The 55074-nt window shown below is 72.4% G+C and carries 57 protein-coding genes; 35 read left to right on the top strand and 22 right to left on the bottom strand.

The window, feature by feature from the left end; translation table 11 throughout:
- Positions 1-50: 50 nt before the first annotated feature.
- A complete protein-coding gene (locus tag AB0F11_RS11680; protein ID WP_362170982.1) occupies positions 51-446 on the bottom strand; it encodes a VOC family protein in 396 nt (131 codons plus the stop codon).
- A gap of 95 nt (positions 447-541) precedes the next feature.
- Entirely contained in the window at positions 542-1432 is an 891-nt protein-coding gene (locus tag AB0F11_RS11675) for a neutral zinc metallopeptidase (RefSeq protein ID WP_362170979.1), read from the bottom strand.
- A gap of 183 nt (positions 1433-1615) precedes the next feature.
- Here AB0F11_RS11675 and abc-f point away from each other — a divergent pair, with 183 nt between their 5' ends.
- From abc-f to AB0F11_RS11660, 3 genes are all read left to right on the top strand, one after another.
- Complete coding sequence (gene abc-f, locus AB0F11_RS11670; RefSeq protein ID WP_362170976.1) at positions 1616-3214, top strand: ribosomal protection-like ABC-F family protein; 1599 nt, start codon at positions 1616-1618, stop codon at positions 3212-3214.
- A 354-nt stretch (positions 3215-3568) separates the two neighbouring features.
- Positions 3569-3790, top strand: a complete 222-nt coding sequence (locus AB0F11_RS11665; protein ID WP_285526799.1) for a helix-turn-helix domain-containing protein — start codon at positions 3569-3571, stop codon at positions 3788-3790.
- A gap of 169 nt (positions 3791-3959) precedes the next feature.
- Positions 3960-4739 (top strand): enoyl-CoA hydratase/isomerase family protein, encoded by a 780-nt coding sequence (locus tag AB0F11_RS11660; protein WP_362170973.1) that lies wholly within the window; start codon positions 3960-3962, stop codon positions 4737-4739.
- A gap of 183 nt (positions 4740-4922) precedes the next feature.
- On the opposite strand, the gene AB0F11_RS11655 is transcribed toward AB0F11_RS11660, so the two are convergent.
- Positions 4923-5876: a zinc-binding dehydrogenase gene (locus AB0F11_RS11655; RefSeq protein ID WP_362170970.1), complete on the bottom strand. Its 954-nt coding sequence runs from the start codon at positions 5874-5876 to the stop codon at positions 4923-4925.
- Between the two features lie 199 nt (positions 5877-6075).
- On the opposite strand from AB0F11_RS11655, the gene AB0F11_RS11650 reads away from it, so the two are divergent.
- From AB0F11_RS11650 to amaP, 5 genes are read left to right on the top strand one after another with little or no spacing between them, the layout of a single operon-like run.
- Entirely contained in the window at positions 6076-6507 is a 432-nt protein-coding gene (locus AB0F11_RS11650; protein WP_362170967.1) for an Asp23/Gls24 family envelope stress response protein, read from the top strand.
- Positions 6508-6533: 26 nt separating this feature from the next.
- Entirely contained in the window at positions 6534-6716 is a 183-nt protein-coding gene (locus tag AB0F11_RS11645; RefSeq protein ID WP_362170964.1) for a hypothetical protein, read from the top strand.
- A 7-nt stretch (positions 6717-6723) separates the two neighbouring features.
- Positions 6724-7191 (top strand): hypothetical protein, encoded by a 468-nt coding sequence (locus AB0F11_RS11640; protein WP_362170961.1) that lies wholly within the window; start codon positions 6724-6726, stop codon positions 7189-7191.
- Positions 7192-7241: 50 nt separating this feature from the next.
- Positions 7242-7826: a DUF6286 domain-containing protein gene (locus AB0F11_RS11635; protein ID WP_362171201.1), complete on the top strand. Its 585-nt coding sequence runs from the start codon at positions 7242-7244 to the stop codon at positions 7824-7826.
- Entirely contained in the window at positions 7823-8389 is a 567-nt protein-coding gene (gene amaP / locus AB0F11_RS11630) for an alkaline shock response membrane anchor protein AmaP (RefSeq protein WP_362170958.1), read from the top strand. Before AB0F11_RS11635 ends, amaP begins: the two co-directional genes overlap by 4 nt.
- A gap of 261 nt (positions 8390-8650) precedes the next feature.
- Here the strand turns inward: amaP and AB0F11_RS11625 are convergent, their stop codons facing one another.
- The 5 genes from AB0F11_RS11625 to AB0F11_RS11605 form a co-directional block, all read right to left on the bottom strand.
- Positions 8651-9406, bottom strand: a complete 756-nt coding sequence (locus AB0F11_RS11625) for an SDR family oxidoreductase (protein WP_362170955.1) — start codon at positions 9404-9406, stop codon at positions 8651-8653.
- A 10-nt stretch (positions 9407-9416) separates the two neighbouring features.
- Complete coding sequence (locus tag AB0F11_RS11620; protein WP_362170952.1) at positions 9417-10208, bottom strand: SURF1 family protein; 792 nt, start codon at positions 10206-10208, stop codon at positions 9417-9419.
- Positions 10209-10280: 72 nt separating this feature from the next.
- Positions 10281-10514, bottom strand: coding sequence for a hypothetical protein (locus AB0F11_RS11615; protein ID WP_351315451.1), 234 nt, complete (start codon positions 10512-10514; stop codon positions 10281-10283).
- Between the two features lie 63 nt (positions 10515-10577).
- Positions 10578-11555: a DEDDh family exonuclease gene (locus AB0F11_RS11610; protein ID WP_362171198.1), complete on the bottom strand. Its 978-nt coding sequence runs from the start codon at positions 11553-11555 to the stop codon at positions 10578-10580.
- Between the two features lie 65 nt (positions 11556-11620).
- Complete coding sequence (locus AB0F11_RS11605; protein ID WP_362170948.1) at positions 11621-12253, bottom strand: helix-turn-helix domain-containing protein; 633 nt, start codon at positions 12251-12253, stop codon at positions 11621-11623.
- Positions 12254-12414: 161 nt separating this feature from the next.
- Between AB0F11_RS11605 and AB0F11_RS11600 the strand changes: the two genes are divergently transcribed.
- The 4 genes from AB0F11_RS11600 to AB0F11_RS11585 are packed head-to-tail and all read left to right on the top strand — an operon-like array spanning position 12415 to position 16623.
- Positions 12415-13212, top strand: coding sequence for an acetoacetate decarboxylase family protein (locus tag AB0F11_RS11600; RefSeq protein WP_362170945.1), 798 nt, complete (start codon positions 12415-12417; stop codon positions 13210-13212).
- A 1-nt stretch (position 13213) separates the two neighbouring features.
- On the top strand, positions 13214-14098 hold the full coding sequence (locus AB0F11_RS11595; RefSeq protein WP_362170942.1) for an SDR family NAD(P)-dependent oxidoreductase: 885 nt from the start codon (positions 13214-13216) through the stop codon (positions 14096-14098).
- Between the two features lie 13 nt (positions 14099-14111).
- The gene (locus AB0F11_RS11590) at positions 14112-15404 is read left to right on the top strand and encodes an amidohydrolase family protein (protein WP_362170939.1); all 1293 of its coding nucleotides are present in this window, start codon (positions 14112-14114) and stop codon (positions 15402-15404) included.
- The gene (locus AB0F11_RS11585; protein WP_362170936.1) at positions 15394-16623 is read left to right on the top strand and encodes an amidohydrolase family protein; all 1230 of its coding nucleotides are present in this window, start codon (positions 15394-15396) and stop codon (positions 16621-16623) included. Before AB0F11_RS11590 ends, AB0F11_RS11585 begins: the two co-directional genes overlap by 11 nt.
- Positions 16624-16645: 22 nt before the next feature.
- Here AB0F11_RS11585 and AB0F11_RS11580 read toward each other — a convergent pair whose 3' ends face one another.
- On the bottom strand, positions 16646-19744 hold the full coding sequence (locus AB0F11_RS11580) for an NACHT domain-containing protein (RefSeq protein WP_362170933.1): 3099 nt from the start codon (positions 19742-19744) through the stop codon (positions 16646-16648).
- A gap of 124 nt (positions 19745-19868) precedes the next feature.
- Between AB0F11_RS11580 and AB0F11_RS11575 the strand changes: the two genes are divergently transcribed.
- The 3 genes from AB0F11_RS11575 (at position 19869) to AB0F11_RS11565 (ending at position 22610) form a co-directional block, all read left to right on the top strand.
- Positions 19869-20807 (top strand): sterol desaturase family protein, encoded by a 939-nt coding sequence (locus AB0F11_RS11575; RefSeq protein WP_362170930.1) that lies wholly within the window; start codon positions 19869-19871, stop codon positions 20805-20807.
- 134 nt (positions 20808-20941) lie between these two features.
- Entirely contained in the window at positions 20942-21532 is a 591-nt protein-coding gene (locus AB0F11_RS11570) for a lysoplasmalogenase (protein WP_362171195.1), read from the top strand.
- A gap of 34 nt (positions 21533-21566) precedes the next feature.
- The gene (locus AB0F11_RS11565; protein WP_362170927.1) at positions 21567-22610 is read left to right on the top strand and encodes a zinc-dependent alcohol dehydrogenase family protein; all 1044 of its coding nucleotides are present in this window, start codon (positions 21567-21569) and stop codon (positions 22608-22610) included.
- Positions 22611-22689: 79 nt separating this feature from the next.
- On the opposite strand, the gene AB0F11_RS11560 is transcribed toward AB0F11_RS11565, so the two are convergent.
- The gene (locus AB0F11_RS11560) at positions 22690-24228 is read right to left on the bottom strand and encodes a S8 family serine peptidase (protein WP_362170924.1); all 1539 of its coding nucleotides are present in this window, start codon (positions 24226-24228) and stop codon (positions 22690-22692) included.
- Between the two features lie 255 nt (positions 24229-24483).
- On the opposite strand from AB0F11_RS11560, the gene AB0F11_RS11555 reads away from it, so the two are divergent.
- The 3 genes from AB0F11_RS11555 (at position 24484) to moaA (ending at position 27695) form a co-directional block, all read left to right on the top strand.
- The gene (locus AB0F11_RS11555; RefSeq protein ID WP_362170921.1) at positions 24484-24849 is read left to right on the top strand and encodes a DUF485 domain-containing protein; all 366 of its coding nucleotides are present in this window, start codon (positions 24484-24486) and stop codon (positions 24847-24849) included.
- On the top strand, positions 24846-26477 hold the full coding sequence (locus AB0F11_RS11550; RefSeq protein WP_362170918.1) for a cation acetate symporter: 1632 nt from the start codon (positions 24846-24848) through the stop codon (positions 26475-26477). The genes AB0F11_RS11555 and AB0F11_RS11550 overlap by 4 nt, the downstream gene beginning before the upstream one ends.
- Positions 26478-26705: 228 nt before the next feature.
- Positions 26706-27695: a GTP 3',8-cyclase MoaA gene (gene moaA / locus AB0F11_RS11545; RefSeq protein ID WP_362170915.1), complete on the top strand. Its 990-nt coding sequence runs from the start codon at positions 26706-26708 to the stop codon at positions 27693-27695.
- Between the two features lie 63 nt (positions 27696-27758).
- Here moaA and AB0F11_RS11540 read toward each other — a convergent pair whose 3' ends face one another.
- Together AB0F11_RS11540 and AB0F11_RS11535 are read right to left on the bottom strand one after the other, a co-directional pair.
- Positions 27759-27998, bottom strand: a complete 240-nt coding sequence (locus AB0F11_RS11540; protein WP_362170912.1) for a hypothetical protein — start codon at positions 27996-27998, stop codon at positions 27759-27761.
- 146 nt (positions 27999-28144) lie between these two features.
- Positions 28145-28477, bottom strand: coding sequence for a DUF3099 domain-containing protein (locus tag AB0F11_RS11535; protein WP_362170910.1), 333 nt, complete (start codon positions 28475-28477; stop codon positions 28145-28147).
- A 179-nt stretch (positions 28478-28656) separates the two neighbouring features.
- Here AB0F11_RS11535 and AB0F11_RS11530 point away from each other — a divergent pair, with 179 nt between their 5' ends.
- Complete coding sequence (locus AB0F11_RS11530; RefSeq protein WP_362170907.1) at positions 28657-28938, top strand: GlsB/YeaQ/YmgE family stress response membrane protein; 282 nt, start codon at positions 28657-28659, stop codon at positions 28936-28938.
- 115 nt (positions 28939-29053) lie between these two features.
- Here AB0F11_RS11530 and tyrS read toward each other — a convergent pair whose 3' ends face one another.
- From tyrS to AB0F11_RS11515, 3 genes are all read right to left on the bottom strand, one after another.
- Positions 29054-30322 carry a tyrosine--tRNA ligase gene (tyrS, locus tag AB0F11_RS11525; protein WP_362170904.1) on the bottom strand — a complete coding sequence of 423 codons (1269 nt, stop codon included), beginning with the start codon at positions 30320-30322 and terminating at the stop codon, positions 29054-29056.
- A gap of 71 nt (positions 30323-30393) precedes the next feature.
- Positions 30394-31797: a metallopeptidase TldD-related protein gene (locus AB0F11_RS11520; RefSeq protein ID WP_362170901.1), complete on the bottom strand. Its 1404-nt coding sequence runs from the start codon at positions 31795-31797 to the stop codon at positions 30394-30396.
- Positions 31794-33317 carry a TldD/PmbA family protein gene (locus AB0F11_RS11515; RefSeq protein WP_362170898.1) on the bottom strand — a complete coding sequence of 508 codons (1524 nt, stop codon included), beginning with the start codon at positions 33315-33317 and terminating at the stop codon, positions 31794-31796. The genes AB0F11_RS11520 and AB0F11_RS11515 overlap by 4 nt, the downstream gene beginning before the upstream one ends.
- Before the next feature lie 185 nt (positions 33318-33502).
- Between AB0F11_RS11515 and fabG the strand changes: the two genes are divergently transcribed.
- The 3 genes from fabG to AB0F11_RS11500 all read left to right on the top strand — a co-directional run bounded on the left by fabG (position 33503) and on the right by AB0F11_RS11500 (position 35663).
- The gene (gene fabG, locus AB0F11_RS11510; protein WP_362170896.1) at positions 33503-34222 is read left to right on the top strand and encodes a 3-oxoacyl-[acyl-carrier-protein] reductase; all 720 of its coding nucleotides are present in this window, start codon (positions 33503-33505) and stop codon (positions 34220-34222) included.
- Positions 34223-34227: 5 nt separating this feature from the next.
- Positions 34228-34998: an enoyl-ACP reductase FabI gene (gene fabI, locus AB0F11_RS11505; protein WP_114057006.1), complete on the top strand. Its 771-nt coding sequence runs from the start codon at positions 34228-34230 to the stop codon at positions 34996-34998.
- Between the two features lie 236 nt (positions 34999-35234).
- A complete protein-coding gene (locus AB0F11_RS11500) occupies positions 35235-35663 on the top strand; it encodes a hypothetical protein (RefSeq protein WP_362170893.1) in 429 nt (142 codons plus the stop codon).
- Between the two features lie 56 nt (positions 35664-35719).
- Here AB0F11_RS11500 and AB0F11_RS11495 read toward each other — a convergent pair whose 3' ends face one another.
- A complete protein-coding gene (locus tag AB0F11_RS11495; RefSeq protein WP_362170889.1) occupies positions 35720-36391 on the bottom strand; it encodes a FadR/GntR family transcriptional regulator in 672 nt (223 codons plus the stop codon).
- 60 nt (positions 36392-36451) lie between these two features.
- Here AB0F11_RS11495 and AB0F11_RS11490 point away from each other — a divergent pair, with 60 nt between their 5' ends.
- From AB0F11_RS11490 to AB0F11_RS11475, 4 genes are all read left to right on the top strand, one after another.
- On the top strand, positions 36452-37807 hold the full coding sequence (locus AB0F11_RS11490) for an MFS transporter (RefSeq protein WP_362170886.1): 1356 nt from the start codon (positions 36452-36454) through the stop codon (positions 37805-37807).
- A 5-nt stretch (positions 37808-37812) separates the two neighbouring features.
- Positions 37813-37932, top strand: coding sequence for an SGM_5486 family transporter-associated protein (locus AB0F11_RS11485; RefSeq protein WP_362170883.1), 120 nt, complete (start codon positions 37813-37815; stop codon positions 37930-37932).
- A gap of 164 nt (positions 37933-38096) precedes the next feature.
- Complete coding sequence (locus AB0F11_RS11480; RefSeq protein ID WP_362170880.1) at positions 38097-38297, top strand: hypothetical protein; 201 nt, start codon at positions 38097-38099, stop codon at positions 38295-38297.
- 126 nt (positions 38298-38423) lie between these two features.
- Positions 38424-38945, top strand: coding sequence for a histidine phosphatase family protein (locus AB0F11_RS11475; RefSeq protein ID WP_362170877.1), 522 nt, complete (start codon positions 38424-38426; stop codon positions 38943-38945).
- A 96-nt stretch (positions 38946-39041) separates the two neighbouring features.
- Here the strand turns inward: AB0F11_RS11475 and serB are convergent, their stop codons facing one another.
- A complete protein-coding gene (gene serB, locus AB0F11_RS11470; protein WP_362170874.1) occupies positions 39042-40241 on the bottom strand; it encodes a phosphoserine phosphatase SerB in 1200 nt (399 codons plus the stop codon).
- 1248 nt (positions 40242-41489) lie between these two features.
- On the opposite strand from serB, the gene AB0F11_RS11465 reads away from it, so the two are divergent.
- Positions 41490-44045 (top strand): FHA domain-containing protein, encoded by a 2556-nt coding sequence (locus AB0F11_RS11465; RefSeq protein WP_362170871.1) that lies wholly within the window; start codon positions 41490-41492, stop codon positions 44043-44045.
- Positions 44046-44147: 102 nt separating this feature from the next.
- Here AB0F11_RS11465 and AB0F11_RS11460 read toward each other — a convergent pair whose 3' ends face one another.
- Positions 44148-44834, bottom strand: a complete 687-nt coding sequence (locus AB0F11_RS11460; protein WP_362170868.1) for a transglycosylase SLT domain-containing protein — start codon at positions 44832-44834, stop codon at positions 44148-44150.
- Between the two features lie 473 nt (positions 44835-45307).
- Between AB0F11_RS11460 and AB0F11_RS11455 the strand changes: the two genes are divergently transcribed.
- From AB0F11_RS11455 to AB0F11_RS11445, 3 genes are all read left to right on the top strand, one after another.
- Positions 45308-46438 carry a GAF domain-containing sensor histidine kinase gene (locus AB0F11_RS11455; RefSeq protein WP_362170866.1) on the top strand — a complete coding sequence of 377 codons (1131 nt, stop codon included), beginning with the start codon at positions 45308-45310 and terminating at the stop codon, positions 46436-46438.
- 1 nt (position 46439) lies between these two features.
- Positions 46440-47132 carry a response regulator transcription factor gene (locus AB0F11_RS11450; protein ID WP_362171192.1) on the top strand — a complete coding sequence of 231 codons (693 nt, stop codon included), beginning with the start codon at positions 46440-46442 and terminating at the stop codon, positions 47130-47132.
- A 134-nt stretch (positions 47133-47266) separates the two neighbouring features.
- The gene (locus AB0F11_RS11445; RefSeq protein WP_362170863.1) at positions 47267-47515 is read left to right on the top strand and encodes a chaplin; all 249 of its coding nucleotides are present in this window, start codon (positions 47267-47269) and stop codon (positions 47513-47515) included.
- 75 nt (positions 47516-47590) lie between these two features.
- Here AB0F11_RS11445 and AB0F11_RS11440 read toward each other — a convergent pair whose 3' ends face one another.
- Entirely contained in the window at positions 47591-48373 is a 783-nt protein-coding gene (locus AB0F11_RS11440) for a hypothetical protein (RefSeq protein WP_362170860.1), read from the bottom strand.
- Positions 48374-48520: 147 nt separating this feature from the next.
- On the opposite strand from AB0F11_RS11440, the gene AB0F11_RS11435 reads away from it, so the two are divergent.
- From AB0F11_RS11435 to AB0F11_RS11420, 4 genes are all read left to right on the top strand, one after another.
- Positions 48521-49318: an ABC transporter ATP-binding protein gene (locus tag AB0F11_RS11435; protein WP_362170857.1), complete on the top strand. Its 798-nt coding sequence runs from the start codon at positions 48521-48523 to the stop codon at positions 49316-49318.
- 58 nt (positions 49319-49376) lie between these two features.
- Positions 49377-49805 (top strand): NfeD family protein, encoded by a 429-nt coding sequence (locus AB0F11_RS11430; protein ID WP_362170854.1) that lies wholly within the window; start codon positions 49377-49379, stop codon positions 49803-49805.
- Positions 49806-49892: 87 nt separating this feature from the next.
- Positions 49893-50897 (top strand): SPFH domain-containing protein, encoded by a 1005-nt coding sequence (locus tag AB0F11_RS11425; protein WP_362170851.1) that lies wholly within the window; start codon positions 49893-49895, stop codon positions 50895-50897.
- Between the two features lie 148 nt (positions 50898-51045).
- Positions 51046-51816: a sulfite exporter TauE/SafE family protein gene (locus tag AB0F11_RS11420; protein WP_362171190.1), complete on the top strand. Its 771-nt coding sequence runs from the start codon at positions 51046-51048 to the stop codon at positions 51814-51816.
- A gap of 81 nt (positions 51817-51897) precedes the next feature.
- On the opposite strand, the gene AB0F11_RS11415 is transcribed toward AB0F11_RS11420, so the two are convergent.
- The 3 genes from AB0F11_RS11415 to AB0F11_RS11405 all read right to left on the bottom strand — a co-directional run bounded on the left by AB0F11_RS11415 (position 51898) and on the right by AB0F11_RS11405 (position 53923).
- Positions 51898-52401 (bottom strand): HNH endonuclease, encoded by a 504-nt coding sequence (locus AB0F11_RS11415; RefSeq protein WP_362170848.1) that lies wholly within the window; start codon positions 52399-52401, stop codon positions 51898-51900.
- Positions 52402-52550: 149 nt separating this feature from the next.
- Positions 52551-53084 (bottom strand): YbhB/YbcL family Raf kinase inhibitor-like protein, encoded by a 534-nt coding sequence (locus AB0F11_RS11410; protein ID WP_362170845.1) that lies wholly within the window; start codon positions 53082-53084, stop codon positions 52551-52553.
- A 56-nt stretch (positions 53085-53140) separates the two neighbouring features.
- The gene (locus AB0F11_RS11405) at positions 53141-53923 is read right to left on the bottom strand and encodes a sporulation protein (protein ID WP_361915889.1); all 783 of its coding nucleotides are present in this window, start codon (positions 53921-53923) and stop codon (positions 53141-53143) included.
- A gap of 96 nt (positions 53924-54019) precedes the next feature.
- Between AB0F11_RS11405 and AB0F11_RS11400 the strand changes: the two genes are divergently transcribed.
- Positions 54020-54661, top strand: a complete 642-nt coding sequence (locus AB0F11_RS11400) for a DNA-3-methyladenine glycosylase (RefSeq protein WP_362170842.1) — start codon at positions 54020-54022, stop codon at positions 54659-54661.
- Positions 54662-55074: the final 413 nt, after the last annotated feature.

Below are 55074 nucleotides of genomic sequence, written 5' to 3'. Positions count from 1 at the left end.
GCGCGGCCGGCCGCGCAGTTCCCCGCGCCCCTGGTGGGGCGCTGGTCCGGTCAGAGCTGGGGGCTGTACGTCCCGAAGCTCCAGACGTTGCCCTCCGCGTCCCTGGCCATGTAGTCCCGCGACCCGTACTCCTGGTCGGTGGGCTCCATCAGGATCTCCACCCCGTGCTCCACGGCCCGGCGGTGGTGCGCGTCCACGTCCTCCACCACCACGTAGACCCCGGCCGGCCCGGCCTCCGCCATGACCTTGTCGAACAGGCCGCCGCGCCCCTTGCTCCCGAGCATCACCGCACCGCTGCCGTACGCCAGCTCGGCGTGCATCACGGTGCCGTCCTCGGCCTCGTACACCGCGACCCGGGTGAATCCGAACGCCTCCGTCAGCTGCTGGATCGCGGCCTTGGCGTTGCCGTAGAGCAGTGTCGGAAACACGGACGGATGTCCGGCCATGACGATCACTTCCTTCTCATGCCGGTGAATGTGACCCGCACCACAGCATGGCAGGCGTCGCCGACAGCGGGCGGCAGGGCAGGCGGTCGGCCCGGTCAGCGGAAGGTGTTGCACCGCTCCATGTCGCCCGTGCGGTAGCCCTCGTAGAACCACTGCTGCCGCTGCCGGGCCGAGCCGTGCGTCCAGGACTCCGGGGTCACCCGCCCCTGGAACCTCTGCTGGATCCGGTCGTCGCCGACCGCGGCCGCCGCGTCCAGGCCGTCCGCGATGTCCTGGTCGGTCAGGCTGGTGATCAGCGGCCGGCCCGTCGACTCGTCCGGGGTCCGCGTCGCGTGGTGCGCCCACACCCCGGCGTAGCAGTCGGCCTGCAGCTCGACCCTGACCGCGTTGCTGTCCGCGCCCTGCTGCCCGTCCCGGTCCGTGCGCAGCGTGCCGGTCAGGTTCTGGACGTGGTGCCCGTACTCGTGGGCCACGACGTAGGCCTGGGCGAAGGGGCCGCCGCTCGCGCCGAACTTCGTGCGCAGCTCGTCGAAGAAGCCGAGGTCAAGGTAGACCTGCCGGTCGGCGGGGCAGTAGAACGGGCCCACGGCGGCGGTCGCCGTCCCGCAGGCGGTGTTCACCCGGTCGCTGAAGAAGACGGTCGTCGCGGGGGTGTACCTCCCGCCGCGCCGGGTGAACTCGCCCTTCCAGTAGTCCTGGATGCTGTTGACCACCGCGACCAGCCGGCAGTCCTCCCGCGCGTTCGCGTCCCGCCCCTTGCGGCAGCTCTGCTGCACCTCGCCGGCGGAGGAGGAGGCCGTCTGCGGCTCCTGGTCCCCCGACGACAGTCCCAGCTGCTCCGGACCCACCCCGAAGAACAGCCCCAGGAGCAGTGCGACGAGCCCCGCGACGCCGCCGCCGATCGTGGCCCGGCCGCCCGGGATGCGGCTGCCCCGCACGTCCTCGACCTCGGAGGTGTCCAGATCGGCGTCGTCGTCGAACTGCATGGCAGCACCGCCCTCGCCTCCACGTGGCCGCCCCTGCGGCGAGTATCACTCGCCCACGGCCCGAAAGCCGGTTGCGTGCCCCCGGTAGAATGAATCCCATGGCAAATCTCCTCGCGGATTAGCGGCGTCGAAGCTCGCGTCCCCGCCCCCTTCCGCCGTTCCCACCCGCCCTGGAGCATTTCCGTGATCACCGCCACCGGCATCGAGCTGCGCGCCGGCGCCCGCATCCTCATCGAGTCCGCCTCCTTCCGCGTCGCCAAGGGCGACCGCATCGGCCTGGTCGGCCGCAACGGAGCGGGCAAGACCACCCTCACCAAGTGCCTCGCGGGCGAAGGACAGCCCGCCGCCGGCACCATCACCCGTTCGGGCGAGGTCGGCTACCTGCCGCAGGACCCGCGCACCGGCGACCTGGACGTGCTCGCCCGCGACCGGATCCTCTCCGCCCGCGGCCTCGACGTGCTGATCAAGAAGATGCGCGCCAACGAGGACCGCATCGCCAACGGCTCCGGCGCCACCCGCGAGAAGGCCCTGCGCCAGTACGAGCGCCAAGAGACCGAGTTCCTCACCAAGGGCGGGTACGCCGCCGAGTCCGAGGCCGCGACCATCTCGGCCGCCCTCGGCCTGCCCGACCGCGTCCTCGGCCAGCCGCTGCACACCCTCTCCGGCGGCCAGCGCCGCCGCGTCGAGCTCGCCCGGATCCTGTTCTCGGACGCCGACACCCTGCTCCTCGACGAGCCGACCAACCACCTCGACGCCGACTCGATCGTCTGGCTGCGGGACTACCTGAAGACCTACCGCGGCGGCTTCATCGTGATCTCCCACGACGTCGACCTCGTCGAGACGGTGGTCAACAAGGTCTTCTACCTCGACGCCAACCGCTCGGTCATCGACGTCTACAACATGGGCTGGAAGCTCTACCAGCAGCAGCGCGAGGCCGACGAGAAGCGCCGCAAGCGCGAGCGCCAGAACGCCGAGAAGAAGGCCGCGGCCCTCAACGCCCAGGCCGACAAGATGCGCGCCAAGGCCACCAAGACCGTCGCCGCGCAGAACATGGCCAAGCGCGCCGACCGCCTGCTGTCCGGCCTGGAGGCCGTCCGCGCCCAGGACAAGGTCGCCAAGCTGCGCTTCCCCGACCCGGCGCCCTGCGGCAAGACGCCGCTGACCGCCGAGGGCCTGTCGAAGTCGTACGGCTCCCTGGAGATCTTCACCGACGTCGACCTGGCCATCGACAAGGGCTCCCGCGTGGTCATCCTCGGCCTCAACGGTGCCGGCAAGACCACCCTGCTGCGCCTGCTGTCGGGCACCGAGAAGCCCGACACCGGCACGGTCGTCCCCGGCCACGGCCTCAAGCTCGGCTACTACGCCCAGGAGCACGAGACCCTGGACCCCGAGCGCACCGTCCTGGAGAACATGCGCTCCTCCGCGCCCGACCTGGACCTGGTCGACGTCCGCAAGACGCTGGGCTCCTTCCTGTTCTCCGGCGACGACGTCGACAAGCCCGCCGGGGTCCTCTCCGGCGGCGAGAAGACCCGCCTCGCCCTCGCGACGCTGGTCGTCTCCTCGGCGAACGTGCTGCTCCTGGACGAGCCCACCAACAACCTCGACCCCGCCAGCCGCGAGGAGATCCTGAGCGCGCTGCGCACGTACAAGGGCGCCGTCATCCTCGTCACGCACGACGAGGGGGCGGTCGAGGCGCTGGAGCCGGAGCGGATCATCCTGCTCCCGGACGGCGTCGAGGACCTGTGGGGCCCGGACTACCGCGACCTCGTCGCCCTCGCCTGACGCGTCCGCGGCAGGTTGATCCAGTTCCTTATGGATCATTCGGCTCAGACGTGCTCCATCATCTGAGTGAGACGGTCTGGTACCGCTGCGCTCTGTACGACGGCCCCGGCCGCGCCCGCACGGGTGCGTCGCCGGGGCCGTCCGCTTTGCCTGTCCCGCCCCTGACCTGGAGCTTCCTCGCGGGGGCGCAGAAATGTGACGGACGTCATGCGGCGGAAGGGGAGATTCCGTTCTGCTCGGGTGTCCACGGCCGGAGAAATGCCGCCGTACCGACCTTTGCTGAATGGGTGGCCAGGAAGCCGGGGAGGGGTGATCATGAGAAGTCCAGAGCGCACTTCCCATGAGGAGGCACGGGTGGCCGAGACTCTGAAGAAGGGCAGCCGGGTGACCGGCGCCGCGCGCGACAAGCTCGCGGCAGACCTGAAGAAGAAGTACGACTCCGGTGCGAGTATCCGTGCGCTGGCCGAGGAAACCGGCCGGTCCTACGGATTCGTCCACCGGATGCTGAGCGAGTCCGGAGTCGTGCTGCGCGGTCGCGGTGGCGCGACGCGCGGCAAGAAGGCGGCTTCGGTCTGACCCGACCGGGAACCCCGGGCGTGAGGCCCGGGGCCGGGGCGAAGAGACGTTTGCCCGCCTACACCGCGGTACCTTCGGTGACCCCCGGTCGGCCGTGCGGTCGACCGGGTGGTTACTGTGCAGTCACTTAGGCCGACACCGCGGCCGACTGCACACCGGAGGCACACAGATGGCTCTGCTCGACAAGGACGGCGTACGGCTCACCGCGGACGAAGCCGTCGCCACGGTGACACTGACCAATCCGGCGAAGCGAAACGCCCAGTCCCCCGCGCTCTGGCGGGCGCTGACGGAGGCCGGAAGGTCGTTGCCGGGCACCGTCCGGGTCGTGGTGCTGCGCGGTGAGGGCAAGTCCTTCTCCGCCGGACTCGACCGGCAGGCGTTCACTCCCGAGGGCTTCGAGGGTGAGCCGTCCTTCCTCGACCTGGCGCGCGGATCGGACGAACTGCTGGACTCCACCATCGCCGAGTACCAGGAGGCTTTCACCTGGTGGCGGCGCAATGACATCGTCTCCATCGCCGCCGTGCAGGGCCACGCGATCGGCGCGGGCTTCCAGCTCGCGCTGGCCTGCGACCTCCGCGTGGCCGCGGACGACGTGCAGTTCGCCATGCGCGAGACCAGCCTGGGCCTCGTGCCGGACCTCGCGGGTACCCAGCCGCTGACCTCCCTGGTCGGTTACGCCCGCGCGCTGGAGATCTGTGCCACGGGCCGTTTCGTGCACGCCGAGGAGGCCGAGCGGATCGGCCTGGCCAACCTCGTCGTGCCCGCCGACGAGCTCGACGCGGCGGTCAAGGACCTCACCACCGCGCTGGTCGCCCCGCCGCGCGACGCGGTCATCGAGACCAAGGCGCTGCTCCGTGACGCCCTGTCGCGCTCGTACGACGACCAGCGCACCGCGGAGCGCGCCGCCCAGGCCCGCCGCCTGCGGGACCTGGCCGGCCTCTCCGACTGACGTCCGCCGCCGGTCCGCGGGGCACGTCCCCGCGGAGTCGGGGAGGATCCCGGCTCCGCCGGGCACCGGGCTCCGCCCGGACCCTCCACCGGCTACCGCTGGGGTACTCCCTTCGAACGCCGAGGGGGCCGCTGATCCCGTACCCCCGTAACGGGACCAGCGGGGTGTGCGGCGGCTCGGGGCTTACGGCAGGAGCAGCGCCTTGCCCGGGATCTCGCGGGCCTCGATCGCCCGGTGCGCCTCGGCCGCCTCGGCCAGCGGGAAGGTGCGGGCGATCACCGGCCGCAGCCGGCCCGCCGCCGCCTCGCCGAGCGCGAACGCGGTCAGCCGCCGCGTCTGCTCCGCGGTCAGCTGCACCTCCTGGATCCCGTGCACCGTGATCCCGCGCCGTTCGGCCTCCTGCGGGCTCAGCCGGGCGAAGCCGCCGCTCGGCGCGCCGTGCGCGGAGACCCACCCGCCGTCGCGGACCAGGTCGAACGCGGCCAGGCCCAGCTCGCCGCCGACGCCGTCCAGCAGCACGTCCACCGGGCCGCCGACCTGCTCGGTCCAGCCGTCCTGCGTGTAGTCCACCGTCCGGTGCGCCCCCAGCTCCCGTACCAGCGCCAGCTTCCGCTCGCCCCGGGCCGCGCCGATCACCTCGGCCCCGGCCGCCACCGCGAGCTGCACCAGCAGCGTCCCCATTCCGCCGGCCGCACCCAGGATCAGCACCCGGGAGCCGGAGGTGATCCCGGCCCGCGCGGCGATGCTCGCCGCGGTCACCCCGTCGTGCGCCAGCGCCGCCGCCTGCGCCCGCTCCAGTCCCTCCGGGACCGCGACCAGGCGCTCCAGCGGGACCCGCACCAGCTCCGCATACGTACCCCGGGTGCCCGCGGCGGCGACCGCACGGCGCCCGAGCCACTCAGGGTCGACGCCCTCGCCCACCGCCACCACGGTCCCGGCCGCCGCGCCGCCCGGCACGTACGGCGGGTGGATGCCGAACTGCTCGCCCCAGCCGCCGCGGATCTGCGTCTCCACGAAGATCGTGTCCACTGCCTCGGCCCGCACCACCGCCTCGCCCGCGCCGGGCACCGGATCCGCGGCCTCCACCGGCACCAGCACCTCAGGACCGCCGTACCCGTCCACGCGTATCGCCCGCATGGGACCCCCTCTTTCCCGTTGCTCCCGGCCCTCGGCGGGCCGGCCTTGATCGCGGACCCACTCTCCGACCTCGACCTCGGTTGAGGTCAAGGCCGCCCGGGAAAACAGGTCCGGGTCGACCGGCGTAGTCCCGGGGCGCAGCCGCCCGCTCCCGCTTACCGTGGAGCGCAGGGAGTCCGTCCGCGCGAAGGGACACGCGATGACCGAATCCGGATCCGGGGGCGCCGCAGGCGACCCGGCCGACCGCGGCCGTACGACCGTCTCCGACGGGGTGGTCGAGAAGATCGCGGGCCTGGCCGCCCGCGAGGTCGTCGGCGTCCACGCCATGGGCACCGGCAGCGGTCTGTCCCGCACCTTCGGGGCCGTCCGCGACCGGGTCCCGGGCGGGGCGAAGTCCTCCGTCACGCGCGGGGTCAAGGCCGAGGTCGGAGAGGTCCAGACGGCCCTGGACCTGGAGATCGTCGTCGACTACGGGGTGTCCATCCGCGACGTCGCCCGGGCCGTCCGCGTGAACGTCATCGACGCGGTCGAGCGGATGACGGGCCTGGAGGTCGTCGAGGTGAACATCGCGGTGAGCGACGTGAAGCTGCCCGACGAGCCCGACGAGGAGCCGGAGTCCCGACTCCAGTAGGGGATTGAAGGAGGGAAGGTGCCCGCATGAGGATGGCGGTCGTCGGCATGTTCGCCGGCATGGCCCTCGCGTTCGCCGGCTACTTCGGGGGCTTCGGTGCCTTCCTGCTGACGGCTGCGCTCGGCGCCATCGGCTTCGTCGTCGGCCGGTTCCTGGACGGGGACCTGGAGCCCGGCGACTTCTTCCGCCCCCGCGACCGCGACCGGTGAGGCCTCGATGACCACGCCCCGGGCGACCCCGCCGACCCCGCCGACCCCGCCGACTCGGCCGACTCCGCCCCGGCAGGGCCCGCCGCGGGCCGTGCCGCCCCGGGTGCCGCCCGCGGAACGGGGCGCGACCCAGATCGCCGACCGGGTCGTCGCCAAGATCGCGGCCCAGGCCGCGCGCGAGGCACTCGCCGCGCAGTCCGGCGGGCCGCCCTCCGGGGGGACGGCCTCCGGCGGGACGGCCGCCGCCCCGCACGCGACGGTGACCGTCCACCACGACATCGCCCGGGTCCGCGTGAGCCTGGAACTCGACTACCCCTCCGACCTCGCCGCCCAGTGCGCCGCCGTGCGCAGCCGGGTCGTGCAGCGGATCGAGGAGTGCGCGGCCATGGCCGTACCGGAGGTCGACATCGACATCGAGCACCTGCACCCGGCGCAGACCCGCAGCGCCGCCGTGCGGGACCGGCGGCTGCGGTGACGGCCCCCGCGCCGGGCGGTGCGGCCGCGCCCGCGCCGGCGGATCCGCCCATCGGGTCCGCGCCCCCGCCGCCGGCCTCCCGGGTCCACCGGTTCCGGTCGGCCCGGCGGATCCCGGCCGCCCTGACCGCGCTCGCGCTGCTCGGGGCGGCGGGCCTGTCCCTGTACGACCTCGCCGCCGTACAGGCTCACCGGCCCGGCATGGCCTGGCGGCGCGAGCTCGCCGCCCAGCTGACCCGGCGCACCCCCGCCGACCCCGAGGTACTCGTCGCGGCCGGGGTCCTGGTCGCCGTGGGGGCGGCGCTGCTGGTGCTCGCGCTGACGCCGGGGCTGCGCGGGATCCTGCCGATGCGGCCGCCTCCCGGGGCCGCCGGGATCCGGGCCGGGCTCGGCCGCAAGGCCGCCGCGCAGGTGCTGCGGGACCGGGCCATGGAGGTCTCCGGGGTGCGCTCGGCGCGGGTGAAGGTGGGCCGCTCCCGCGTGGTGGTGCGGGCCGCCTCCCACTTCCGCGAGCTGGACGACGTACGGGCCGACCTGGAGGCGGTGCTCGCCGTCGGCATCGGCGAACTGGGCCTGGCCCACCCGCCGCAGCCCCGCGTGCGGGTCAACCGCGCGGCGGCCGGCGGGAAGAGGTGAGCGGTGTGCTCCGGATCGTCAACCGGATCCTGCTCGGGACCGTCGGCCTGGTCCTGATCGGCATCGGCGTGGTGGTGCTGACGGCGGCGCCGCCGCTCGGCGGCCGCCACGCACCGCTGCTCGCGGAGGCCACTCGGCTCCGGTACCGGCATGCCGAGGGCTGGTGGTGGTGGGGGATGCTCGCCGGGCTGGCGGTGTGCGTGCTCCTCGCGCTGTGGTGGCTGCTGGCCCAGCTGCGGCGCTCGCGGCTGCCGGCGGTGGTGGTGGACACCGGCGACGGGGCGTTCGCGGTGCTCCGGGGCCGGGCGCTGGAGGAGGCGGTGGTCGCGGACGCCGGCGCGCTCGACGGGGTGGCCCGGTGCCGGGTCGCCCTGCGGGGGCGGCGGGGGGCGCCGGGTCTGCGGGTGGGGCTGGAGCTGGAGCCGCATGCCGTGCCGGCCGATGCGTTGGCTGCGCTGGCCGGGCCGGTGCTCGGGCACGCCCGTGCGTCGGCGGGGCTGCCCGCCCTCACCGCCGAGGCCCGCCTCTCGGTCCCCTCCCACCGCGCCCGCCGCGTCACCTAACCCCCGGTCCGGGCCCGGGGCCCCCGCTGCCGCTGCCGATGCCGCTGCCGCTGCCGCTGAGCGGAGCCTGTCCCCTCCCCGCCCGTTCCCGAACCGGGCTCCGCCCGGACCCGGTTCCGTGCGCTTCGCGCCCGGTGCGCTCAAACGCCGCGCGGGCTGAAATCAGCCCCGCCGGCGTTTGAGGCGCTGGGGGAGGGTCCGGGGGCGGAGCCCCCGGTTTCGGGAAGGGGCGGGGTGGGGGAATGGCTCCGCGCAGCGGGGTCAGAAGCCGTGGCGGAAGCCGCCGTCCACGGGCAGCATGATGCCGGTCAGGTACGAGGCCGCCGGCGAGAGCACGAACGCGGCGGTGCGGCCGAACTCCTCGGGCGTGCCGTAGCGCCGCAGCGGGATGTGCGCCTCGTTCGCGGCCCGGGCCGCCCCCGCATCGCCGGACAGCGCGTCCAGCTCCCGCACCCGGTCGGTGTCGATCCGGGCGGGCAGCAGGCCCAGCACCCGGATGCCGCGCGGGCCGAGCTCCACCGACAGCGACTTCGCGAAGCCCGCCAGCCCCGGCCGCAGGCCGTTGGAGATGGTCAGGCCGGGGATCGGCTCGTGGACCGAGCCCGACAGCACGAAGCCGATGACCCCGCCCTCGCCCAGCTCGGCCGCGGCCGCCCGCGCAAGCCGCACCGCGCCCAGGAACACCGCCTCGAAGGCACCCGTCCACTGCGCGTCGGTGGTGTCGGCCGCGAAACCCGGCGCCGGCCCGCCGACGCTGACGAGGATGCCGTCGAAGCGGCCGAAGCGTTCCTTCGCCGCAGCGATCAGCCGCTCGGCGGCCGCGGGGTCGGCGTTGTCGGCGGCGACCCCGACGGCGTTCGGGCCCAGGGCGGCCGCGGCCTCCTCGGCGCGCGCCGCATCACGGCCCGTCAGCACGACCTTCGCGCCGTCGGCGGTCAGTTCGCGCGCCGCGGCGAAGCCCAGCCCGCGGGTGGCTCCGGTGACGACGTAGACACGGTCCTTCAGTCCAAGATCCATGCCGGACAACCTACGTGGTCGGCGCCGGCTCCCGCACGGGGGATGCAGCCGCGGCGGCGGCCTCCCGGTCGCGCCGCTCGCGCCGTACGAGGACCAGCCAGCCCACCGGCACCGCCGCGGCGAACAGCCACCACTGCACGGCGTACGCCATGTGCGGGCCGATCGAGTCGTGGTCGGGGTCGGCGATCGCCTCGGGACCGCCGCTCGCCGGGAGCGGCGCGGTGAGCTCCAGGTAGCCGCCGAGGACCGGCCTGCCGAGGTACTCCGCTGCCTGCGCGCTGTTGATCAGCATCACCTGGCGGTCCGGGAGCCCCTTGCGGTCCTTGATGCCGCTGCCGCCGCTGGTCTCGTCGGCCTTGAGCCGGCCGGTGACGGTGACCTCGCCGGAGGGGGCGGGCGGCACCGGCGGGTAGCCGGCCGGGTCGTCCCCGCCGGGCACCCAGCCGCGGTTGACCAGGACCGCCCGGCCGTCGCCCATGACGAGCGGGGTCAGGACGTGGAAGCCGACCTTGTCGTCGTTGGAGGTCCGCATCCGGACGACCACCTCGTGCGCGGAGTCGTACGTGCCGGTGGCGGTGACGGCGCGCCAGTAGTCGGAGCGCGGGACGCGGTGGCCGGGGGAGGTGACCTCGGCGACGGGCGCGGGCTTCGCGCGCAGGTTCGACGTGATCAGCTCGTTCTGCGCGACGCGGTGCTCGTGGCGGTGGTACTGCCAGAAGCCCAGCTTGATCATCACGGGGATGAGGACGAGGGCGACGAGGGTGAGGGTCACCCACTGCCGGGTCAGCACAAAGCGGTACACGCCCACGACGGTACCCCCAGCCGAGGAGACCCCGGCGGCCGGGTGGCCGTCCGGGGCCGGGGGAGAGGGACGTCACACGCGGTCGACGATGCCCACCTTCCCCTCCGCGCGAGCGCAGTGCGCCCCGCAGTACCACTGGCCCTCGACCTCGACGCCCTGTCCGATGATCTGGACCCGGCAGTGCTCACAGATCGGCGCCATGCGGTGGATGGCGCAGGAGAAGCAGTCGAAGACGTGCACCGCGCCCTGCGCGTGCACTTCGAAGGACATGCCGTAATCGTTTCCGCAGACCTCACAACGTGCCATGCGCCACAGGGTGGGACGCGGCGGCGGGTCGGGGAAGCGGGCGCCGGGCGAGTCGCCCGAGGCTCACCCGTCTGCCGCAGCCACGTCCCGCAGCAGCTGGGTGAAGGCGGCCTCGTCGACGACCGGGGTGCCGAAGGACTTGGCCTTGACGGTCTTCGAGGTCACCGAGTCGGGGTCGTTGGTGACGAGCAGGCTCGTGAGCCGCGACACACTCGTCGCGACGTGCAGCCCCGCCTCGACCGCCCGGTCCTCCAGCAGTTCGCGGTCGATGGAGGTGTCGCCCGAGAAGGCGACCCGCATGCCCTGCTTCAGCGGCTTGCCGTCCTCGAAGCGCCCCGGGTTGGGGTGCGGGCACGGCGGCCGCTTGCGGGAGGGCCGCCAGCTGCCGCCCCGGTACGAGGCCTGGTGGCCGATCCGCGCGGTGACGGGGGAGTCCGTCCACTCGGTCAGCGGCCGGCACTCCAGCAGCGGCAGCCGCACGCCGCCCTGCGCCGCGGCGTGCAGCGAGGGGCGGAAGGCCTCCGCGAGGACGCGGGCGTCGTCGAGGGCGTGGTGGGCGCGCTGCTGGACCACCCCGAAGTGCGCGGCGAGCGATTCCAGCTTGTGGTTGGGCAGCGGGAGGTTCAGCTCCTTCGACAGGGCGATGGTGCACAGCCGCTGGCGGACCGGCGCGGTCACGGCGGCCCGCGCGTACTCCCGGGCGATCATCTGCCAGTCGAAGATGGCGTTGTGCGCGACCAGGACCCGGTCGGCGAGCCGGGTCGCGAACTCCTCGGCGATGTCCTGGAACAGGGGCGCGTCCTGGAGCATCTCGCTGGTCAGCCCGTGGATCCACACCGGGCCCGGGTCCCGCTGCGGGTTGACCAGGGAGTACCAGTGGTCCTCCACGTTGCCCTGCGCGTCGAGCCGGTAGACGGCCGCGGACACTATCCGGTCGTCGCGAGCGAGCCCGGTGGTCTCCACGTCGACGACCGCGTACCCCTGGGGGTACGCGGCCGGCCACGTCGTCTCTGCGGTCGTACGGTCGTCGAGCATGGTCACAGAGGATATCGGCACCGACTGACACCCCGGCCCCGGCGGGCAGCGGCCCGGCCGACGCGGCCGGTTCACCGCGGGGGTGCGGCCGGTTCCAGCAGGGAGCCGACCAGGGCCCGTACGGAGAGCAGGAAGAGGTGTTCCGGATCGGCGGGCCGGGACAGGGCACGGGCGAGCGGGGCGTCGTGCGGGGCGGCGGCCGGGTCCCACAGCTCGCTCTCGGCGGGGGACTGGGCGGGGGAGCGCTCGCGGTGGCGCTCGACCAGGACGAAGCCGACGATCTGGAACTGGATCGCGCGGACGGCGTCCGCGGCCCGCGTGCCGCGCAGCCCGGCCGCGTGCACCTCCTGGACCAGCGCCTGCTGGGCGGGCAGGAACATCCGGTCGGTGAGGCCCCGTTCGTGCACCATGGCGATCAGGTGCGGGCGCTCGCGCAACTCGCGGCGCAGGGTGCGGGCGACGGACAGGACCCGCTCGGCGGGGGTGCGGCCGGCCGGAGCGATCGCGCCCATCTGTTGCACGGTGTGCTCCACAAGAGCGTCGAGGAGCGATTCGCGGTTGCCGACGTGCCAGTAGATGGAGGTCACCGCCGTGCCCAGCGCGGCGGCGAGCCGGCGCATGGTCAGGGCGGCCGGGCCGTGCTGCTTGACCAGGCGGGCGGCCGCCTCCAGTACCTCGTCGCGGGTGAGTGCGGATCTGGCCATCGCCGCGGGCCGCCCCTCTGTCAGTCCGGTCTGCAGGGTCTGACGATTCGTCAATTCACGTCCGTGCGGGGGTCTTTACCCTTCATCGGCAGCGGTGTAACTGTGTTACAGAACCTCCCTCGGGCAACGTCCGGGGGACCCCCAGGAGGGTGGTGCGAGTCATGGCACGCGTACGGTACGGAGCGCGCACCGAGGCCGAGATCGAAGCCTCGCGCGCGAAGAGTTCCCGCCTCCCCGACATCTGGTCCACCGGCGTGGTGGCGGTCTGGGAGAGCGATCCCGACGTGGTGGCGGCGGTCCTGCCGCCGCCGCTCAAGCCCGCCGAGCGGCCCCTGGTGCGGGCCAACATCAGCCGCGTCGACCTGCCCGGCTATCCCCTCGGCGCCGGATCGGTGGCCGTCGCCGCCCGCCACGGCGGGGTCGAGGGCTGGTACCCGCTGGTCATGCCCATGACGCACGAGCGGGCCCTGGTCGGCGGCCGCGAGGTCTTCGGCGAGCCCAAGAAGCTCGGCGAGGTCACCGTCGAGCGCGACGGCCTCGTCGTCCGGGCCTCCCTCGCCCGGCACGGCATCGCCTTCGTCGAGGTGCGCGGGGCGGTGGACCGCGAGCTGCCGGTACCCGAGCCGGCCCGGAAGACCGACTTCTACTTCAAGTTCCTCCCGGCGGTCGACGGCTCCGGCTTCGAGGACGACCCGGCCCTGGTGCACTGCACGCGCAACGAGAAGGTCCGCAAGCTGGAGCACCTCACCGGTGACGTGCTCCTGCGGGAGTCCATGTTCGACCCGGTCGCCGACCTGCCCGTACGCCGCCTCGTGGAGCTGACCATCGGCGAGAAGACCACCGACCAGCAGGGCCGGGTCGTCGAACGGGTCAGCGCCCGGGCCCTGCTCCCGTACCTCCACCAGCGCTACGACGACCCGCAACAGGCCTTCGACGGCCCGCCGGAGGGGAGTGCCTGACATGCGGCTCGAAACCGGACAGGTGGCCGTCGTCACCGGCGCCGCGAGCGGAATCGGCCTGGCCATGGCCCGCCGCTTCGCCGCCGAGGGACTCAAGGTGGTCCTCGCCGACGTCGAGGAGGGCGCCCTGAACAAGGCCGCCGCAGAACTCCGGGCCGAGGGGGCCGAGGTGCTCGCCCGGACCGTCGACGTCAGCGACCGCGAGGCCGTCCAGGCCCTCGCCGACGCCGCGTACGGGGCCTTCGGCGCCGTGCACGTCCTGTGCAACAACGCGGGCGTCGGCTCCGGCGCCGAGGGACGGATGTGGGAGCACGAGCCCAACGACTGGAAGTGGGCCTTCTCCGTCAACGTCTGGGGCGTCTTCCACGGCATCCAGGCCTTCGTCCCCCGCATGATCGCGGGCGGCGCGCCCGGCCACGTCGTCAACACCTCCTCCGGCGACGGCGGCATCGCCCCCCTGCCCACCGCCTCCGTCTACGCCGTCACCAAGGCGGCCGTGGTCACCATGACCGAATCCCTCTACGCCCACCTCAAGGCCGAGGGCGCCGCCGTCGGCGCCTCCGTCCTCTTCCCCGGACCGCACATGCTGCGCACCGGGCTGTGGGAGTCGCACCGCAACCGGCCCGAGCGCTACGCGAAGGAGCGGCCGCGCAGGGCCCCGTACCGGACCCTCGACCAGTACGAGGCCGCGATGCGCGCGGCCGGGCACGAGGTGAAATTCACCCCGGTCGAGGAGGTCGCCGAGCACGTCGTCGACGGCATCCGCGCCGACCGCTTCTGGATGCTCCCGGCCGGCGAGCACAGCGACCGGCAGATCCGCGCCCGGTCGCAGTCGATGCTCGACCGCGCCAACCCCGCCTACCTGGAGAGCTTCATCCTCGACTGAGGAGAGACACACCGTGAGCGCGTACGAAGAGCCGTACCTGATCGTCTCCTCCGACTGCCACGCCGGCCTGCCGACCGAGCAGTACCGCCCCTACCTCGACTCCCGCTTCCACCGCGCCTTCGACGAGTTCCTCGGACAGCGCGACGCCCGCCGCGCCGAGGCCACCCGGCTCGGCATCCGCAACGAGGCCTTCGCCGAGAAGTGGTTCCACGACAACGAGGAAGGCCTGCGGGGCGGCTGGGACGTCGCCCAGCGCCTGAAGGAGCTCGACGGCGACGGCGTGGCCGCCGAGGTCGTCTTCCCCGACGCGGACGCCGTCGACAGCCAGACCGCGGCCCCCTTCGGCGTGGGCCTCGGCCTCTCCGGCGACCAGGACCCCGAGCTCGGCATGGCGGGCGCCCAGGCCCACAACCGGTGGCTGGCCGAGTTCGTCTCCCACAACCCCGAGCGGCACTGCGGGGTCGCCCTGCTGCCGATCACCGGCGAGCCGGACAGGGTCGTCGCCGAGATCCACCGGGCCAAGGAGTCCGGGCTCGGCGCCCTGATGATCCCGTCCATGTGGGTGGACCAGGCGCCCTACCACGACCGCCGCTACGACCCGGTGTGGGCGGCGGCCGCCGAGACGGCCATGCCGGTCGTCACCCACTCGGGGGCCGCGCCCCGCCACGAGTACGGCGACCACCTCGGCATCTACGTCTCCGAGGTCACCTGGTGGCCGGCCCGCCCGCTGTGGTTCCTCCTCTGGTCCGGGGTCTTCGAGCGGCACCCCGGGCTGAAGTTCGGCGTGGCCGAATCCGGCTGCTGGTGGCTCCCCAACCAGCTCTGGTTCATGGACCGGCTCTACCTCGGCGCGCACGGCGGCAAGAAGCTGTCGCCGTTCGCCGAGCTCAAGCGGCCGCCGAGCGAGTACCTCGACCGCCAGGTGTTCGTCTGCGCCACCAACACCAAGCGGCGCGAACTCGCCCAGCGCTACGAGATCGGCGTCGACAACATCCTGTGGGGCTCGGACTTCCCGCACCCCGAGGGCACCTGGCCGGGCACCCGGACGTGGCTGCGCAACACCTTCCACGACATCCCGGTCGCCGAGACCCGCCGCATGCTGGGCCTGGCCGCGGCGGAGGTCTTCGGCTTCGACACGGCCGAGCTGGCGCCGGTCGCCCGCCGCATCGGCCCCACGCCGGCGGAGCTCGGCCAATCGCCCGACCAGGCCGCCGTGGAGGCCTCCTGGGCCCGCTCGCGCGAGGTGGGCCGGCACTGGCTGACCGAGCACGACTTCCCGGTGCTGGGGGTCTCCCGTGACCGATGACCGCTACACGGTCGTCTCGGCGGACTGCCACGCGGGCGCCGACCTCCTCGACTACAAGCCGTACCTGGCCAGGAAGCACCACGACGACTTCGACGCCTGGGCGGCCGCGTACGTCAACCCGTACGAGGACCTCCTCGCCGACACCGCCGACCGCAACTGGAACTCCGACCGCCGGCTCGCCGAGCTGGAGGCCGACGGCATCGTGGCGGAGGTCGTCTTCCCGAACACCATCCCGCCCTTCTTCCCCAACGCCTCGCTGATGGCGCAGCCGCCCACCCGCGCCGAGTACGAACAGCGCTGGGCCGGGCTGCAGGCGCACAACCGCTGGCTCGCCGACTTCTGCGCACAGGCGCCGGGCCGGCGGGCGGGCGTCGCGCAGATCCTCCTCAACGACGTGGACGCGGCGGTGGCGGAGATCCGCCGCACCCGTGAGGCGGGCCTGACCGGCGGCATCCTGCTGCCCGGGGTCCCGCCCGGCTCGGCGGTCCCCGAGCTGTACTCGGAGGCGTACGACCCGATCTGGGCGGTCTGCGACGAGCTGGACGTCCCGGTCAACCACCACGGCGGCTCCGCGTCGCCGCCGCTGGGGCCGGAACCGGCGGCGCGGGCGGTCTTCATGGTGGAGACGACCTGGTTCTCGCACCGGGCCCTGTGGCACCTGATCTTCGGCGGTGCGTTCCGGCGCCACCCGCGGCTGAAGCTGGTCCTGACCGAGCAGGGCTCGGGCTGGATCCCGGGCGTGCTCGACATGCTGGACTACTACCACGGCCGGCTGGTCTCCGCCGCGACCAAGGCGGCCACGGCGGAGTCCAAGTTCGGCGCGGGGCTCGCGGAGGCCATGGGCAAGGGGCCCAGCGAGGTCTGGCGGGACAACTGCTTCGTGGGCGCGAGCTTCATGCGGCCGCACGAGGTCCCGCTGCGGGAGCGGATCGGCCTCGACAAGATCATGTGGGGCAGCGACTACCCCCACGACGAGGGCACCGCCCCGTACTCGCGGGAGGGCCTGCGGATCGCGTACGCGGGGGTCCCCCGGGAGGAGGTCGCGGCGATGGTCGGCGGCAACGCCGCCCGGGTGTACGGCTTCGACCTGCCCCTGCTGGACGCGCTGGCGGCGAAGCACGGGCCGCGGGTCGCGGAGATCGCCGAGCCGCTGGCTGCGCCCCCGCCGGACGCCACCAGCCCGGCCTTCGCCCGCGGGGGCTCGGTCCGGGTCTGGTGACGTACGGCTCCCGCCGGGCGGATCACCAGGGGCTCAGCCACTTGATCCGCTCGGGCGGGATCCGGTCGAGGCCCTCGGCCCGGACCGTCGAGCCGAGCTCGATGGTGAGGTGCTCCAGGTCGGCGAGCGGGGCCAGGTCGTAGGCACTGCTCAAGCCGGTCAGGACGAGGCGCCGCAGCCCGGGGAGCCCGCGGAGAGCCGCCAGTCCGTCCGGGCATCGGCAGTTGCCGAGGTGCACGCTCTCCACCTGGGGCTGGCCGAGCAGGACCGTGAGGTCCAGTTCCCCGTGGTCGGCCACGTTGAGGGAGCGCAGGTGCGGAAGCGGCGGCAGTGCTTTCAACCGGCTGACGTGCGCCGGCTCGCTGACGGTCAGCGTCTCCAGTTCCGGCCAGCGCTCCAAGGAGTCGAGCAGGATCCCGGGATGGCGCAGCGCGAGCCCCTTGAGTGACTGCGGGGCCGGGAGGTGAGACACCAGCGCCACGCTCGAGGGCGTGTTGATCGTCAGCCATTCGAGGGCCCGTAGCTCGGCCAGGGGCGAAGGGTCCAGCTTGAAGGGCAGGTTGCTCAGCACCAGGGTGGTGAGCCGGGGCAGGGCGGCGAGCGGCCCCAACCCGGACAGCTTCGTGCAGCTGTAGAGGCCCAGGTAGTCCAGTTCCTCGTGGACCGTCAGGGCGCCCAGGTCCGTCAGCCCGTTCTGGAAGAGGACCAGGCTCTTCAGACGCAGGCCGGCCAGGGACTCCGGGATGCTCTCGGCGTCGCTGACGTGCAGGCTTTCCACGTGTCGCACCTTCCGCAGCGCGGCCATCTGCTCGGGCGTGCGGACCATCAGCATCGTCCTGCCGAGGACCGCATCGGCCAGCACCTCGTCGGCGTACATCCCCGCGTCGAAGTACTGCCAGCTCCGGCCCACCTCCCACTGCACAGAGGTGCGCCCGTCCCGCCGGAACCGGGCGACGACCGCCATCGCCCGCGCCCCGCCGACCGTCGTCGCAGTCCGCACGCACGCGGCCGCCTCGTCCTCGGCGAGTCTCTCCGGGCCCGGCAGCAGCTCCAGCACCAGCTCCCCCGCCTTGGCCAGTTCCTCCGCCTGCTCGGGCGTGCGCGGCGGCAGGAGTTCGGCCGTCCGGGACTGGATCTCGCGCCGCAGGGCCGGGTCCAGTTCCGGGGCGTGTTCCAAGGAGGCTGCGGCCAGGAGGACCAGGCGGCTGCTGGCGCCCTTGACCTTGTCCGCCCGCTTCAGCAGGCCGCGCAGGATGCGGGTGCGTTCGTCCGGGCGGGCGTGGCCGACGGCCATGCGGACCACGTCGTCCCAGGTGTCGTCCTGCGCGTTCTTCACCAGCACGCCGAAGTCCCGCGACTCCACCGCCGCCTTGGCGCCCAGGTAGTCCTGGAAGGTGCGGTGGACGAAGTCCACCGAGCCCTTCACCGGCTCCCGCAGCAGCCCGCTGCGGATCAGCAGGTGGGCGAAGACCTGCTCCGCATCGCCCTGTTCCCGCACCTGCGGCATCGCATCGAGCCACTCGTCCACCATCTCGACGGCCTCGTCGCGCCCCGCCTCCACCTGCCCGTTGCGGATCAGCCAGTACGCGAACCGCTGGAGCAGCAGGATCTGCTCGTCGCGGGTCAGGTAGACCCCCTCGACCCCGGCGATCTCCCGCTCGGTGTCCCGCCGGACCAGCAGCATGTCCAGGGCCGCGTCGTACAGCTCCTTGCGGGCCCGCGGCAGCTGCATCCGCCGGTCCCGGTTCAGGGCGCAGAGGAGGGCGCACATCAGCGGGTTCGTCGCCAGCCGGCCCAGGTCGCGGCGGGCGGAGACCGCCTCCAGCAGCGAGGCCTCGTACGCGTCGAGGTCCTCTCCGGCGGAGTCGGGCCCGCCGGGACCGCACTCGGCCCGTGCGGCCCGGTGCCAGTGCGCGATGAACGTCCCGATGTCCTCCCGCTCCATCGGCAGCAGGGAGTGCGGGGTGAACCCCTGCCCGGCGAGCCAGCCCTCCGGGACCGCCGAGGGCCGGGTGGTCACCACGTACCGCGCCTTGGGGAAGGCGGAGACGAGGGAGCGCAGCCAGGTCTCCGTACGGGTGCGCAGCCGCTGCGGAACCTCGTCGACCCCGTCGACCAGGACCAGCGCCCGCCCGCTCAGCATGAGGTCCTCGACCCATCCGGCCGGGGCCGACAGCGGTATGCCCGAGGCCTTGAGGAAGTCCTCCGGCAGCGGCAGGGTCTCGGCCGTGGTGAACGCCCGCAGCCGCAGCACGAACGGGACGCAGGTGCTCCAGGGGCCGCCGGTCTGCCGGGCCGCGTTCAGGGCGAGCCACTGGACGAGGGTGCTCTTGCCCGAGCCCGCCGGGCCGCGCAGCAGGACCCGGTCCGCCGCGCCGAGCGCCTGCTCCGCCTTGACGGTGGTGCGGTGCATACCGGGCTCGCCGGGCAGCAGCTGCTGCTGCTCTCCGCTGACCGCGAGGCTGATGTAGGCGAGGTCCAGCGGCCACTCCTGCCGGGCCCGACTGGTGGTCAGCCCGTACAGCTGGAGCCGCCCGTGCGCCTCGGCGAGGTAGCGGGCGTACCGCTCCTCGAAGGCGTGCGCCGCACCGCTGCGCTCCTCGCCGAGGCGGTCCACCGCGCGCGCCAACTCGCCGGTCCTGCGGACCAGTTCCACGTCGGCCCGGGCCCCGAACGCCGGCAGTGCCGTCAGGTACTCCACCGCGTGGACGCACGCCAGCCGGATCAGGTCCCGGCAGGCGGCCTCCGCCGCCGGGCTCAGTCCGGCGGCCGGCGGCACGGGCAGCCGGGCCGCCAGGGCCGCCGGGTCCAGGTCGGCCGCGAACAGGGCGTCGGCGTCGACCTTGCCCAGTGCGGCGAAGGCGTCGGCGGCCGCGTCCAGTGCCGCGAGGCGCTCGTGCTCCGGCAGCCGGGCCGCGGCCGGCCCCAGCCGCTCGGCCAAACCCTCGGCGAGCCGGCGGAGTTCGGGCGTACCGAGCTGCGCCGGGCGGCGCCAGCGCTGTGCCGGGCGCACCGGCTTGTCCGTGAGTCCGGCGCCGGGCACCTGCCCGAGGCGCGACCTCAGCAGCGACCCCGCCGCCGCGCTCGCCGTCCGTAAGACCGCCGTTTCGAAGCCCGTCATCCCCGCCCTCCCGTCGGCTCCTCCCGGCCTTGGACCCTACAGCGCGAACCGCCGGTAACCCTGATGGATACCGATCGGTAACAACCCCTAGCGGCGCCCCCGGAGCCGCCTCTATGGTGCGGGCATGCCGAACCTGCCCGATGTCGTGCTGTGGTCCATACCCGCCTTCGTGCTGCTCACCGTCGTCGAGCTGGTGAGCTACCGGATCCATCCCGACGAGGACGCCGCCGGGTACGAGACCAAGGACGCGTTCACCAGCGTCGGCATGGGACTCGGCAGCCTCGTCTTCGACTTCCTCTGGAAGATCCCGGTCGTCGCGATCTACACGGCGGTCTACGAACTGACCCCGCTGCGGGTTCCCGTCCTGTGGTGGACGGTCCTGCTGATGCTGCTCGCGCAGGACTTCTGCTACTACTGGCAGCACCGCGGCCACCACGTCATCCGCATCCTGTGGGCCTGCCACGTCGTCCACCACAGCAGCCGGAAGTTCAACTTCACCACCGCGCTGCGCCAGCCGTGGACCAGCGCCACCTCCTGGCCGTTTTACCTGCCGATGATCGCCCTCGGCGTGCACCCGGCCGCCGTGGCCTTCTGCTACTCGGTCAACCTCGTCTACCAGTTCTGGATCCACACCGAGCGCATCGGCAAGCTGCCCCGGCCCGTGGAGTACGTCTTCAACACGCCCTCCCACCACCGCGTCCACCATGCCTCCCAGGGCGGCTACCTGGACCGCAACTTCGGCGGGATCCTCATCGTCTGGGACAGGATGTTCGGCTCCTGGGTCGGGGAGGAGGAGCGGCCCGTCTTCGGGCTGACGAAGAACATCAGCACCTACAACCCGCTGCGCGTCGCCACCCACGAGTACGCCGCCATCGCCCGCGACGTCCGGGCGGCCGCCACCTGGCGCGAGCGCGCGGGCCGGGTCTTCCGCGGACCGGGCTGGAGCCCCGTGCCCTCCGCCGCAGCCGCTGCGGCCGGTGCCACCGGTGCAGCCGGTACGCAGGGTACGACCGGCCCGGACCCGAGCCGCGGCCCGGCCGGCACCCCGGAGCGCGCCGCGTGAGCGCGGTGGCGGAGCCGCCGCAGGGCGCTGCCGCGTCCGCCGCGGCCCCGGCGGTCGGCCCGGCCCGGCGGGCGCTCCTCGGCCGCCTCGCGCTCGGCGCCTTCGCCGCCGCCACCGCCGCCGACCTCGCCGCGCTGCTCGCCGACTGGCACCCCGGGCACGTCCTCGCCAAGCCGCTGCTGATGCCGCTGCTCGTCGCGTACGTCGTCCTCACCCGCCCCCGGGCCCCGCGGCTGCTGGTGGCGGCCCTGCTCTTCGGCTGGGGCGGGGACCTGGCCCTGCTCTTCGACGCCGAGCCCGCCTTCCTGATCGGCATGGGCTCCTTCGCCGCCGGGCACGTCTGCTACCTCGTGCTCTTCGGCCGCGGCAGGACGCATCCCGGGCTCGGGGCCGCGTACGCCGCCGCCCTCCTCGGCACCGTCGGCCTGCTGTGGTCCGACCTGCCGGCGGCGCTGCGGATCCCCGTCGCCTGCTACAGCCTGCTGCTGACCGCCATGGCCTACCGCTCCAGTGCCCTCGGGCCGCGGGCCGGGCTCGGCGGGGCGCTGTTCCTGCTCTCCGACTCGCTGATCGCCACCGGGGTCGCCGCGTGGCCGCAGCTGCCCCGCCCCGACTTCTGGATCATGGCCACCTACGCGGCGGCCCAGTACCTGCTGGCCGGCGGCGCACTGGCCGCGGGGCAGGCGTACGGTAGGGAACTCGACCCGGCACGATCTGCCGGGTGAAATCCCCACCTGATCACCGGAGGGCTGCACCACCATGCGCGCCACCGTCATCCACGCCCCGCACGACATCCGCGTGGAGGAGGTGCCCGACGCTGCGATCCAGCGCCCCGAGGACGCCGTCGTCCGCGTGCTGCGTGCCTGCATCTGCGGCAGCGACCTGTGGGCCTACCGCGGCGAGGCCGCACGCGAGCCCGGCCAGCGCATCGGCCACGAGTTCCTCGGCATCGTCGAGGAGACCGGCTCCGCCGTCTCCGGCCTGAAGGCCGGCGACCTCGTCGTGGCCCCCTTCGTCTGGTCCGACGGCACCTGCGACTTCTGCTCCGAAGGCCTGTACACCTCCTGCGTGCACGGCGGCTTCTGGGGCTCGGTCGGCCACGACGGCGGCCAGGGCGAGGCCGTCCGCGTGCCGTACGCCGACGGCACCCTCGTCAAGCTGCCCGCCGAGGCCGCCTCCGACGACTACCTGCTGACCGGGCTGCTCGCCCTGTCCGACGTGCTGGGCACCGGCCACCACGCGGCGCTCGGCGCGGGCGTGCGCAAGGGCTCCACCGTGGCCGTCGTCGGCGACGGCGCGGTCGGCCTGTGCGGGGTGCTCGCCGCCAAGCGGCTCGGCGCCGAGCGGATCATCGCCCTGGGCCGGCACGGCGTCCGTACGGACATCGCCAAGCGCTTCGGCGCCACCGACGTGGTCGCCGAGCGCGGCGAGGCCGCGGAGGCCGCCGTGCGCGAGCTCACCGGCGGCCAGGGCGCGCACGCCGTCATCGAGGCGGTCGGCACCGAGCAGTCCATGCGCACCGCCGTGCGGATCACCCGCGACGGCGGCACCATCGGCTACGTCGGCGTCCCGCACGGCAGCGCCACCGGCCTCGACCTCGACGAGATGTTCGACCGCAACATCAGCCTGCGCGGCGGGGTGGCCCCGGTGCGCGCGTACATCCCGGAGCTGCTCGAGGACGTGCTGAGCGGCGCGATCGACCCGGCGCCCGTCTTCGACCGGGCCGTGTCCCTGGACGGGGTCCCGGACGGCTACCGCGCGATGGACGACCGCAGCGCCCTGAAGGTGATCATCACCCCGTGACGCCCGCGTGAACGGCCGAGGGGCCGGCCGGGGAGGAATCCCCCGACCGGCCCCTTGCCGCGTTCCCGCGGCGGAAGGGTTACTTGACGGCCTTCAGCGCGTCCACGACGCCGTAGCCGTAGTAGCCCGTCTGGCCCCACTTGCTCTGGCAGGTGGTGGCGTCGATCAGCGTGCCGGTGGCGTCGTACACCTGCGTCGGGCAGGTCGCCTTGGTGGCCTGCTCCTTCATCATCCGCTGGAGCTGCGCGGGCGTGGCCTTCGGGTGGGCGCTCTTGAGCAGCGCCGCGACGCCCGAGACGTGCGGGGCGGCCATCGAGGTGCCCTGCTTGTAGCCCCAGCCGCCGCCCGGGAGGGTGGACAGCACGCGGCCGTTGGCGTCCGGGGTGGCCGGGACCTGCCACTTGTCGCCGCCGGGGCCGGCCACGTCGACGACGCCGAGGCCGTAGCTGGAGTAGTACGAGCGGAAGCCCTTGTCACCGGTGGCGGAGACCGTGACGACGCCCGGCAGCTGCGTCGGCAGGTCCAGGCACTCGTGCGGGTTGATGGTGCGCGTCACCGCGGTGCCGTCGTCGGGGCTGGTCGTGTCCTCGATCGAGTCCGCCGACAGGTCCCAGTTGGAGTTGCCGGCCGAGGCCACGTTGAGGGTGCCCTTGCGCTCCGCGTAGCGGGTCGCCCGGGTTATCGCCTCGACGAGGGCCTTCTGGTCGTCGTCGTTCTTGCAGTTGAAGTACCACGGGTCGACGTAGTAGCTGTTGTTCGTCACGTCGATGCCGTGCTCGGCGGCGAAGACGAAGCCGCAGACGACCGCCTCGGTGAAGAACAGGCTGGTGCCCGGCTCGCTCACCTTGATGGCGGCGAGCTTCACGCCCGGCGCGACGCCCGCGACGCCGATGCCGTTGCGGGCGGCCGCGATGGTGCCGGCCACGTGGGTGCCGTGGTCGCTGCCGTCCGCGTACGGGCGCCAGGCGCCGGCGGAGGTGTCCGCGACGCCGCCGACGCAGTTCGCCGACTTGTTCGCGGCGAAGTTCGGTGCGAGATCCGGGTGGGTGTCGTCGACACCCGTGTCGATGACGCCCACCGTCACGTCGGGGCTGCCATCGTTGATCTTGTGAGCCTCGTCGGCCTTGATCGCCCGCAGGTCCCACTGGTTGGGCTCCAGCGGCTCCTGCCCCTCCGTGGCCACCGCCGCGGCCTTGGCGGCGTCCGCCGCGCTGAGCTTCTGGGTGGCGCCCTCGTCGGTGGTCTGCACCGTCTTCAGGGGGGCCGTACGGGTGGCGCCGACCGACACGAAGAGGTTGCGCTGCGCCCGCAGCGTCTTGGCGAACTCGGGGTTCTGGGAGTGCGCGACGACCACGCCGATCTGGTCGTAGGCCGTCACCACCGTGCCGCCCGCGGCCTCGATGGCCTTCTTCGCCTGCTCCGCCGTGCCGTACGCGGTCAGGTTCGCCACGTACGACAGCTTCGGGCCGGTGGTGTCGGGCTTCGCAGCCGTCACGCCCGCCGTGGTGCCCACCGGGGCGGCCGAGGCCGCGACGGAGGGAAGGAAGGCGAGGGAGGCGGTGAGCGCCAAGCCGACCGGAACGGCGAGACGCCGGCGGCCGGATCCCAGATGAGCCATGGGTTCTCCACATCATCCGTGAAAAAGTCGTCCGCGCGCGGTCGCGCAGGACGACGGGTTCATGACACGCGAACCTAGCGCTGACGTTCGCCTTTGCGCCATCAGTTCGAGAAATCAGTTTCCAAAGAATCAGCGGGCGTTGAACCGTCCCGACGCTTCGGCCGTGCCGTTGTCAGGGGGACCGGTGCGCCGTTCCCCCACACGGAGGTTGATTTGTCCGTCCCCACCGCACCCGCGTCACAAGGAGAGCCCCCCGTGACCACCCAAGCAGCGCCGCCGCCGGGCAGCGCGGGAACGCCCACGGCAAGCCCCACGGCCGAACAGTTCGAAGCCGTCCAGCACAGCCCCGAGTTCGCCGCGCTGCGCCGCTCGCACCGCGCGTTCGCCTTCCCGCTCACGGTGGCCTTCATCGCCTGGTACCTGGTGTACGTGCTGCTGTCCAACTACGCCGGCGGCTTCATGGGGACCAAGCTGTTCGGCAACATCAACGTCGCCCTCGTCCTCGGCCTCGGCCAGTTCGCCACGACGTTCCTCATCGCCTGGCTGTACTCCCGCCACGCCGCCGCCAAGCTCGACCCGCAGGCCGCGGCGATCAAGGAGCGGATGGAGGCCGACGCATGAGCGGCGCCACCCTCCACGCCACCACGACGGCCGCCGGGGCCACCGAGCACCGGCCGCTGATCATCACCCTGTTCGGGCTGTTCGTCGTCGCCACTCTGATCATCACGATCTGGGCCGGCCGCCAGACCCGAGACGCCGCCGACTTCTACGCGGGCGGCCGCCAGTTCACCGGCTTCCAGAACGGCCTGGCCATCTCCGGCGACTACATGTCCGCCGCGTCCTTCCTCGGCATCGCCGGCGCCATCGCGCTCTTCGGCTACGACGGCTTCCTCTACTCCATCGGCTTCCTCGTCGCCTGGCTCGTGGCCCTGCTGCTGGTCGCCGAGCCGCTGCGCAACTCCGGCCGCTACACGATGGGCGACGTGCTCGCGTTCCGGATGCGCCAGCGCCCGGTCCGCACCGCCGCCGGCACCTCCACCATCGTGGTCTCGATCTTCTACCTGCTCGCCCAGATGGCCGGCGCCGGCGTCCTCGTCTCGCTGCTGCTCGGCATCACCAGCGACGGCGGCAAGGTCGCCGTGGTCGCGCTGGTCGGCGTACTGATGATCGTCTACGTGACCATCGGCGGCATGAAGGGCACCACCTGGGTCCAGATGATCAAGGCGGTGCTGCTCATCGCCGGCGCCCTGCTGATCACCTTCCTGGTCCTGCTGAAGTTCCACTTCAACATCTCCGACCTGCTGGGCAAGGCCGCCGAGAACAGCGGGAAGGGCGCCAAGTTCCTCGAACCCGGCCTGAAGTACGGCAAGGACTCCACCACCAAGCTGGACTTCATCTCGCTCGGCCTGGCCCTTGTGCTCGGCACCGCCGGACTGCCGCACATCCTGATCCGCTTCTACACGGTTCCCACCGCCAAGGCCGCCCGCAAGTCCGTCAACTGGGCCATCGGCATCATCGGCGCCTTCTACCTGATGACCATCGCCCTCGGCTTCGGCGCCGCCGCCCTGCTCAAGCGGACCGACATCATCGCCTCCAACAAGGCCGGCAACACCGCCGCCCCGCTCGTCGCCCAGGAGCTCGGCGGCGGAGCCGGTTCCACCGGCGGTGCGATCCTGCTCGCCGTGATCTCGGCCGTCGCCTTCGCCACCATCCTCGCCGTGGTCGCCGGGCTCACCCTCGCCTCCTCCTCGTCCTTCGCCCACGACCTGTACGTGAACGTGATCCGCAAGGGCAACGCCACAGAACAGGAGGAGGTCCGGGCCGCCCGCTGGTCCACCGTGGTCATCGGCGCCGTCGCCATCGGCCTCGGGGCCCTCGCACGCGACCTCAACGTCGCCGGCCTGGTCGCCCTCGCCTTCGCGGTCGCGGCCTCCGCCAACCTGCCGACGATCCTCTACAGCCTCTTCTGGAAGCGGTTCACCACCCGCGGCGCCACGTGGTCGATCTACGGGGGCCTGGTCTCCTCGGTCGTCCTGGTGCTCTTCTCCCCGGTCGTCTCCGGCAAGCCCACCTCGATGTTCAAGGAAGCCGACTTCTACTGGTTCCCCCTGGAGAACCCCGGCATCATCTCCATCCCGCTCGGCTTCCTGCTGGGCTGGCTGGGCACCATGCTGTCCGAGGAGGCGGCCGACCCCAAGAAGTTCGCGGAGCTCGAGGTCCGCTCCCTCACCGGCACGGGCGCGCACTGACACACCTTGCTCACCCGAGCCCCGGCCCCCGTGGCGCCGTGCTCCTGTGAGAGGGACCGAACACCCAGCGTGGCCGTGTCGTACGTCCCTACGACACGGCCGCGTCGCCTCTCGTTCAATCGGGTATCACAACAAGGCACAACCGTCGCGTAGGCTCGATCACAGCGCATGCACACTCCATCACGGCGGCGCAGACCTCTTGGAACCGGACAGGGGAGGGGGCCCACAGTGCTTCTCGACACCTACGGCCGCGTGGCCACTGACCTGCGCGTCTCGCTCACCGACCGGTGCAATCTGCGCTGTACGTACTGCATGCCCGAGGAGGGCCTGCAGTGGCTGGGCAAGTCGGACCTGCTGACCGACGAGGAGATAGTCCGGCTGATTCGCATCGCCGTCACGCAGCTCGGGATCACCGAGGTCCGCTTCACCGGCGGCGAGCCGCTGCTGCGCCCCGGCCTGGTGGGGATCGTCGAGCAGTGCGCGGCCCTGGAGCCCCGCCCCAAGATGTCGCTGACCACCAACGGCATAGGCCTCAAGCGCACCGCACAGGCGCTCAAGGCCGCCGGACTGGACCGGGTCAACGTCTCCCTCGACACCCTGCGGCCCGACGTCTTCAAGACGCTCACCCGCCGTGACCGCCACCACGACGTCCTCGACGGCATGGCCGCCGCCCGCGAGGCCGGCCTGACCCCCGTCAAGGTCAACGCCGTCCTGATGCCCGGCCTCAACGACGACGAGGCCCCCGACCTGCTCGCCTGGGCCGTCGACAACGGCTACGAGCTCCGCTTCATCGAGCAGATGCCGCTGGACGCCCAGCACGGCTGGAAGCGCGACGGCATGATCACCGCAGGGGACATCCTGGCCTCCCTGCGCACCCGCTTCACCCTCACCGAGGAGGGCGCCGACGAGCGCGGCTCCGCCCCGGCCGAGCGCTGGCTCGTCGACGGCGGCCCGGCCACCGTCGGCGTCATCGCCTCCGTGACCCGGCCCTTCTGCGGGGCCTGCGACCGCACCCGGCTCACCGCCGACGGCCAGATCCGCACCTGCCTCTTCGCCACCGAGGAGTCCGACCTGCGCGGAGCCCTGCGGTCCGGCGCCCCGGACGAGGAGATCGCCCGCCTGTGGAAGGTGGCGATGTGGGGCAAGAAGGCCGGCTCCGGCCTCGACGACCCGAGCTTCCTGCAGCCCGACCGCCCGATGTCGGCGATCGGCGGCTGACCGCCCTTCCCTGCGAGGCGCAGCCGCCCAGGGGCGGCTGACCACCCCTGGGCGCTGCCCCGCCTACGGGCGCTCCGAGCCCTCCGGCTGCACCCACTCGTCGAGCTTCACGACGTCCTTCAGGAAGCCGCGGACCCCCAGGAACTGCGAGAGGTGCTCGCGGTGCTCCTCGCACGCCAGCCAGGTCTTGCGGCGCTCCGGCGTGTGCAGCTTCGGGTTGTTCCACGCCAGGACCCAGACGGCCGCGTCGCGGCAGCCCTTGGCGGAGCAGGTGGGAGTCTCGGGAGAGTCAGGGGAGTTCACGCCCCAACCCTACAAACCGGCCCCGGGAAAGGGCGACGCCGAGCAGCCACGGGGGGAGCTGCCCGGCGTCGGTCCGTCGCTCCGACGGGGGATGCGGAGCGCGTAGGCAGTATGTCACGCAGGACCCGGTGCAGTGCACCGGAACTTCATGATTGATCTGAGCTTTTCTTGAGGTTTCCCGTACCCAGTGCCGGACGCACAGGCGAGGGGATGAAGTTCGAGGGCAGCGTGGGCGTCGACTCGCGCCCCGCGTTGGCGATGACGACGGCCACGTACGGCAGCAGCGCACCCGCGACGAGCGTCACGATGGCCACGTGGCGCTCCACGTTCCACAGGACCACGGTCGCCAGGACCGACAGGGTCCTGATCGTCATGGAGACCACGTACCGGCGCTGCCGCCCGCGCACGTCCTCCTCAAGGCCCATCCGGGCCCCGGTGATCCGGAAGACCTCGGCCCCGTTCCGCTTCTTCCGCAGCACGCTCCACCGCCCGATCCGACGCGCCGGACACTCCCCGGTCCGGTCCCTCCCACCGTACGCCGCGTCCTGCGGCGAGGAGGAGAGGGGGTGCCCCGAACGGAACCGTCCGACATGCGCGCTACGCCGGACGGGTCGACACTGGGCCCACATGCGCACGACGCGCCACGAGGAGGCTCGACATGCAGTGGTTGTGGGCGATCATCGTAGGTTTCGTCCTGGGCCTCCTGGCCCGGGCCATCCTGCCGGGCAAACAGCACCAGCCGCTCTGGCTGACCACCCTGTTCGGCATCGCCGGAGCCATCCTCGGCAACGCCGTCTCCGGCTGGATCGGAGTCGAGGAGACCAAGGGCATCGACTGGATCCGGCACCTGCTCCAGCTGGCCGGAGCGATCCTGATCGTGGGCCTCGGCGACATGCTCTACATGTCCCTGTGGGGCAACCGGAGGAAGCAGACGACCTGAGGGCCCGCCCGCGGCATGCCGCAGGGGCCGGCCGGACGGTGTGCGTCCGGACCGGCCCCTGCGCCGTGTCCGCTCCTGCCGGCCCACCCCGGTGCGGGGCGCGCCGTACGGGTCCTCAGGCGCCCGTGACCTCCACCGCGGCCAGGTTCTTCTTGCCGCGGCGCAGCACCAGCCAGCGCCCGTGCAGCAGGTCCTCCGCGGCCGGGACCGCGTCCTCGGCGGTGACCTTCACGTTGTTCACGTAGGCACCGCCCTCCTTCACGGTCCGGCGGCCGGCGGACTTGCTCGCGACCAGCCCGGTCTCCGCGAACAGGTCCACCACGAGACCCGGCTCGGAGACCTTCGCCTGCGGCAGCTCGGACAGGGCCGCGGCCAGCGTGGCCTCGTCCAGCTCCGCCAGCTCGCCCTGGCCGAACAGCGCCTTCGACGCGGCGATCACGGCCGCGCACTGGTCGGCGCCGTGCACCAGGGTGGTCAGCTCCTCCGCCAGCGCCCGCTGGGCGGCGCGCGCCTGCGGCCGCTCGGCGGTCTGCTGCTCCAGCTCCTCCAGCTCCTCGCGGGACTTGAAGGACAGGATCCGCAGGTAGGTCGAGACGTCCCGGTCGTCCACGTTCAGCCAGAACTGGTAGAACGCGTACGGCGTGGTCATCTCCGGGTCGAGCCAGACGGCGCCGCTCTCGGTCTTGCCGAACTTGGTGCCGTCCGCCTTCACCATCAGCGGGGTCGCCAGCGCGTGGACCTGCGCCTCGGGCTCCAGCTTGTGGATCAGGTCCAGGCCGGCCACCAGGTTGCCCCACTGGTCCGAACCGCCCTGCTGGAGCGTGCACCCGTGGCGCCGGTACAGCTCCAGGAAGTCCATGCCCTGGAGCAGCTGGTAGCTGAACTCGGTGTAGCTGATGCCCTCCTGGGACTCCAGCCGGCGGGCGACGGAGTCCTTGGTCAGCATCTTGTTGACGCGGAAGTGCTTGCCGATGTCCCGCAGGAACTCGATGGCGGACAGGCCCGCCGTCCAGTCCAGGTTGTTCACCATGACCGCCGCGTTCTCGCCCTCGAAGGACAGGAACGGCTCGATCTGGGTGCGCAGGCGCGTCACCCAGTTCGCGACGGTCTCCGGGTCGTTCAGGGTGCGCTCGGCGGTCGGGCGCGGGTCACCGATCTGGCCGGTGGCCCCGCCGACCAGCGCCAGCGGCCGGTGCCCGGCCTGCTGGAGCCGGCGTACGGTCAGGACCTGCACGAGGTGGCCCACGTGCAGGGACGCCGCTGTCGGGTCGAACCCGCAATAGAACGTGACAGGACCGTCCGCGAAGGCCTTGCGCAGCGCTTCTTCATCGGTGGACTGGGCGAAAAGGCCCCGCCACTTCAGCTCGTCGACGATGTCCGTCACAGTCGTGACTCTCCTTGAAGGATGGAGTGAGTAGGGGTGCGGATGAGGGGTTCGACGCACATTCTAGGTGGTCAGACGCCCTTGCTGACCGAACTCATGTTGAAATCCGGGATACGCAGGGCCGGCATGGCGGTCCGGGTGAACCAGTCGCTCCACTCGCGGGGCAGGGTCTTCTCCGTCCGGCCGGCCTCCGTGGCCCGCGACAGCAGGTCCACGGGGGACTCGTTGAAGCGGAAGTTGTTGACCTCCCCGACGACCTCCCCGTTCTCCACGAGGTAGACGCCGTCCCGGGTCAGGCCCGTCAGCAGCAGGGTCGCCGGGTCCACCTCACGGATGTACCACAGGCACGTCAGCAGCAGGCCCCGATCGGTGGCGGCCACCATCTCCTCCAGCGACTTGTCCCCGCCGCCGTCCAGGAGCAGGTTGCCGAAGCCGGGGGAGAGCGGTTGCCTTGTCAGGGCCGCGGTGTGCCGGGTCGTGGTCAGCCGGGCCAGCTCGCCGTCCTTGATCCAGTCGGTCGCGGGGACCGGCAGGCCGTTGTCGAACACCGACGCGTCGTCGCCCGAGCTGTGCGCGATCACGAACGGTGCCGACTCCAGGCCCGGTGCGTGCGGGTCGCTGCGCAGGGTCAGCGGCAGCTGCGACAGCTTCTCGCCCAGCCGGGTGCCGCCGCCGGGCTTGGAGAACACCGTCCGGCCCTCCACCGCGTCCCGGGCCGCCGCGGACCACATCTGGTAGATCAGCAGGTCGGCCACGGCAGTCGGGGGCAGCAGCGTCTCGTACCGCCCGGCCGGCAGGTCGATCCGCCGCTCCGCCCAGCCCAGCCGTACGGCGAGCTCCGCGTCCAGCACGGTCGGGTCCACGTCCTTGAAGTCCCGCGTGGCGCGGCCGGCCCAGGCCGAGCGCTGCCGGTCGGGGGACTTGGCGTTGACCTCCAGCGTGCCGTTGGGCTGGTCGTGGCGCAGCCGCAGCCCGGTCGAGGTCCCGACGTACGTGGAGACCATGGTGTGGTGGGCGAAGCCGTACAGCTCCCGGCCGCCCGCACGGGCCCGGGCGAACGCCTCGCCGAGGGCCGGGGCGAAGTCCGTGAACACGGCCGAGGAGGTCTCGGCGGGAGCGTCGGCGAAGTCCGGCGAGGAAGGGGTCCCGGTGACCAGCGGCTGCGCGTCCTCCGCCGGGCCCGCGCCGCGGGCGGCCGCCTCGGCGGCCCGGACCAGCGGCTCCAGGTCCTCGGCGGTCACGGCGGAGCGCGTGACGACCCCCGAGGCCGTGCCCTCCTTGCCGTCGACCGTGGCGATGACCGTCAGGGTCCGGCCCCGGGTGACGCCGTTGGTGGTGAGCGCGTTGCCCGCCCAGCGCAGGTTGGCCGAGGACTCCTCGTCGGCGATGACGACGCAGCCGTCGGCGGTGGACAGCTCCAGGGCCCGCTCGACGATCTCGTGGGGCTTGGTGCGTCCGTTCGAAAGCGTGCTCATCGGCCGGCCTCCTGGGTGGTGTTCAGGATGTTCACGTCGCGGAACAGCGCGGAGGGGCACCCGTGCGAGACCGCCGCGACCTGGCCCGGCTGGGCCTTGCCGCAGTTGAAGGCACCGCCGAGCACGTACGTCTGCGGGCCGCCGACCTTCTCCATGGAGCCCCAGAAGTCGGTGGTGGTGGCCTGGTAGGCGACGTCGCGCAGCTGGCCGGCCAGCCGGCCGTTCTCGATGCGGAAGAACCGCTGCCCGGTGAACTGGAAGTTGTAGCGCTGCATGTCGATCGACCAGGAGCGGTCGCCGACCACGTAGATGCCGCGCTCGACCCCGCCGATCAGGTCCTCGGTGGACAGCCCGCCCGGATCCGGCTGCAGCGAGACGTTCGCCATGCGCTGGACGGGCACGTGCCCGGGGGAGTCGGCGAAGGCGCAGCCGTTGGAGCGGCCCAGGCCCGTCAGGCGCGCGATCCGGCGGTCCAGCTGGTAGCCGACCAGGGTGCCGTCCTTGACCAGGTCCCAGCTCTGCGCCTGGACGCCCTCGTCGTCGAAGCCGACGGTGGCCAGGCCGTGCTCGGCGGTGCGGTCACCGGTCACGTTCATGATCGGGGAGCCGTACTTGAGCGTGCCCAGCTGGTCGAAGGTGGCGAAGGAGGTGCCCGCGTACGCGGCCTCGTAGCCCAGCGCCCGGTCGAGCTCGGTGGCGTGGCCGATGGACTCGTGGATGGTCAGCCACAGGTTGGACGGGTCGACGACCAGGTCGTACCGGCCGGCCTCGACGCCCGGCGCGCGCATCTTCTCGGCGAGCAGGGAGGGCATCTCCTCCAGCTCGGAGTCCCAGTCCCAGCCGGTGCCGGTCAGGTACTCCCAGCCGCGGCCTGTCGGCGGGGCGATGGTGCGCATCGAGTCGAACTCGCCGGTGGTGGCGTTCACGGCGACCGCGGTGAGCTGCGGGTGGATCCGCACCCGCTGCTGGGTGGTCGTGGTGCCCGCGGTGTCGGCGTAGAACTTGTTCTCGTGCACGGCGAGGAGGGAGGCGTCCACGTGCGCGACCCCGTCGGCGGCCAGCAGGCGCGAGCTCCAGTCGGCCAGCAGGGCAGCCTTGTCCGCGTCCGGCACTTCGAAGGGGTCGACGTCGTAGGCGGAGATCCACGTCCTGTCGGAGTGCACCGGCTCGTCGGCGAGCTCGACCCGCTCGTCGGAGCCCGCCGCCTTGATCACCTGGGCCGACAGCTTCGCCATGGCCACGGCCTGCGAGGCCACCCGGGCGGCGCCGTCCATGGTCAGGTCCACACCGGAGGCGAACCCCCAGGCGCCCCCGTGCACCACGCGGACGGCGTACCCGAGGTCGGTGGTGTCGGACCCGCCGGCCGGCTTGGCGTCCCGCAGCCGCCAGGAGGCGCTGCGGATCCGCTCCAGCCGGAAGTCGGCGTGCTCGGAGCCCAGCGCGCGGGCCCGGGCGAGCGCCGCGTCGGCGAGCGCCCTCAGGGGCAGCGCGGTGAAGGCCGCGTCGATGGAATGGGGCACGGAATTCCTCCCGAGGTCGGGGCCGGTCCCCCCGATCATGGCGCGCCCGGGGCGCTCGTGCCTACCACTTTCTGTAGGGACTCGACAGAGCCCGTCCCCGGGCCCTGTGGGAGACCGATTCTGCGCACGGCAGGCGGGGCCTATAGGTTTCTGGTACTCAGACCGCTAGTCGAAAGGGTGATCCGTTGAGCCGCTCGGTTCTCGTCACCGGAGGAAACCGGGGCATCGGCCTCGCCATCGCCCGAGCCTTCGCACAGGCGGGCGACAAGGTCGCGATCACGTACCGCTCGGGCGAGCCGCCCGAGGAGCTCACCGCGCTCGGCGTCCTGGCGGTCCGCTGCGACATCACCGACTCCGAGCAGGTGGAGCAGGCCTACAAGGAGATCGAGGACACCCACGGCGCGGTCGAGGTGCTGGTGGCCAACGCCGGCATCACCAAGGACACGCTGCTGATGCGCATGTCCGAGGAGGACTTCGCCTCCGTCCTGGACACCAACCTCACCGGCACCTTCCGCGTCGTCAAGCGCGCGAACCGCGGCATGCTCCGCGCCAAGAAGGGCCGTGTCGTCCTGATCTCCTCGGTCGTCGGCCTCCTCGGCTCGGCCGGCCAGGCCAACTACGCCGCCTCCAAGGCCGCCCTGGTCGGCTTCGCCCGCTCCCTCGCCCGCGAGCTGGGGTCGCGCAACATCACCTTCAACGTGGTCGCCCCCGGTTTCGTGGACACCGACATGACGAAGGTGCTCACCGACGAGCAGCGTGCGGCCATCGTGGCGAACGTGCCGCTCGCCCGCTACGCGCAGCCCGAGGAGATCGCGGCAGCCGTCAGCTTCCTGGCGTCCGACGACGCCGCGTACATCACTGGAGCCGTCATTCCCGTTGACGGCGGATTGGGCATGGGTCACTGATCACCATGAGCGGAATCCTCGAGGGCAAGCGCATCCTCGTCACCGGCGTGCTGATGGAGTCCTCCATCGCCTTCCACGTCGCCAAGCTGGCCCAGGAGCAGGGCGCGGAGGTCATCCTCACCGCGTGGCCGCGGCCCACCCTGACCGAGCGCATCGCCAAGAAGCTGCCCAAGCCGGTCAAGGTCATCGAGCTGGACGTCACCAACGACGAGCACCTCGGCCGCCTGGAGCAGCTGGTCCGCGACGAGCTCGGCGGCCTCGACGGCGTCGTCCACTCCATCGGCTTCGCCCCGCAGGACGCCCTCGGCGGCAACTTCCTCAACACCCCGTTCGAGTCGGTCGCCACCGCCATGCACGTCTCGGCGTTCTCGCTGAAGTCGCTGACCATGGCCTGCAAGCCGCTGTTCCCGGCGGAGGGCGCGGCCGTCGTCGGCCTCACCTTCGACGCGCAGTTCGCCTGGCCGCAGTACGACTGGATGGGCCCGGCCAAGGCCGCCCTGGAGGCGACCAGCCGCTACCTCGCCCGCGACCTGGGCAAGGAGAACATCCGCTGCAACCTGGTCTCGGCCGGTCCCCTCGGCTCGATGGCCGCGAAGTCCATCCCGGGCTTCGGCGAGCTGGCGGACACCTGGAACCACCGCTCCATGCTGGAGTGGGACATGAGCGACCCGGAGCCGGCGGGCCGCGGCGTCGTGGCGCTGCTGTCGGACTGGTTCCCGAAGACCACGGGCGAGATCGTCCACGTGGACGGCGGTCTGCACGCGATGGGTGCCTGACCGGCCCGGTACGTCCGTACGGCGGCGGCCGCGTCCTCCCACCCGGGAGGCGCGGCCGCCGCCGTTTTGCGCTGCCCGGCGGAAGGGCCCCGCGGCGGCCCCTGCCTCCCACCCGATCGAAACCCGATCAAATGTGCGCCCCGCGACGGGATCTTCCCGAGTCGAAAAGCGGGACCAAAGCCTGCAAACTGACCGGGTCGGGATCTTCCCGGCCGGTGCGGGGAGGAGGTACGGCAGTGGGCACGAGGCCGAGCCGGGCGGTGTCGCTGCTCGTCACCTCCGTGGTCCTGACGGGCCTGCTGATGCCGGGGGCCGTCGCGCAGCCCGACGGCGAGCCGGCGTTCGGCCCCGAGGCGGGGGCCCCGGTCGTCGTGGACCTGGCCGAGATCCCCGTCGAGCCGCCTGTACCGCCCTCGCCCGCCGTGTCCCCGGACCTGTTCGGCGCGGACTGCGAGACCGTCATCGAGGGCTCGCAGGTGCTGGCCAACTGCCACAACGGCTATCCGGAGACCGACCTGGTCCGGCTGCACGTGGAGTGCGACCGCTGGTGGGACCTGGACGCCGACGCCGCCCCGGTGCCGGTGGGCCCGGCCGGGCGGGTCGAGCTCACCGGCCGCTGCTGGAAGGAGGTCCGCTCGGCCTGGGTCACCCACCAGCGGCCGTGACGAGCCCGCACCGGCGCCCGTGACGAGCCCGCACCCCAGGCGGTGACCGGGCGCCGCTACCGCCTGCCGAGGCAGGCGAAGGGGTAGCCCGCGGCCTCCGAGGCGGCCGCGTCCCCGTCCCCGCGCCGGATCGCCTCGATCAGCCGGGCGTGGTCCAGGTGCGCCGCCGCGTCCAGGTCCGTACCGACGTCCGTGCGCAGCCACTCGGCCACCAGGTCGCCGAGGTCCGCGTACAGCTCGATCAGCACCTCGTTGTGCGAGGCCGCCACCACCGCCATGTGCAGGGCCACGTCCGCGGCGACGAACACCTCCGCGTCCCCGCCGGCCCAGGCCTCCTCGCGGCGCGCCAGCAGCGCGTCCAGCTGGGCGACGTCCCGCTCGGTGCGCCGCTCCGCCGCCAGCCGGGCCGCGGAGGACTCCAGCGTCGAGCGGAGCTCGGCGATGTGCCGGGGGTCGGCGCCCGCGAAGCGGCGGTGCATCACGCCGGCCAGCTCGCTCGTGGCGAGGACGTACGTGCCCGAGCCCTGCCGGATGTCGAGGAGCCCGTTGTGCGCGAGCGCCCGGACGGCCTCGCGCACGGTGTTGCGGGCGACGCCCAGCAGCTCCACCAGCTCCGGCTCGGTCGGGATGCGGGAGCCCACCGGCCATTCGCCGGAGGTGATCTGGTTCCTGAGCTGCGCGATCACCTGGTCGACCAGGGCGGACCGGCGGGGGGAGGTCAGCGGCATACGGACAGGATCCCATCGCGCAATGGACAGTCAATCATCCCATGATTCTATGATGGGTGAATGTCCGACGAAGAGACCCCCACCCCGACCCTGAACCGGCCCCCCGCCGCGCACCCGGCCGTGCCGGGCCCCCGCCCTGCCTCCCCCGCGCCGGCGCCCGCCCCGCCCGCATGGCTCGGACCGGTCCTCGTCGTCGGCATCGTCCTCGCCGCCCTCAACCTGCGGCCCGCCATCACCAGCCTCGGCGCCCTCTTCGAGGAGGTCCGCGACGGCCTCGGCATGAGCGGCACCGTCGCCGGAGTGATCACCTCCGTCCCGGCCCTGTGCTTCGCCGTCTTCGGCGTCACCGCACCCCGCCTCTCCCGCCGCTTCGGCCCCGCCGCCGTCGTCTGCGCCGGCATGGCCGCCGTCGCCGCCGGCCTGCTGATCCGGCCCTTCACGCACGGCGCCGCCGGCTTCCTCGCCGCCAGCGCCCTGTCCCTGGCGGGCATCGCACTGACCAACGTGCTGCTCCCGGTGATCGTCAAGCGCTGGTTCCCCGACCGCGTGGGCACCATGACCGGCCTCTACTCCATGGCCCTGGCCGTCGGCACCTCCCTCGCCGCCGCCGCGACCGTCCCGCTGACCTCCGCCCTCGGCGGCAGCTGGCGCACCGGGCTGCTGGTCTGGGCCGTCCTCGCCGTGGCCGCCGTCGCGCCCTGGCTGCCCGTCGCCGTGTCCGTACGCCGCGAGCAGCGCGCCGGCGGGGCCGGCGGTGGCGGCGCGTCGACGGACGGCACCGCTGCCGCCGAAGCCGCACCCGCCGGCGCCGCACCGGCCGCAGGTCCCTCTGTCGTCCGCAGTCGCACCGCCTGGGCCCTCGCCGGCTACTTCGGCCTCCAGGCGACCGGCGCCTACATCACCATGGGCTGGCTGCCGCAGATCTTCCGCGACGCCGGTGTCTCCGCCTCCACCGCGGGCGTCCTGCTCGCGGTCACCATGGTCATGGGCGTTCCGCTGGCCTTCGTCATCCCCAACCTGGCGGGCCGGATGCGCCACCAGGGCGCCATCGCCGCCGGCCTCGGCGTCTTCGGCCTCGTCGGCTACAGCGGCCTCCACTTCGCGCCCGCGGCCGGCGCCTGGGCCTGGGCCCTCCTGCTCGGCATCTCCAACTGCGCCTTCCCGCTCGCCATCACCATGATCGGCCTGCGGGCGCGGACCCCCGGCGGCGTCGTCAGGCTCTCCGCCTTCGCCCAGAGCATCGGCTACCTCGTCTCCATCCCCGGCCCGCTCCTCATCGGCGCCCTCTACCAGCACAGCGGCGGCTGGGACCTCCCGTTGACCCTGATGACCTGCCTGCTCGTCCCACAGATCGCCCTCGGCGTCCTCGCCGGCCGGGACCGCACGATCGAGGACGAAAGGGGCGTGCGAGACTGAGGCACATGTCGCCCGTACTCGAACCCAACCCCCGGAACGGCCGCAGGAAGCTCGGCCTCGTGCTCGGCACCATGCTCGTCGTCAGCGTGATCATCGCCGTGATCGCGACGGTCGCCTCCCCCTGACCCCTCCCACGGCGGCCGACCCCGAGGGTGGGGTTGTCCCCACCCACCCCTAGGGGGCCTGGTTCAGGGTCTTCTGGGGTGTGCCCCGGATGGGAACCACCCCTTCGGATCCCTAGATTCGAAGGAGCTAGTCCGACCCACCCGAGCACCCCACGGAGGCGGCCATGTCGGCCCCCACGCACACCCCCGCACCCCGAGCCCTCGGCGCGAACGCCCGGCTGCACTGGTGGGCGCTGGCCCTGCCCGCCCTCGCCTTCGGACTGCTCCTGCTGCTGCTCGCCGGATCCGGCCAGGCCCAGGCCCACTCCGGGGCCACGTCCTCGCTCGTGCAGGTCACCGAACAGCTCCTGAACGCCGCAGGCTGATCCCGAGCCGACCCCGAGCCGATCCGAGCCGGTCCCGAGCTGCGCCCGGGCGCGCCCCGGGCCCGCGCCGCGAGCCTCCCCCGACCCCCTGCGCCCCTCCCCCCGATCCGTGCGAAGCTGGGAGCCATGAGCGCCGACACACCCCGCAGGATCGTCCTCCTCCGGCACGCCAAGGCCGACTGGCCGCAGGTCGCCGACCACGACCGCCCCCTGGCGGAACGCGGCCGCAAGGACGCACCGGCCGTCGGTCTGAAGCTGGCCCAGACCGGCATCGCCTTCGACCTGGCCCTCTGCTCCACCGCAGCCCGCACGCGCGAGACCTGGAAGCTCGCCGTCCAGGCGCTGCCGCACCGCCCGAAGACCTCGTACGAGGAGCGGCTCTACGACGCCTCGCTCGGCGAGCTCATCGCCCTCCTCAACGAGACGTCCGACGAGGTCCAGGACCTCCTCGTCATCGGTCACAACCCCGGCATGCACGCCCTCGCCGACGCCCTCTCCGGGCGCGCGGAGGGCGACACCCTGGCCCGGATGAGCCGGACCGGCTTCCCGACCGCGGCCCTGGCGATCGTCTCGTTCACCGGCTCCTGGAAGACCCTGGAACACGGGGTCGGCACCCTGGTCGACTACTGGACGCCCAAGGAGCACTGACCGGCCCCGCGCCGCCCGCGGCGCACGGACAACGGGGACGGGCCCCGGGCGGTCGATCCGCCGGGGCCCGTCCTTCCGGTGTCGGGAGGGGACAGCTCAGGTCAGACCGGCCGCCTCGACCTCCTCGCGGGTGATCCCCAGCAGGTACAGCACCGTGTCCAGGAACGGCACGTTCACCGCGGTGTGCGCGGCCTCGCGGACCACCGGCTTGGCGTTGAAGGCCACGCCCAGCCCGGCCGCGTTCAGCATGTCCAGGTCGTTGGCCCCGTCGCCGATGGCCACCGTCTGCTCCAGCGGTACGCCCGCCTCCGCCGCGAAGCGGCGCAGCAGCCGGGCCTTGCCCGCCCGGTCCACGATGTCGCCGGTGACCCGGCCCGTCAGCTTGCCGTCGACGATCTCCAGGGTGTTGGCCGAGGCGAAGTCCAGCCCCAGCCGCTCCTGCAGATCGTCCGTGACCTGCGTGAACCCGCCGGAGACCACACCCACCTGGTAGCCCAGCTGTTTCAGGGTCCGGATCAGGGTGCGGGCGCCCGGCGTCAGGCGCACCTCCGCGCGGACCTTGTCCACCACGGACGCGTCGAGCCCTTCCAGCAGGGCCACGCGCGCGTGCAGCGACTGCTCGAAGTCCAGCTCGCCGCGCATCGCGCGCTCGGTCACCTCGGCGACCTCGGCCTCGCAGCCCGCGTGCGCCGCGAACAGCTCGATGACCTCGTCCTGGATCAGGGTGGAGTCCACGTCCATGACGACCAGGCGCTGCGCCCGGCGGTGCAGGCCGGCCGAGACCACGGCCACGTCGACGCCGATGTGCGCGGCGGCGGTGGCCAGGGCGGTGCGCAGCGGCTCGGTCTCACAGCCGGAGACGGCGAACTCCACCGCCGTCACCGGGTACTTCGCGAGGCGGAAGATGCGGTCGATGTTGCCGCCGGTGGCGGTGATCCGGGCGGCGATCGCCGCCGTGGACTCGGCGGTCAGCGGGTGCCCGAGGACGGTGACGTGGGAGCGGCCGCTGCCGCGCGGCCGGTTGTCACCGGTGCCGGAGAGGATCTCGGCCTGCATCTTGAGCGACTCGGCCCAGCTGTGGACGGTGGCCCGCAGCTCGCCCTCGGCGCCGCCGGCCGGTCGGGTGACGAGGGCGCACAGGACGATGCGGCCGCGGGTGACGACCTGCTCGATGTCGACGACGTCGACGGAGTAGGCGGCGAGGGTGTCGAACAGCCCGGCGGTGATCCCGGGACGGTCCTTGCCGAAGATCTTGACGAGGAGGGTGGGGACGTCGGAGGTCTGCGAAGCGCTCATGGTGCTCTCACCGTATCTTCCCACCCTCCGCAGGCCGACCCCCGTCCCACCCACCGGGACCACCGCGCCCCGGCGGCCCGGCCCGAGGGCCGGGGGAGGCGGCGTCGAAGGCGGCGGGCCGAACGGCGCACGCGCCGGCGGCCGCCCCGGCCTCGGCCGCGCAGCTGGCGGCCCGCCGCGGAGGTGGCCCGCCCGTGCACCGCCGCGGTCAGCCCTGCGGAACCCCGGGTCCAGGCCCCGGTCGACGGCGCCCTCAGCAGCGCGGCCCCCGCACCCGCTCGGGCCGGTCACCGCCCGCGGCCGTCCATACCGCTGCGGCGAACGCCGCCACCACCCCCAGCAGCACCGCCACCACCGCGGGCCGCAGCCGGGCGCACACCGTCGGCCTGCGCCGGCACGAGCGGCCGGCGCGGGTGCCACCGAGAACCCGACCACTGTGCGGAGCCCACCCCACCCCGCCCCTTCCCGCAGTACCGATCAGCGGCTCCGCCGCGGGCGTGGCCTGCGGCCCCGGCCCCCGCCCGCCTCAATCGCCGGCGCGGCTCAAAGATCGGGGCTCCGCCCCGGACCCCGCGCCTCAAACGCGGGCGAGGCTGGATGAATCCAGCCCGCGGCGTTTGAGCGCACCGGGCGCGAAGCGCCCGGAACCGGGTCCGGGCGGAGCCCGCCACGCGGCGGAGCCGCACATGCGGCACAGCGGGAAGGGCCAGGGAGGGGAACGGATCCGCGCAGCGGGGGTGAAGGGTCAGGCCTTGCCCGTTGGGGGCTTGCGGCTGCCGGCGCGGTACGAAGCGGGGTGGGGGAGAGGCTCCGCGCAGCCGTACCCCCGGCGGTACCCCCGGCGGTACCCCCGGGCGGTACCCCCGGCGGTGCCCGGCCGGCGTCCCCGGTCGCGGGCAGCGCGAGCGCCACGGCGGCCGGGGCCACTGCGGCGAGGGGCCCGCCGGCGGCCGCCGCACCGGAAACGATCACGTTTCCCCAACGAATGCGGCGCATGCGATGCCCCCGACGCGTGCCGTGAGCGCGCCGTACGGGAGCGGGATCCACCGGCGAGAAGTCCCGTATCGCACTCTCCGGGTGGCTTTCGACCCCGTCAACGGGCAGGCGTAGCCGCCCCGGCAAGGCCCCGATTCCACATGTGGGCGCAGGCCTGAAATAGTTCCCCCGGATGTTAGCCATCCCTAGACTCCCTGGCGTCGGACTCCCTGACGGCCAGGGGGATTCTCGGGGGACCTAAGTGGGGCTGGAGTGCCGGAACTCGTACTGGAATTGAACGGAAGGACCTGGACGCTCGATCCGTCCAGGTCGTACTCGCTGGGGCGCGACCCCCAGGGAGACGTCGTGATCGATGACGCCCGGGTGTCCTGGCGCCATGCCACCATCGCCTGGAACGGCCGGGGTTGGGGCATCGAGGACCACGGCAGCACCAACGGCACGTACGTGCACGGTGCGAGGGTCCAGCAGACGGAGCTCGTGCCCGGCACGCCCGTCCACCTGGGCAATGCGACCGACGGCCCGCGGCTGAATCTGAGCGTCGCCGGCGCAGCGCAGCACGCGCACGGTGTGCCGCACCAGGCCGCGCCGCAGCAGCAGGCGCCGGCGTACCAGGCTCCGGCCCAGGCGCAGGCGCCCGCCTACCAGGCGCCGGTGCAGGGTCAGGCTCCGGCCTACCAGCCGCCGGCCCAGCAGCCGCAGCAGGGCTGGCCGCAGCAGCACCAGCCGCAGCCCCAGCACCAGCAGCCGCAGTTCCCGCACCAGCAGGGCGCCGCCGCACCCGCGGCCCAGCCCGGCTACGGCGGCGACCGCAGCCCGACGACGTTCCACCAGATCGCCGTCGGCCGCGTCATGCGCATCGGTCGTGCCCTGGACAACGAGCTCGTCGTCTCCGACCTCCAGGTCTCGCGCCACCACGCGGAGTTCCGCTCCACCGGCGGCCGCTTCGAGATCCACGACCTCGGCAGCCACAACGGCACGTACGTCAACGGCCAGCCGCTGCCCAAGTCCGGGACCGCGCAGCTCGGCCCGAACGACATCGTCGGCGTCGGCCACTCCACGTTCCGGATCGTCGGCGACCGCCTGGAGGAGTTCGTCGACTCCGGCGACGTCTCCTTCTCGGCCCGCCACCTCACGGTCACGGTCGACGGCGGCAAGCAGATCCTGAAGGACGTCACCTTCGGCGTCCCGGAGAAGTCGCTGATCGGCGTCATCGGCCCCTCCGGCTCCGGCAAGTCGACGCTGCTCAAGGCGCTGACCGGCTACCGGCCCGCCGACCAGGGCGAGGTCCTGTACGACAACCGCAACCTGTACAAGCAGTTCGCGGAGCTCCGCCAGCGCATCGGCCTGGTCCCGCAGGACGACATCCTGCACAAGGAGCTCAAGGTCCAGACGGCCCTGAAGTACGCGGCCAAGCTCCGCTTCCCGGGCGACACCGCCGAGTCCGAGCGCGCCGCCCGCATCGACGAGGTCCTGCGCGAGCTCAAGCTCGACATCCACAAGGACAAGAAGATCACCGCGCTCTCGGGCGGTCAGCGCAAGCGTGTGTCCGTGGCCCTGGAGCTGCTCACCAAGCCGTCGCTGATCTTCCTGGACGAGCCGACCTCCGGCCTCGACCCGGGCATGGACCGCGACGTCATGCAGCTGCTGCGCGGCCTCGCCGACGACGGCCGCACGGTCCTGGTGGTCACCCACTCCGTCGCCGAGCTGTCGCTGTGCGACAAGCTGCTGGTGATGGCGCCGGGCGGCTCGGTCGCGTACTTCGGTCCGCCGGACGAGGCGCTGAACTTCTTCGGCTACAGCACGTGGGCCGACGTCTTCTCGGCGTTCGAGAACTACCGCGACTACGACTGGGCCGGCCGCTGGAAGGGCTCGCAGCACTACCAGCTGTACGCCGCCGACCTCGACGCGGTCGCCCCGCAGCAGGTCGCGATGCAGCCGCAGCAGATGATCCCGACGAAGGCGCAGGGCTGGGGCGACCAGCTGTGGACGCTGATGCGCCGCTACCTGTCGGTCATCGCCTCGGACAGGGGCTTCCTGGCCCTCATGGTGATCATGCCCGCGGTCATCGGCATCGTCTCCACGGTGATCCCGGCGAAGTTCGGCCTGGCGCCGCCGACGCCGCCGAGCCGCTTCAACGGCGACGCCGGCACGATCATGCTGATCCTCGCGGTCGGCATGTGCTTCTCCGGTTCCGCCAATTCGGTCCGTGAGTTGATCAAGGAGCGGGTCATCTACGAGCGGGAACGCGCGACGGGCCTGTCCCGTTCGGCGTACCTGATGTCGAAGGTGATCGTCCTCGGCGTCATCACCGCCTTCCAGAGCGTGATCATGTGCGCGATCGCCTTCACCCCGCGCAAGCTCCCCGTCGAGGGCGTGTTCACGGACCCGGCCACCGAGCTCTGCATCTCGGTGATCGCGCTCGGCCTCACCTCGATGATGTTCGGCCTGGTGATCTCCGCGCTGGTGAAGACCGCCGAGAAGACCATGCCGCTGCTGGTCATGTTCGCGATCGTCCAGGTCGTGTTCACGGGCCTGCTGTTCCAGATCTACGACAAGCCCGGCCTGGAGCAGTTCGCGTGGCTGATGCCGTCGCGCTGGGCCATCGCCGCCGCCGGTACGACCCTGAACCTCGGCAAGCTGATGGCGCCGTTCGACCAGCAGCACCCGGAGAACACCGACCCGCTGTGGGACGCCACGGCCGGCCAGTGGACGCTGAACGTCATCGTCCTGCTCGCCCTCGGCATCGCCTGCGGCTTCGCGGTCCAGCGCCTGCTGCGCCGCCACGAGCCCGAGGTCATGCGCAACTAGCAGGACCGGCCCCGCACGGTCCCGCACCCCAAACGCCTCAGGGCGGCACCCCCGGATCCGGGTGCCGCCCTGAGGCGTACGAAGAGGCTGCTCGCCAGAGGCCTAGTAGGCGCTGTTGACGTTGTCGATCGAGCCGTAGCGGTCGGCGGCGTAGTTGGCCGCGGCGACGATGTTGGCGACCGGGTGGTACTGGTCCAGCGGCGTGCCGGGGACGTGGTACGCGAGGAAGGTCGGCTTGATGATCTGCAGCAGGCCGATCGAGGGGACGCCGTTCTTGGCGTTGATGTCCCACAGGTTGATCGCCCGCGGGTTGCCGCTCGACTCGCGCATGATGTTCTTGTACAGGCCGTTGTAGGTGCCCGGGATCTTGTGTGCCTTCATGATCGCGAGCGACTCCTTGATCCAGCCGTCAAGGTTGTTCGCGTACACGGGCTTGCGGGCGGCCGAGCGGCTGGCGGCCGCCTTCGCCTCGCGGGCCTTCTTCGCGGCGGCTGCGGCCTCGGCCTCGGCCTTGGCCTTCGCGGCGGCGGCCGCGTCCTGGGCGCGGGAGGCGGCGATGGTCTGCTGGGCGACGAGGCCGACCTGCGCGGTCTGGGCCTGCGTACCGTCCACGACCTGGGTCCAGGCCGCGGGGGCGGCGACAGCGGCCTCGGCGGTGCCGGAGTTGCCGGTGGCGGCCGGGACGACGGTGGCGGCCAGGGCGGCGGCGCCCATGGTGGCGGCGGCGACGAACATCTTGTGCGTCTTGGTCAGACGACGGAGCTTGCCGGGTATGCCGGTTTCGTACATGCGTAGCCACCTCTTCGAATCGCGGGAGCCGCAGGAAAGCGCCGCGATGATCCGGGATCCGCGGCGCCGTGCGACGGGAGCAATTCTTAGCGGGGGCAAAAACGGCTGGCAAAGGTGTGACGTACGAAGCCGCTTAGTGGATCACGGCCCCTCAGCAAACCTGGGATTGCGGCCCCCGGACCCGGAAGACCAGCGCTGACGCAGCCTTCACGCGCGTACTAGGCCCCTTCGTAAGTGACCTGGGTCCTATGCGCGGGCTCACATCGGCCACGTAACGGTTTCACCATCGGTTGCCGCTGCAATGCAATCCGTCATCGGATATCCACCTCAGGTATGAGGAAACCGCCCCGACCCCTCCTCCCCAGGGCGGGCATCCGTCCGCCGACCCCCTCCTCCGGCACGACCCCGCACCGCCCCCGCCCGCCGCGCCACCGCCCGATTCCGCAGGTCACAGCCGCGAGTACGGTGATCCCATGGACAACGGACCCGGCCGCGGCCTCGCCGCCGTGAGCACTGCGCTGCTCGCCATGAGCCGCCGGCTCGAGGTGCGCGACGTCCTGCGCACGATCGTCGCCTCGGCCCGCGAACTGCTCGACGCCCGCTACGCCGCCCTCGGCGTCCCGGACGACCACGGGGGCTTCGCCCAGTTCGTCGTCGACGGCATCAGCGAGGAGCAGTGGCGCCGCATCGGCCCGCTGCCCCGCCAGCACGGCATCCTCGCCGCGATGCTCCACCAGGACGGCGCCGAGCGGCTGGCCGACGTACGCAAGGACCCCCGCTTCGAGGGCTGGCCCGCCGCCCACCCCGAGATGTCCGACTTCCTCGGCCGGCCCATCCGCGACGGCGAGGAGACCCTCGGCGCGCTCTTCCTCGCCAACAAGAACGGCCCCGGCGGCTTCACCGAGGAGGACGAGGAGCTCCTCGCCCTCCTCGCCCAGCACGCCGCCATCGCCCTGACCAACGCCCGCCTCTACGAGCGCAGCCGCGAACTGACCATCGCCGAGGAGCGCTCCCGCCTGGCCCACGAGCTGCACGACGCCGTCAGTCAGAAGCTGTTCTCCCTGCGGCTGACCGCCCAGGCGGCCGCCGCCCTCGTCGACCGCGACCCGGCCCGCGCCAAGGACGAGCTCCAGCAGGTCGCCGCGCTCGCCGCCGAGGCCGCCGACGAACTGCGCGCCGCCGTGACCGAGCTGCGGCCCGCCGGGCTCGACGAGGACGGCCTCGTCGCCACCCTCCGCGACCAGGTCCGCGTCCTGGACCGCGCCCACACCGCACACGTCACCTTCACCTGCGCCGGGATACGGGCCCTGCCCGCCGCGCAGGAGGAGGCCCTGCTCCGCGTCGCCCAGGAGGCCCTCCACAACGCCCTGCGCCACTCCGGCGCAGACCGGGTCGAGGTCGTCCTCGCCCGCCGCGGCGCCGGAGCCGCCCTGACCGTCGCCGACAACGGCCGCGGCTTCGATCCCGGCGCGGTCCGCGCGGCCGGCCGCCACCTGGGCCTGGTCTCCATGCGCGACCGCGCGAGCGGAGCCGGAGGCCGCCTCACCGTGCACTCGGAGCCCGGCACGGGCACCACGATCGAGATGGAGGTCCCCGGTGGCTGACATGCCCGACCGGAGCCGAAGCCGCACCGGCACCAGCCCCAGCACCACTCCCGGCAGCAACCGCCACCGCATTCACGTCCTGCTCGTCGACGACCACCAGGTCGTCCGGCGCGGCCTGCGCACCTTCCTGGAGGTCCAGGACGACATCGAGGTCGTCGGCGAGGCCGCCGACGGGGCCGAGGGCGCCGCCCGCGCCGAGGAGCTGCGGCCCGACGTCATCCTCATGGACATCACCATGCCCGGCACCGACGGCATCGAGGCCCTGCGCCGGCTGCGCGCACAGGCGAACCCCGCACGCGTACTCATCGTCACCAGCTTCACCGAGCAGCGCACCGTCGTCCCCGCCCTGCGGGCCGGCGCGGCGGGATACGTCTACAAGGACATCGACCCCGACGCCCTCGCCGCGGCCATCCGCTCCGTCCACGCCGGGCACGTCCTGCTCCAGCCGGAGGTGGCCGAGGCGCTGCTGTCCCAGGAGGAGCAGCCGGCCACCGGCCGCGGCGGCTCCCTGACCGACCGGGAGCAGGAGGTCCTCTCCCTCATCGCCGACGGCCGCTCCAACCGGGAGATCGCCCGCGCTCTCGTGCTGTCCGAGAAGACCGTCAAGACCCACGTCTCGAACATCCTGATGAAACTGGACCTCGCGGACCGCACCCAGGCGGCGCTGTGGGCCGTCCGGAACGGCGCCGGCTGACCGCGCCCGCTCCGTTACGGAATTCATACTGTCGGGTGGATGTCGCCCACACGGCGTATCCCCCGCGCCGGGCGGACGTTCTCCATGGCGTGCCGCGGCGGACGGCCGCGGCAGACGCTCGGGAGGACGAGATCGTGAAGAACACCAAGAAGGCCACTGCCATCACCCTGATCGCGGGCGGCCTCCTTGCCGCGGGAGCCGGCGTCTCCTCGGCCCACGGCAGCGGCGCCTCGGCCTGCGGCGAGGCGGCGGGCTCGCCCGGCGTGGCCTCCGGGAACCTGGTCCAGGCCCCCGTGGACATCCCCGTGAACGTGGTCGGCAACACCGTCACCGTCGTCGGCCTGCTGAACGGCGTCTGGGGCAACACGGGCGTCAACCACTGACGCACAGCCCCCGCCCCCGGCCCTGCCTCCCCCACTCTCCCCGGGAGGCAGGGCCGCAGCCGTCCCGGCCCGCGGTCAGCCCCGCTCCCGCTCCTCCACCGCAGCGTTGTACGCGGCGACCAGCGCACGCCGCGCCACCCGCTCCACCGGACGCAGCGCCTCCGCCCGCGCCGCCATCTCCGACGCCGCCACCGCACCCCCGTGCCCGCGCTCGTACGCCATCGACACCAGCAGGTCCACCCGCTGCGCCAGCGCCAGCACCCGCACCGCCCGCGCCGGGTACCCCGGGGCCAGCACCTCCCGCCCGGCCTCCGCCCGCGCCCGGTACGCCGACAGCGCGGCCTCCGCCACCGGCCCCGACGCCGCCACGTCCAGCCGCGTCAGCACCACCGTCGCCTCCCGCACCGCCTCGGCCAGCTCCCGCTCCGCCTCGCCGAGCGAGGGCACGTCCGCCGGCGGCGCCTCCCGCACCGGCAGGCAGTGCCACACCACCTCCACGTGCACGTCACCCGTCGGCCCGGCCTCGCGGACCTCCGGCACCAGACCCAGCGCCGCCCCCACCGCGATCACCGCCTCCTCGGCCTCCAGCGCCCGCGCATTGAACTCCGGCGGCCCGCTCAGCCCCAGCGGATGCCCCGGCGCCGGCAGCGCCACCCGCAGCCCGCTCACCCCGAGCGCCCGCAGCCGCCCCAGCGCCAGCGTCAGCCCCACCGGAGCCGGCTCGCCCGGCAGCCCCTCCACCCGGTGCACGGCATCCGCGCCCACGATCGACAGCACGGCCTCGTCGGGCGAGACCAGACCGGCCAGCAGCGCGTTCCCCCAGGCGGCCAGCCGCCCTGAACGTGGTTCGAAAAGCATCCCCCCACTCTACGGACCGGCCCGGATCCGGCCCCGCTGCCGTCCTGGCGCCCGGACCGCTCGCCGAGTGGCGTAGGTTTTCCTCTGGGGCTGCGCCGCCTACCGGTGCACAGACGAACCGACACTGCAAGGGGAGACAACGCGCTCATGAGCGATGTACTGGAGCTTGAGGACGTATCCGTGGTCCGCGAGGGCCGGGCTCTGGTGGACCAGGTCTCCTGGTCGGTCAAGGAAGGGGAGCGCTGGGTCATCCTCGGCCCCAACGGCGCCGGGAAGACCACCCTGCTCAACGTCGCCTCCAGCTACCTCTTCCCCACCAAGGGCACCGCCACCATCCTCGGCAGCACCCTCGGCAAGCCCGGTGTCGATGTATTCGAGCTGCGACCCCGCATCGGCATGGCCGGCATCGCCATGGCCGACAAGCTCCCCAAGCGCCAGACCGTCCTGGAGACCGTCCTCACCGCCGCCTACGGCATGACGGCCACCTGGCAGGAGGAGTACGAGGAGGTCGACGAGCAGCGTGCCCGCGCCTTCCTCGACCGCCTCGGCATGACCGAGTACCTCGACCGGAAGTTCGGCACCCTCTCCGAGGGCGAGCGCAAGCGCACCCTGATCGCCCGCGCCCTGATGACCGACCCCGAGCTGCTCCTCCTCGACGAGCCCGCCGCCGGCCTCGACCTCGGCGGCCGCGAGGACCTCGTACGCCGGCTCGGCCGGCTCGCCCGCGACCCGCTCGCGCCCTCCATGGCCATGGTCACCCACCATGTCGAGGAGATCGCCCCCGGCTTCACCCACGTCCTGATGATCCGCCAGGGCAAGGTCGTCACCGCCGGCCCCATCGACCTCGAACTCACCTCCCGCAACCTCTCCCTCTGCTTCGGCCTCCCGCTCATCGTCGAGCAGAACGGCGACCGCTGGACCGCCCAGGGCCTGCCCCTGCGCTGAGCCCTGCCCGGCGACCGCACCCTGTCCCGACCGCGCCCGCCCGACCTACCATGACCATGTGAACATCGACGCGTGGGTGTGGTGGCTCATCGGCGCGGTCGGACTGGGCATCCCCCTCGTCCTGACCGCCATGCCGGAGTTCGGCATGTTCGCCGTCGGCGCGGTCGCGGCCGCCGTCACCGCGGCCTTCGGCGGGGGAACCGTCGCCCAGGTCCTGGTCTTCGTCATCGTGTCGGTCGCGCTCACGGCCGTCGTCCGCTCGATCGCCAACCACCACCGCGACCAGTGGCCCCAACACCGCACCGGCATCGACGCGTTGAGAGGCAGAACCGCCCTCGTCCTCGAACGGGTCGACGGCAGCGGAGGCCGCATCAAACTCGCGGGCGAGATCTGGTCCGCCCGCGCCCTCGACGCCGACTGCAGCTTCGAACCGGGCCAGCAGGTGGACGTAGTCGAGATCGACGGAGCCACCGCCGTCGTCATGTGAGCCAAGGAGCCGACCCGCGGCCCCGGGGTCTGCGAGACTCCGCTTCAACGGGGCAGCAAAGACAGCCGGAAAGGCACGGGGAACCGCATGCAACCGATCATCATCGTCCTGATCATCCTGGTGGTTCTGGTCTTCATCGCCCTGGTCAAGACGATCCAGGTGATCCCGCAGGCCAGCGCCGCCATCGTCGAACGATTCGGCCGCTACACCCGCACCCTCAACGCGGGCCTCAACATCGTCGTCCCGTTCATCGACTCCATCCGCAACCGCATCGACCTGCGCGAGCAGGTCGTGCCGTTCCCGCCGCAACCGGTCATCACCCAGGACAACCTGGTCGTCAACATCGACACCGTCATCTATTACCAGGTGACCGACGCCCGCGCCGCGACGTACGAGGTCGCCAGCTACATCCAGGCCATCGAGCAGCTCACCGTCACCACACTGCGCAACATCATCGGCGGCATGGACCTGGAGCGGACCCTGACCTCCCGCGAGGAGATCAACGCAGCCCTGCGCGGCGTGCTCGACGAGGCCACCGGCAAGTGGGGCATCCGCGTCAACCGCGTCGAGCTCAAGGCCATCGACCCGCCGACCTCCATCCAGGACTCGATGGAGAAGCAGATGCGCGCCGACCGCGACAAGCGCGCCTCCATCCTGCAGGCCGAGGGCGTCCGGCAGTCGGAGATCCTCAAGGCGGAGGGCGAGAAGCAGTCCGCGATCCTGCGCGCCGAGGGTGAGGCCAAGGCCGCCGCCCTCAAGGCCGAAGGCGAGGCGCAGGCCATCCGCACCGTCTTCGAGTCCATCCACGCCGGCGACGCCGACCAGAAGCTCCTCGCCTACCAGTACCTCCAGATGCTCCCGAAGATCGCCGAAGGCGACGCCAACAAGCTCTGGATCGTCCCCAGCGAGATCGGCGACGCGCTCAAGGGCCTCTCCGGCGCCATGGGCAACTTCGGCCCCATGAGCGGAGGATCGGGCTTCAACCCGCTCAACTCCGCCAAGTCCACCGGCAACAACGGCAACAACAACGGAAACAACGGCAACAACGGGACCAACGGCGGGGACCGCCGCGAGCAGCCCCCGATCGACTGACCCCCGAGCACGGACGGCCCGTCCCCTCCTGCATGATCAGTGAGGCCCCTCGACCTTCATGGCGGGGAGGCGTCTCACTCATGCAAAGGGGATGGCCCGGTCCATGTCCACGTTCATGTCGTTCATGCCGTCAATGTCGTCCATGTCGATGTCCCCCTGGGAAGCAGCCGCGGTGTTCGCCGCCGGCATCGGCGCCGGCACCATCAACACCATCGTCGGCTCAGGCACCCTCATCACCTTCCCGGTCCTGCTCGCCACCGGACTCAGCCCGGTCACGGCCAACGTCTCCAACACCCTCGGCCTCGTACCCGGCTCCCTCAGCGGGGCCTTCGGCTACCGCAAGGAGCTCCGCGGCCAGCGCGCCCGCATCCTCCGCCTCGGCGCCGTCTCCCTCATCGGCGGATTCGCCGGCGCCGTCCTGCTCCTCACCCTGCCCTCGGACTCCTTCGACACGATCGTCCCCGTCCTCATCGGACTCGCCCTCGTGCTCGTCGTCCTCCAGCCCCGCCTCGCAGCCGCCCTGCGCGGCCGCCAGGAAGCCGCCGGCACCGACACCGCCCACCCCGACGGCGGAACGCCCCTGCTCGCCGGCATGCTGCTCTCCAGCGCGTACGGAGGCTACTTCGGCGCCGCCCAGGGCGTGCTCTACCTCGGCCTCATGGGCCTGCTGCTCCACGAGGACCTGCAGCGCATCAACGCCGTCAAGAACGTGATCGCCGCCCTCGTCAACGGGATCGCCGCCGTCGTCTTCCTCTTCGTCGCCGACTTCGACTGGACGGCCGTCATCCTCATCGCCGTCGGCTCGACCCTGGGCGGCCAGATCGGCGCCAAGGTGGGCCGCCGCCTCCCGCCGACCGCCCTGCGCGCCGTCATCGTCGCCGTCGGCACCCTCGCCATCGTCCAACTCCTGCTGCGCTGACCGGCGCCCCCTCACACACATGACGACGTCCCGCCCCCTCGAAGGAAGGGGACGGGACGTCGTCACACGCACACAGCAGCTCTACGCCGACGGCGCCAGCCACTCCGGCAGTGCCTCCCGCTCCTCGGTAGCGAGACCGAACAGCATCGCATCCGTGGGCGTCGGCACGAAGGGCCTGCGCAGCAGCGGCATCCCCGCCTGCTCCGGCGTCCGGTCCGCCTTGCGGTGGTTGTCCTCCGCGCAGGAGGCCACCGTGTTCAGCCACGTGTCACCGCCGCCCTGCGCCCGCGGCACCACGTGGTCCACCGTCGTCGCGCGTTTCCCGCAGTACGCGCACCGGTGCTGGTCACGCACCAGCACCCCCCGCCGCGACCACGGGGCATGTCTTCGGAACGGAACCCGCACGTACCGGCACAACCGGATCACCCGCGGCACCGGCAACTCCACCGCCTGAGCACGGACACGCAGTTCGGGATGCGACTGTTCGACGACCGCCTTGTCCTGGAGCACCAGGACCACAGCCCGGTTCAACGTCACCGTCGACAGCGGCTCGAAGCTCGCATTCAGCACCAGCGTGTCCCGCATCTCGCCCACCTCCCGTGCGCAGGCCCGCGACCACCCTGGCTGCAGGGCCCGCACCCACTCTGGCCGCGCGCGCCACGCGGGACAACGCAATAAAAATGCCCGGCCCTGGTCGCCTTTAGACCAGGACCGGGCAAACGGAAAGCGAACGATCAGCCCGCGGGCGCCTCGTACTCACCGATCAGCTGCGCCCGACCCAGCGTGTGGAAGCGCAGGTTGAACCCGACCGCCGCAGGCGTCGCGTCCGCACCCGGACCCAGCTTCTCCTGGTCCACCGCGTACACCGTGAACACGTACCGGTGCCGCTCCCCGGCCGGCGGGGCAGCCCCGCCGAAGTCCCTCGTGCCGTAGTCGTTGCGCACGTGCACCGCCCCGGCGGGCAGGCCCTCGAACTTCCCGCTGCCCGCCCCGGCCGGCAACTCCGTGACCGAAGCGGGCAGGTCGAACAGCACCCAGTGCCAGAACCCGCTGCCCGTCGGCGCATCCGGGTCGAAGCAGGTCACCGCGAAGCTCTTCGTGCCCTCCGGGAACCCCTCCCACCGCAGGTGCGGCGAGACGTTCCCGCCCTCCAGGACCTGGGCGTCACCCAAGTCCGCACCGGGCTGCAGGTCGGCACTCTCCACCGAGAACGCGTGGACCTCCGGATGGAAGTCGTGCGGAAGGGGCGCCCTCTTCTGCTCGGCCACAGCTGAACCTCCTGATCGCGAACCGGTGCCGGACGGCCCCGGCACCGGCCCCGAGCCTAGAACCAGTTGCGCTGCGAACCCACCGAAGCGATCCACTGGTTGAGGTAGGCGGCCCAGTCGGTGCCCTCGTACGAGTGCAGCCCCACCTGGAAGCAGCGGTACGTGTCGCTGCCCTCGGTGAACAGACCCGACTTCTTGTCCATCTCCAGCACCACGTCCATCTCGCGGCCGTCCGCGATGAACGTCAGCTCCACCTGGTTCAGACCGCGGTACTGCGACGGCGGCAGGAACTCGATCTCCTGGTAGAACGGCAGCGACTGCCGCGTGCCGCGGATGTGCCCCCGCTCCATGTCCGCACTGCGGAACGAGAAGCCGAGGCGGCGGAACGCGTCCAGGATCGCCTGCTGCGCCGGCAGCGGGTGGACGTTGATCGGGTCGAGGTCGCCGGCGTCCACCGCACGCGCGATCTCCAGCTCGGTGCTCACCCCGATGTTCATCCCGTGCAGGTGGTGACCCTCGAAGTGCGTGATCGGGGTCTCCCAGGGGATCTCCAGACCGAACGGCACCACGTGCAGGGCGCCGGGCTGCACCTTGAAGGCGCCGCCGAGCCGCTGCTTGGTGAAGACGATGTCCTGCTTGTACTCCTGGTCGCCGCCCTCCACCTCGACCCGGGCCTGGAGGCCGACGTTCAGCCCCTCGATCTGCTGCTCCACGGACCCGCCCTGGATGCGGACCTCGCCCTGGACGATGCCACCGGGCACCACGTTCGGCTCGGTGATGATCGTGTCCACGGAAGCACCACCGGCACCCAGCGCGGCGAACAGCTTCTTGAACCCCATTCCTGACTCCCCTTGAAGGCTCGTGCGACTACCCCTTACATACGCGGAACCTTAGGGCCCGGTTGCAGGAGGACGCGTTCCACTACGCTCGACCGGATGAGCGCGCGCACCGACCGTACGCCCCTGCCCCGGTCCTTCTTCGACCGACCGGTCCTCACCGTGGCCCCGGACCTCCTCGGCCGCATCCTGGTCCGGCGCACTCCCGAGGGCCCCATGGAACTGCGCATCACGGAGGTGGAGGCGTACGAGGGCGAGGCCGACCCCGGCTCCCACGCCTACCGCGGCCGCACCCAGCGCAACGCATCGATGTTCGGTCCGCCCGGACACGCGTACGTCTACTTCATCTACGGCATGTGGTTCAGCCTCAACCTGGTGTGCGGTCCGCCGGGCCACGCGAGCGGTGTCCTGCTGCGGGCGGGCGAGATCACGGTGGGCGCCGAGCTGGCCCGCAAACGTCGACTTTCGGCCAGAAGCAACAAGGAACTCGCCAAAGGCCCGGCCCGTCTGGCGACCGCCCTGGCCGTGGACCGCGCCCTGGACGGCACCGACCTCTGCGCGGGCCCCGATTCCCCGCTGTCCCTGCTGGCCGGCACCCCCACCCCGCGCGACCTGGTCAGCAACGGCCCCCGCACGGGAGTCGGCGGCGCCGGCGCCGGGCACCCCTACCGCTACTGGATCACACACGACCCGACGGTGAGCCCGTACCGCGCCCATGCGCCGCGCCGCCGTTCAACTTGACTCGCCCTTGGCAGACGCCTAACGTATCCCGAGCCGCTGGAACGGGTCACTGTCATCGACAGCCCCCGCAGCGGCCAACCCACCACCTACGACTTACCCCCTGACGGGGTCGAATTCGGCATGCCCGAATTCGAATCCGGCGGCTCGATTATGAGTTGCGGAGGGCAAGCGCTAAAGTGGTGGAACGCCGAAAGGGAAACGCGAAAGCGGGAACCGGAAAGCGAAACCCGCTTCGACCGGGAATCGGACACGAAAGAGTCTGATAGAGTCGGAAACGAAGAACGAAAGCCCGGAGGAAAGCCCGAGAGGGTGAGTACGAAGGAAGCGTCCGTTCCTTGAGAACTCAACAGCGTGCCAAAAATCAACGCCAGAAGTTGATACCCCGTCCACTTCGGTGGATGAGGTTCCTTTGA

Origin of the sequence: Streptomyces sp. NPDC032472 (assembly GCF_040636955.1) — a bacterium.
Taxonomy (GTDB): domain Bacteria; phylum Actinomycetota; class Actinomycetes; order Streptomycetales; family Streptomycetaceae; genus Streptomyces.
This window is presented reverse-complemented; position numbering and strand designations above follow the sequence as displayed.

Excerpts from the sequence above, each read along its gene's own strand:
- AB0F11_RS11595 (WP_362170942.1), top strand. The coding sequence starts at position 13,214 with ATGCGGCTCGAAACCGGACAGGTGGCCGTCGTCACCGGCGCCGCGAGC.
- AB0F11_RS11600 (WP_362170945.1), top strand. The coding sequence starts at position 12,415 with ATGGCACGCGTACGGTACGGAGCGCGCACCGAGGCCGAGATCGAAGCC.
- fabI (WP_114057006.1), top strand. The coding sequence starts at position 34,228 with ATGAGCGGAATCCTCGAGGGCAAGCGCATCCTCGTCACCGGCGTGCTG.
- AB0F11_RS11645 (WP_362170964.1), top strand. The coding sequence starts at position 6,534 with ATGAGGATGGCGGTCGTCGGCATGTTCGCCGGCATGGCCCTCGCGTTC.
- AB0F11_RS11475 (WP_362170877.1), top strand. The coding sequence starts at position 38,424 with ATGAGCGCCGACACACCCCGCAGGATCGTCCTCCTCCGGCACGCCAAG.
- AB0F11_RS11400 (WP_362170842.1), top strand. The coding sequence starts at position 54,020 with ATGAGCGCGCGCACCGACCGTACGCCCCTGCCCCGGTCCTTCTTCGAC.
- AB0F11_RS11520 (WP_362170901.1), bottom strand. The coding sequence starts at position 31,797 with ATGAGCACGCTTTCGAACGGACGCACCAAGCCCCACGAGATCGTCGAG.
- AB0F11_RS11625 (WP_362170955.1), bottom strand. The coding sequence starts at position 9,406 with ATGGATCTTGGACTGAAGGACCGTGTCTACGTCGTCACCGGAGCCACC.
- AB0F11_RS11420 (WP_362171190.1), top strand. The coding sequence starts at position 51,046 with ATGTCCCCCTGGGAAGCAGCCGCGGTGTTCGCCGCCGGCATCGGCGCC.
- AB0F11_RS11415 (WP_362170848.1), bottom strand. The coding sequence starts at position 52,401 with ATGCGGGACACGCTGGTGCTGAATGCGAGCTTCGAGCCGCTGTCGACG.
- AB0F11_RS11530 (WP_362170907.1), top strand. The coding sequence starts at position 28,657 with ATGCAGTGGTTGTGGGCGATCATCGTAGGTTTCGTCCTGGGCCTCCTG.
- AB0F11_RS11605 (WP_362170948.1), bottom strand. The coding sequence starts at position 12,253 with ATGGCCAGATCCGCACTCACCCGCGACGAGGTACTGGAGGCGGCCGCC.
- AB0F11_RS11460 (WP_362170868.1), bottom strand. The coding sequence starts at position 44,834 with ATGTACGAAACCGGCATACCCGGCAAGCTCCGTCGTCTGACCAAGACG.
- AB0F11_RS11405 (WP_361915889.1), bottom strand. The coding sequence starts at position 53,923 with ATGGGGTTCAAGAAGCTGTTCGCCGCGCTGGGTGCCGGTGGTGCTTCC.
- AB0F11_RS11490 (WP_362170886.1), top strand. The coding sequence starts at position 36,452 with ATGTCCGACGAAGAGACCCCCACCCCGACCCTGAACCGGCCCCCCGCC.
- AB0F11_RS11495 (WP_362170889.1), bottom strand. The coding sequence starts at position 36,391 with ATGCCGCTGACCTCCCCCCGCCGGTCCGCCCTGGTCGACCAGGTGATC.
- AB0F11_RS11675 (WP_362170979.1), bottom strand. The coding sequence starts at position 1,432 with ATGCAGTTCGACGACGACGCCGATCTGGACACCTCCGAGGTCGAGGAC.
- AB0F11_RS11450 (WP_362171192.1), top strand. The coding sequence starts at position 46,440 with ATGCCCGACCGGAGCCGAAGCCGCACCGGCACCAGCCCCAGCACCACT.
- AB0F11_RS11680 (WP_362170982.1), bottom strand. The coding sequence starts at position 446 with ATGGCCGGACATCCGTCCGTGTTTCCGACACTGCTCTACGGCAACGCC.
- AB0F11_RS11455 (WP_362170866.1), top strand. The coding sequence starts at position 45,308 with ATGGACAACGGACCCGGCCGCGGCCTCGCCGCCGTGAGCACTGCGCTG.
- AB0F11_RS11655 (WP_362170970.1), bottom strand. The coding sequence starts at position 5,876 with ATGCGGGCGATACGCGTGGACGGGTACGGCGGTCCTGAGGTGCTGGTG.
- AB0F11_RS11640 (WP_362170961.1), top strand. The coding sequence starts at position 6,724 with ATGACCACGCCCCGGGCGACCCCGCCGACCCCGCCGACCCCGCCGACT.
- AB0F11_RS11650 (WP_362170967.1), top strand. The coding sequence starts at position 6,076 with ATGACCGAATCCGGATCCGGGGGCGCCGCAGGCGACCCGGCCGACCGC.
- AB0F11_RS11480 (WP_362170880.1), top strand. The coding sequence starts at position 38,097 with ATGTCGGCCCCCACGCACACCCCCGCACCCCGAGCCCTCGGCGCGAAC.
- AB0F11_RS11440 (WP_362170860.1), bottom strand. The coding sequence starts at position 48,373 with ATGCTTTTCGAACCACGTTCAGGGCGGCTGGCCGCCTGGGGGAACGCG.
- AB0F11_RS11485 (WP_362170883.1), top strand. The coding sequence starts at position 37,813 with ATGTCGCCCGTACTCGAACCCAACCCCCGGAACGGCCGCAGGAAGCTC.
- AB0F11_RS11550 (WP_362170918.1), top strand. The coding sequence starts at position 24,846 with ATGAGCGGCGCCACCCTCCACGCCACCACGACGGCCGCCGGGGCCACC.
- AB0F11_RS11425 (WP_362170851.1), top strand. The coding sequence starts at position 49,893 with ATGCAACCGATCATCATCGTCCTGATCATCCTGGTGGTTCTGGTCTTC.
- AB0F11_RS11615 (WP_351315451.1), bottom strand. The coding sequence starts at position 10,514 with ATGGCACGTTGTGAGGTCTGCGGAAACGATTACGGCATGTCCTTCGAA.
- AB0F11_RS11580 (WP_362170933.1), bottom strand. The coding sequence starts at position 19,744 with ATGACGGGCTTCGAAACGGCGGTCTTACGGACGGCGAGCGCGGCGGCG.
- AB0F11_RS11575 (WP_362170930.1), top strand. The coding sequence starts at position 19,869 with ATGCCGAACCTGCCCGATGTCGTGCTGTGGTCCATACCCGCCTTCGTG.
- serB (WP_362170874.1), bottom strand. The coding sequence starts at position 40,241 with ATGAGCGCTTCGCAGACCTCCGACGTCCCCACCCTCCTCGTCAAGATC.
- AB0F11_RS11560 (WP_362170924.1), bottom strand. The coding sequence starts at position 24,228 with ATGGCTCATCTGGGATCCGGCCGCCGGCGTCTCGCCGTTCCGGTCGGC.
- AB0F11_RS11660 (WP_362170973.1), top strand. The coding sequence starts at position 3,960 with ATGGCTCTGCTCGACAAGGACGGCGTACGGCTCACCGCGGACGAAGCC.
- AB0F11_RS11565 (WP_362170927.1), top strand. The coding sequence starts at position 21,567 with ATGCGCGCCACCGTCATCCACGCCCCGCACGACATCCGCGTGGAGGAG.
- AB0F11_RS11435 (WP_362170857.1), top strand. The coding sequence starts at position 48,521 with ATGAGCGATGTACTGGAGCTTGAGGACGTATCCGTGGTCCGCGAGGGC.